The organism is Nonomuraea sp. N2-4H (assembly GCF_045291505.1).
GTDB lineage: Bacteria > Actinomycetota > Actinomycetes > Streptosporangiales > Streptosporangiaceae > Nonomuraea > Nonomuraea fastidiosa.
Genome location: NZ_CP147987.1, coordinates 114,115 through 171,785, shown reverse-complemented (window position 1 = coordinate 171,785; position 57,671 = coordinate 114,115). Strand labels below are relative to the sequence as shown.

Here is a 57,671-nt window from a genome sequence, read left to right as displayed (position 1 = left end):
GCGGCGGTGTCGCTGGACGGCCTGCGCTCCACCGTCGATCGCATGCGGGCCGTCTGCCTCGTCGCCGGGGCGATCCTGCTCGCCGTACTCGCCCTGGCGGGCGGCCTGGCCATCCGCGCCGGGCTCGCCCCGCTGCGGCGGGTGGAGGAGACCGCGGCCGCCATCGCCGGCGGCGACCTGTCCAGACGCGTACCCGAGCCGGGACCGCCCACCACCGAGGTCGGCCGCCTGGCCCGCTCGCTCAACACGATGCTCGCCCAGATCGAGCAGGGCGTCGCCGCCAAGGTCGACTCCGAAGCGCGCATGCGCAGGTTCGTCGCGGACGTCAGCCACGAGCTGCGCACGCCGCTCTTCGGCATCAAGGGCTTCTCCGAGCTGTACCGCATGGGCGGTATCGAGGCCGCGACCGCGCTCGCCCGCATCGAGAGCGAGTCGGGGCGGCTCGCCAAGCTGGTCAACGACCTGCTGCTCCTGGCCGGCATCGAAGAGGACGACGGGCCCGGGCTTGAGCTGACCCCCATGGACCTCCGTACGCTCGCCGCCGACGCCCGCCACGACCTCACCGCCCTCGACCCCACCCGCCCCATCACCTTCACCGGCCCCTCCGGCGGGCCCGCCGCCACCGCACCCGTCCTGGGCGACGAGGCTCGGCTGCGGCAGGTCGTCAGCAACCTCGTCGGCAACGCCGTCACCCACACCCCCGCCGGCACACCGGTCAGAATCGGGGTAGGCACGGAGGGCGGCGACTCGGTGCTGATCATCGAGGACCAAGGCCCCGGGCTCGCCCCCGAGGAGGCGGCCCGGGTCTTCGACCGCTTCTACCGCGCCGACGCCTCCCGCGCCCGCGCGACGGGCGGCGCGGGGCTGGGGCTGGCGATCGTCCGCTCGATCGTGGCCGCCCACGGAGGCCGTGTCGACCTCCGCACCGCCCCCGGCCAAGGCGCCGCCTTCACCATCCGCCTCCCCACCACCACCCCCTGACCCCTCGCTCCGCACACGAGGGCCACCCTCCCGGCTGAGGACCCGCCGGGACGCTCGCACCACTACCCCCGGGCAGGCGGCCACGCGGCCAGGCGCGCACCGCAACGCGACCACCAGCGGCGTGGCCGCGACGCGGGCACATCCGGCCCGGGCTCGGAGCGTGGGCACACCGCCGGACGGCGAAAGCGGGCCCCTGCCTGCCGCTGGCAGCAGGCACTCATCGGGCAGCGGAAGCAGGCCCGCTCCGGGCGCTTGAAGCGGACCCGCCACCGAGCTGGACCACCTCCGAGCAGCGAGCCGGACCCACCACCGAGCAGCGAGCCGGACCCACCACCATCGGGCCAGACCCACCACCGAGCAGCGAGGGGTCCCACTACCGGGCAAGCGAAAGGGCCGGGGTGACAGGCCCCGGCCCTTTCCACGTGCGCTACTTGCGCTTCTTGATCTCTTCCGTGAGCTGCGGGACCACCTGGTGGAGGTCGCCCACCACGCCGTAGTCGGCCAGCTCGAAGATCGGCGCCTCCGGGTCCTTGTTGATGGCGACGATCGTCTTGGCCGTCTGCATGCCGGCCCGGTGCTGGATGGCGCCGGAGATGCCGGCCGCGATGTAGAGCTGCGGCGAGACGGTCTTGCCCGTCTGGCCCACCTGGAACTGGTGCGGGTACCAGCCGGCGTCGGTGGCGGCGCGGGAGGCGCCGACGGCGGCGCCGAGCGCGTCGGCGAGCTCTTCGATGACGGCGAAGTTCTCGGCGGAGCCGACGCCGCGACCGCCGGAGACGACGATGGCGGCCTCGGTCAGCTCGGGACGGGCGCCCTTCTCCTGCTTGACGCGCTCGACGACGCGGGCGGCCTTGGCGGCGTCGGAGAGTGCGACCGTGACCTCCTCCTCCGCGCCCGCGCCGGCGGACGGGACGGGAGCGGTGGAGTTGGGACGCACGGCGATGATCGGCGTGCCCTTGCGGACCCTGGAGTGCACGTTGATACCGCCACCGAAGATCGACTGGTCGGCGACGAAGCCCTCGCCGACCCCGACGGCGTCGGTGATAACGCCGGAGTCGGTCTTGATGGCCAGCCAGGCGATCTCCTTGCCCTCGGCGGTGGCGGCGATGAGCACGCCGGCCGCCGACTTCTCCGTGACGAGCTTGGCGAGCAGCTCGGCCTTGGGGGCGACGACGTGGTCGACGAGGTCGCCGGAAGCGGCCACGTAGATCTTTTCTGCGCCGTATTCGGCGAGGCGGGCCTTGGCCTCGGGCGTGAAGCCGGGGCCGGCCCAGACGGCGGCGGGCGTGCCGAGGGTGCGGGCTAGGGTCAGCAGTTCGAGCGTGACCTTCTTGACCTCACCGTCGACCTGCTCGACGAGAACGAGAACGTCCGACATATCAGTTAAACCCCCCGTTCTCAGATGAACTTCTTGGATGCCAGGAAGTCGGCCGTCTTCACGCCGCCGTCGCCCTCGTCCTTGACGATCGTGCCGGCCGCGCGCGGCGGGGCGGGGGCGAAGTCGACCACCTCGGACCAGGCGGCACCCAGGCCCACCTGGCCGGGGTCGATGGAGGCGTCGCCGATGGCCAGCGTCTCGACCGGCTTCTTCTTGGCCGCCATGATGCCCTTGAACGACGGGTAGCGAGGCTCGTTGATCTTCTCGACCACGGAGACCACGGCGGGCAGCGTGGCCTCGACCCGGTCGTAGCCGTAGTCGGCCAGCCGCTGCACCGTGATGGTGCCGTCCTGGATGTCGACCTTGTTGGCGAGCGTGAGCTGCGGCGCGCCGAGCCGCTCGGCGAGCATGGCGGGCAGCATGCCGGTGCGGGCGTCGGTCGACTCGGAGCCCAGGATGACCAGGTCGAACCCGATCTTCTTGAGCACCTGGGCCATCGCGTACGAGGTGGACAGCGCGTCGGAGCCGTGCAGCGCGTCGTCGCTGAGGTGGACGGCCTTGTCGGCGCCCATGGCCAGGGCCTTGCGGATGGTCTCGGTGGCCTTGGCGGGGCCCATGGTCAGGACGGTGACCTCACCGCCGTGGGCCTCCTTGATCCTCAGCGCCTCCTCGACCGCATACTCGTCAAGCTCGTTGACCACGCCGTCGGCGGCGTCCCGGTCGAGCGTGTTGTCATCGGACCGCAGCTTGCGCTCGGTCGCCGTGTCGGGGACCTGCTTCACGCAGACGACGATGTTCATGGCCGGTGGCCGACCTCCCGTAGTTCGCGTGCGCCTCCGCCTCGTTGCGGCGGCGCCGAATCCATCTGTCCAGACTGCCAGGTGCCCCGGGGGCATCCGACAGAGGGTCTGCCGTGGTTTCGCCGTTATGTTACCCATGGGTAGCTTTCGCGCAAACCGGCACGAAAGCTCTCCCCACCATACCGAACTTTATTCGGTCAGCACCTGTGACATCTCTTACGCCGACAGCAGGAAGACGATCCCGACCACCAGCGCCGTGACCCCGAACAGGGCCAGCGTGAACGTGCTGAACCACGCCGCGAGCCCGAAGCACAGCCCCACCGTCCCCGCCACGGCGACCAGATCGGCGATCATCCGGCCGCGCCGGTAGGGACTCTTCGACAACAGCGCCACGCCCGCGTCGATCACCACGGCCAGCGAGTACGCCGCCAGCAGGAACAGCGACACCTCGGGCAGCGGCTCCCGCGCCGCGGCGGCCAGCAGCGCCACGAACAGCGCCGACCCGGTCAGCCACCACCTGCGCACCTTCTCCCGGTGCCTGGCCCTGGACTCCTCCACCGACCGCCGGTACTGCTCCTTGCCCGGCCGCCACTCCCTGGTGGCCATCTCGTCCTGCTCGGACGCACGGGACCGTGCGGGCATCGGGCGGGGCGAGGGCATCTGGGCGACGGGCTCCACACCGAGCCGGTCGCAGATCTCCGCGGCCGTGGGCCGCTTGGCCGGGTCGGTGGACAGGCACGCGCGTAACAGCGGCTCCAGCCAGTCGGGCACGCCCTCCAGGTCGGGCGGGTGGTGCACGACGCGGTAGGCGACGGCGGAGGCGGGCCCCTGTCCGTACGGCTGCCGCCCGGTGGCCGCGTACGCGAGCGTCGCGCCGAAGGAGAACACGTCGGCCTCCATCCCGGCGGGCCGCCCTTCCAGCACCTCGGGCGCGAGGTAGCCGGGCGTGCCGACGACCGCCCCCGAGGCGGTGACGGACAGCGAGTCGAGCGCGCTGGCGATGCCGAAGTCGATGACGACCGGCTCGCCCTCGGTCACGATCACGTTGGCCGGCTTGAGGTCGCGGTGGATCACGCCCGCCTGGTGCATGGCCTGCAGCGCGTCGGCCAGCCCGGCGGCCAGCCGCCGCAGGTCGGCGACCGGCACGGGCACCGCGCTGAGCGGGCGGCCCTGCACGTAGCGGGTGACGATGTACGGGCGATCGCCTTCGAGTGAGGCGTCGAGCACCTCGGCGATGTGCGCCCCGCCGACCCTGCGCATGGTCTCGACCTCGCGGGCCAGCCGCGCCAGCGCCGCGCTGTCGGCGGCGACGTGGGGGTGCAGGACCTTGACCGCGACCGTGCGCCCCTCGGGGTCAAGCGCCAGGTGCACCTCGCCGAAGCCGCCTGACCCGAGACGGGAGAGAAGCTCGTACGGGCCGAGGTGCTCGCTCATACTTCCTCTCTCCCCCGTGGGACCAGGCGGACACTCAGGACCAGAAGTTCAGGAAGCTCAGCCCCAGACCGTCCATCAGGCTGCCGATCAGGCCCGTGATCAGACCGATGGTGCTCTGCCTCGCGTCGCTGGCGAGGTCGTCGATGACCGACTCGGGCGCCCGCCACGGGTACCAGTCGGTCGGCTGCCCCATCGCGAACATCACCGCGAACAGCGCCGCGGTGCCCACCAGCAGGACCGCGACGAGCGCCGCGCCGGGGCTGCGCAGCATGCCGGTGAGCGAGCGGGTGACGGCCCTGCGCGGCGCGCCGCCGCCGGGCAGCACGAACAGGCCGGCGGCGAAGGCGCCCGCGGCGTACGCGGCCGCCTCGTTGACGGTCATCGACCCGGCCCAATAGAGCACGCCCCAGACGCACACGCCGAACAGCAGCGCGAGCGGCACGTGGACGACCGTGACGAGCGCCGATTTGATCAGCGCCCATGGCGTGCCGACGAGGACGAGCAGCGGGTCGGCGGCGCTGCTGCCGCGTATCTGCCGCCGCTTGACCATGTCGCCGAACAGGTATTCGCCGATGCGCAGCACGAGCGCGAGCGCGACGGCGATGGCGCCCGCCACGACCGGCATCACCACCGACAGCGCCACCAGCGTGACCAGCAGCAGCAGCCCCGTGACCTGGGCACCGAACAGGTAGCGCTTGCGCTCGGCGGGCGGGGTGTACTGCGGCGGCGGCGGGTAGGGCCTGGCCTGCGCCGGGGCGCTCTGCGGCGGCGCGGGGTAGCCGGCCACGCGCTGGTCGGGGCGCGGCGCGGGCGGCCTGGCCGCCGTCGGCGCGGGGATGTAGGGAGGCGGACGCTCTTCACGCCTCGTGGGCGTCAGCGGCGGGCGCTCCTCGCGCCTGGTCGGCGTCGGTGACGGCGCGGGCGGCGGTGCGGGCTCGCCGTACTCGACCGGCGGCAGCAGGTCGGAGAAGGTGTCCATGGTGCGGGTGCGGTCGGTCAGCCGCTTGGTGCCCGTCGGGCCGTCGAAGGACGCCTCGTTGAACGTCGTCACCGACGGGTCGAGCTGGTTGGCCATGCGCAGCAGCTCGGGCGCGGTGGGCCGGGCCGCGGCGTCGACCTGCAGCGCCTTGCTGAGCCAGCCGCGCAGCCAGACCGGCGCCTTGTCGAGCTGCGCCCGCCCTTCCATGATGTTGAAGCAGACCGACTCGAACGTCCCCGTGCCGAACGGCGGCGCCCCCGTGGCGGCGAAGAACACGGTGGAGGCCAGCGCGTGCACGTCGGCCGCCTGGGTGATGTCGGAGTCGCGGATGATCTCGGGGGCGAGGTAGCCGGGCGTGCCGACGAACATGCCGGTCTGGGTCAGCCGGGTGGCGTTGACCAGGTGGGCGATGCCGAAGTCGATGACCAGCGGCTCGCCGTCGACCAGCATGACGTTGGACGGCTTGAAGTCGCGGTGGATCACGTCGGCGGCGTGGATGGCCACGAGCGCCTGGCACAGCCCCTGGGCGAGCCTGATGACCTGGCGGGCCTCCAGCGGCCCCTCGGTCAGGACGGTGTCCTCGAGCGTGCGGCCGGGCGCGAACCGGGTGACGATGTACGGCTGGCCGCCCACCAGCTCGGCGTCGATGACCTCGGCGACGTAAGGGCTGCGCACCCGCCGCATGGTCTCGACCTCGCGGGTGAGCCGGTCGCGCGCCTTGAGGTCGGCGGCGACGTGGGGATGCAGGACTTTGATGGCGACTTCCCGGCCCTCGCCGTCGAGACCGAGGTGGACGACCCCCATGCCACCTTCGCCGATCTTCCTGACCAGGCGGTAGGGCCCGAGGCGTTCTGGTGCTTGGGTGTTCATCGCCACCTTCCCCGCGTCATCCCCCCGAATTCCCCCTCAGTCCTTCCAGTTGCTCCACCACGAAATCGACGTTCAGTGGAGTCCATACCCCAGCCCCCTCTGGCTTGTCCCCGAACGTGCCGTAGGCGAGGATCAGCGAGAGCGCGGCCGCGACCACCAGCACCCCTGCCATCACCATCGCCGCTGTTCTCGAGGGTACGAGCGATGAGAGCGTTCTGCGCATCTGTTTGCCCGGACCTTCGACTCCGGGGCCCGCGCAGAGGGTCCACAGGGCGATGGAGGCGCCCCAGGACAGGGCGTAGTAGGGACTCATGTGGACCACCACGGTGAGCAGCAGCGTCACCGGCAGCCCGAGTATCAGCGCGTAGAGCGTGAGCGCCAGCGTGATGCCCGCCGACTTGGCGAGCACGGCGGGGAAGGCGAGCACCCTGACCACGTCGAGCGCCGCCGCTCCCGCGGCCCTGCGGGCCACGAGCTGCGGCTGCGCCAGGTCGGCCGCGCGCAGCAGGATCACCGCGGGCAGCGCGACGGCCGCCACGATGACGGGCGCGAGCACGGCCGCCACGATCATCAGGACCAGCAGCATGGCCGCGGAGATGCCGTACGCGCGGGAGCGCTGCAGCACCTTGCCCGGCGGCACGCTCGGGACGTACGGCTCCCGCATGGTGCTCGGGTCGGACTGCGGCGGCACATACGGTGGCTGCTGCGCCGGGATGTAGGGCGGCGGCTGCAGCGGCACCGGGTTGGGCCGCGCGTACTCGGGCGGGCCCGCGTTGGGCCTGCTCAGGTCGGGCCGGCTCCCGTGGGGCGCCGCCGCGGCGTGCGGAAAAGGCCCCGCCTGTGGAGGCACGGCGTTGGGCCCGCTCGCGCTCGCAGGCAGGGCGTTGGGCCCGCTGGTGCGCGGGGGCACCGCGTGGGGGCCGCTCGTGGCCGGCGGCGCGACGGGAGGCGGGCCGGGCGGCCCGGCGTGGGGAAGCGCGTTGGGCTGGCTCGTGCCGGACGCCGGCGGCTGCAGCAGCCGCCGGAACTCGGGCGAGTCGGGGCGTACGCGCCGGGTGGGCACGTCGCCCTCACTCGGCGGCGGCACGGGCGGGCTCTGCTGGAAGCCCTGCTGCGGCACGCCCTGGGACGGCGCACCCTGCGGCGGCCCGCTCTGCGATGGCGCGGCGGCGCCCTGCGGCGGCTGGGCGGCCGCCTCGCGCTGGATGCGCCGCAGCTCCTCGGGCGAGACCCGGCGGGTCGGCCACGGGTCGCCCTGGTCGGGCAGCAGCGAGACGTACTGCTGCTCGGGCTGCGACGGCGCGGGCGTGCCCGCCTGGTCCTGGCTCTCGATCAGCCGCTGCGGCGTCACCGGCGGCGTGGAGATGTCGTAGGACGGCTTGTCGGCGACACGCGGCGGGGCCGCCTTGTACGCGTCGGGGTGCGGCACCGTGGAGATCTCCTCGGGCGCGCCGCCCGGCGGCGGCTTGGGCAGCATGCGCGCAGTCTGCTCGGCCAGCTCGGCGGCCTTGGGCCGCTTGGCGGGATCGCGCGAGAACGCGGCCTTGAGCAGCGGCTGCAGCTCGGGCGGCGCGGCGCTGATGTCGGCCTTGCCCGCGGTGATGTTGTAGAAGATCATCTCCAGCGTGCCCTTGCCGAAGGGCGGCTGGCCCGTGCAGGCGTAGAGCATGGTGCCCGCCCACGCGTGGATGTCGACCTCCGGCCCGGCCTCCTGGCCCTCGATGATCTCGGGCGCGAGGTAGCCGGGGGTGCCGATGAACATGCCGGTCTGCGTCAGCCGCGTGGCGTCGACCGCCTGGGCGATGCCGAAGTCGATCAGCACGGGCTCGCCGTCGAGCAGCAGCACGTTGCCGGGCTTGAGGTCGCGGTGGATCACGCCCACCGAGTGGACGGCGGCCAGTGCGGTCGCCACGCCGTGCGCCACCTTGACCAGCGCGGGCAGGTCGAGCGGCCCGTCGTCCTTGACGATCTCGTCGAGCGGCAGGCCGGGGACGTAGCGGGTGACGATGTAGGGGCGATGACCGGTGACGTCGGCGTCGAGGACCTCGGCGATGTACTCGCTGCGCACCCTGCGCATGGTCTCGACCTCGCGCGAGAGCCGCCGCCTGGCGACCTCGTCGCCGGCGACCTCCGCGCGCAGGACCTTGACCGCCACCTGCCGCCCCTGGGGGTCGACAGCGAGGTGGACAACGCCCATCCCGCCTTCACCGAGCCGCCTGAGCAGCCGGTAAGGGCCTAGTCGGTCATCGTTCATGGCATGAAGCACCATACCGGCTTAATCCCCGCCCACGAGATGAACCATGAGGCCACATTCCCACTCGTACAACGTCCACGAAGCCCTCTCCGGTTTCCCAAACGACGGTCTCGAATCGGCCTCGATTTCGTCGTTCAGCCGGCCAGGGTGAGCACCTCTGCCTGCTTCAGCCCGGCCAGCGTGGCACCGGAGACGGCGAGCTTCGACCTGCGCACCCCGCTGCCGATCACGACCCGCGGATGCTCGGCGACCCTGGTGTCCACCAGGATCGGCCACTCTTCGGGCAGGCCGACGGGGGTGATGCCGCCGTACTCCATGCCGGTGAGCTCCACCGCGTCGGCCATCGGAGCGAAGCTGGCCTTGCGGGCGCCGAGATGCCTGCGCACGACGCCGTTGACGTCGACCCGCATCGTCGCGAGCACCATGCAGGCGGCGTAGCGCGTCTCGCCGCCCCGCTTGGCCGCCACCACGACGCAGTTGGCCGACTCGTCCATGCCCACGCCGTAGCGCTCGCAGAACGCGGCCGTGTCGGCCAGCTCGGGGTCGATCTCGGCGACCTCGGCACCCTCCAGCTCGGGCACGGCGCGGGCCACGGGCTCGGCGAGGAGGTCGAGCCGCTCGGTCGCGGGCACCCACTGCAACGTCATCTCCCACTCCTTGGATCGCTTCTCCTGCCGAGCCTATTGCGGCCGTCAGAAGCAGCGTGCGGCGTCACGGCGACTGCAACACGCGCTGGTGCAGCTTGGTGACGACGGCGCGGGCCGACTCCATGGCCCCCGCCTGCCAGGCGATGAGATGGGTGAGCCAGTCGCCCGCGAAGTAGACCCTTCCGGCCGGGCGTTGCAGAAGAGTGAACGACGAATCAAAGGCAGGCCAGCGCACCCAGCCGCCCTCGATGTGCTCCTGCCGGTGCCAGGCGACGGAGGCGCTGGACAGGACGTTCTGTCGGTACTTCTCGCCGTGGATCTTCTTGCCCTGGGTGAGCGCCCTGCGCCTGCGGTCCTCGGGGCTGAGCGCGCCGTACAGCTCGGCCTCGGGGCCGGTGTTGTAGTAGCCGACGAGCAGGCCGCGCTCGGCGTGGTAGTCGTGCGAGGGGTACCAGATGTGGGTGATGTCGAGGTCGGTCTCGGTGACGCCGCCGTAGATGCGGTCCTCGCGCTCCCACCAGCGGGTGGCGTACTCCAGGCCGATCTTGCCGGCGGCGACCGGGGTCGGCTTGGCCAGCGCGCTGGTGACCTGGGGGCCGAGGTTGTGCGGGATCCTCGCGAGGATGTGCGGGGGCAGCGTGGCGATGCAGTAGTCGGCCTTCATCACGCCGCCGGTGTAGGCGACCTCGACGCCGTCGTCCATCGTGGTGATCTTGGTGACCTTGGCGCCGGTCTTGATCCGGTCCGTGCCGACGGCCTTCTGCAGCGCGGTGACGATCGCGTCCATGCCGCCGACGGGCTGGAACATGGGCGTGGCCTGCTCGAAGCCGAAGTCGTTGGTGATCGCCCTGCCGGTGCCCGCGGCCAGCACCTGGCGGAGGGTGCCGGGGCCGTCGAGCGGGGTGCCGGCGCCGACCGCGGGCCACTCGGCGAAGCCGCGCCGGTCGGAGCCGGTGTAGTCGAGCCTGGGTCCGAGGTCGCCGAAGCGCCTCAGAAACTCCAGCAGGCGCTCCTTGTCGTCCCTGGTGAGGGTTCTGTCCAGGGCGCCGGTGTCAGTGGCCTTCGCGAGGAGTTCGGCGACATATCCGTACATGTCGGCGCGGGCGGTGCGGGCCCGCATCGTCTTGCCGTTGACGTGCACGTACGCGGCGGCGTTGGAGTTGACGAACGTCTCGATGGGGACGCCCAGCTCGCGGCAGTAGTCGAGGGTGACCATCCACGGCGCGATACGGCCGGGGCCCGCGTTGAAGTAGACGCCCTCTCCGAACGTCACGTCCTGGGCCGGGCCGTTCAGCTCGGTCACGCGGTCGCCGCCGCGCAGCGTGAGGTTCCTGCCACCGGCCTTGGGCCTGGCCTCCAGCAGCGTGCAGTCGTCGCCGGCCTTGCCCAGCTCGTACGCCGCGGTGAGCCCCGCCACCCCGGCGCCCAGGATCACGACGCTGGCCGACGCTTTGCCGCGCAGCGTGAAGTCGCCCTCGCGCGGCGGCGTGAACTCCTTGTCCTGCCCGGTGGGCGCCAGGCCGAGCGCGCCCATGGCGGCGTACATGGCGCCCGCGCCGCCCGCCGCGCCGATCCCGACGAGCAGGCCGCGCCGGGTGAGCGCGCCGCCCTTACCGGCCCCTTTGCGCGTCTCCTTGACGGCTTCCTTGCCGCCGGTCTCGCCGTCAGCCATAGGGGCCGCTGCCGCACGCGACCTGGCCGCCGATCGTGGCGAAGATCCCGAACAGGGCCATGATCTGCGTGAAGTCGTCGGTGGTGAACTCGGTGTGGCGGGTCCCGGCGAGCTTGACGCCCGGCACGAGCGCGACGGCCGCGGCGATGGCGGTCGAGTTCCACTCCACGCCCAGCGTGTACGGCGGCTCCACGACGTACGGCGTGAAGTCGGTCAACCGGTTCAGCGCCCGCTCGGTGGCCTCACGGATCCTGGCCTGGGCCACGCTCGGCGGCAGCAGCTCGGCCGAGAACTTGTCGATGCCCTTCTTGACCGCCACGGTCTCGACGTCGCCGAGCAGCTCCCGGGCCTCCTCGCCGACCGCCTCGTCCCCGGTCACCAGCACCACGGGCACCCCGTGGAAGCCGGCGCACGCCGCGACCAGGCGGGTCTCGCCGCACAGTTCGCCGTTGAGGTAGACGTTCTGGATCTCCTTGCCCATCCACGTGTGGTTGAGCACGCCGTCGGGCACCCCGGCGCGGGCGTGGTAGCCGACGAAGCAGGCCGCCTGGAACGACCCGTCGAGTCCCTGCGCCATCCGCTGCGCCTTGCCGGGCCCCCTGACCAGGGTCGCCCTGGGGTCGAGCAGGTCGATCCTGAGGTTCTTGGTGGAGCCGTGGGCGTCGTTGACCAGCACGGTGCTCGCCCCGGCCGCGTACGCCCCCTCGATCGCGGCGTTCGCGTCGGCCGTCATCAGCTCGCAGCCGCGCTCGTAGCCGCGCTTGCCGGCGTGCATCTCCTCCGGATCGGTCAGCCCGGTCACGCCCTCCATGTCGACCGACAGATAGACCTTCACGCCGTCGCTCCACTCCCCCAGGTCTCCACCTGGCGCACTTCGGACTCCGTCATCAACCCGACGTTCGCCTCGATGAACGCGGCCGCCTGCGCGCGCCAAGGCTCCGGGATCTCCTCCAGCGCCGGCGGGTAGCAGTGGTCGAGCCAGCGCGTCGTCTCCTCGCTGACGTCGAAGTAGTCGAGCGCGGGGGCGAAGACGGTGTTCTCGATGCCGGGGACGCGGGCCAGGCCGTACTGGATCATCTCCTGGCCGCCGTACGGCGGCTTCTTGAGGTACTTCTTGACCGCGGGATGCTCGGGCTTCATCGGCGTGTTCAGCGGGCGGCGCTCCACGGCGGCCTGGATGAGCTCCTTGTAGAGGCACTTGCCGCAGTTGCGGCAGGGGCCGTCCACGCCGCGCAGGCACCAGCGCACCTGCTCGCGCAGCGGCGAGCCGAGCGCCAGCCGCATCGTGGTCGCCTCGCTGACCCCGCCGACGGGCAGCACGATGTGCACGCCCGCCGCCGCGAATAACCGCCCCCAGCGGCCGTGCGGCGCCCACATGGGGTTGTCGGGGGTGTAGCGCCACAGGTAGCGGCCGCCGCCGAGCCAGCGCGAGCCCATCTCGTAGCCGAACCCCAGGCCGCCGATGTCGAGCGCGTCGGCGAGCAGCAGCGCACCGGCGGCGACCGCGTGGTGCTCGGGGTAGCCGGGGCGCGGCTCGGCGAGGGTGTACTCCAGGTCGGATTCCACCACGGTCAGCTCGCGGCCGGTCTGGGCGGCCAGCTTGGCCAGCACGTCGGAGCGGTAGTGGGGCCAGCGGTTCGGCACGCGCGGATGCGCCACCCGGCGGAAGTGCACGAACGGCGCCTCCGGGTACATCGTCGCGGCCGCCACCGAGTCGGCGCCGCCGCTGTAGGAGATGGCCAGCCGCGACCCGGGACGCCGCCGCTCGGCGCCCACCGGGCCCGCCTCGACGCCCCAGCCGGCGTGCAGCGCCTCGGCCAGCTCGGCGGAGATCGCCCGGTCGAAGGTGACGCGCCTGCGCGTCCACGGGGCGACGACCGTCCAGGCGGCGACGGCGTACAGGTCGGGGTGTGCGTCCTCCGGGACCCCGCGGATCGAGCAGGAGTTGATGGCCAGCTTGATCGGGTACTCGTCGGAGGCCCTGCCGGTGATCTCGTCCTCGGGGTCGAGGCGGAAGCTCAGGTGCGCGGCGCCCGTCCAGGTCACGCGCACGGCTGCTCCTCGGCACGGCCCCGCTCGTCACGGCGCTCGTTCCGGCGCTCGTCTCGGAGCTGATCCTTGAGCTGGTCGATGGCCTGCCAGACGAGGACCTCGTTCTGCAGCACGCCGTCGAGCGCCTTGGCGGTCTCCTGGGCCAGGCGGTGGGTGTCGTCGATCTTCTTTTTGTCGATCACCGGCTGGCGGGCCTTGCGCAGCCGTTCGACCTCCTGCTGGAGGCGCTTGACCTCCTGCTGGAGGGTGGCCATCTCCCGCCGCAGCGTCTGGACCTCCCAGAGCGCGTCCTTGATGTCCTGCCGGTGATCGGCGATCGAGATGTAACGAGAGTCGAACCACGTGCGCACGGCCTTTTTGAGCCGCGCCGGGACCGGGACGCGCTTCATGGAAGGCCACCATAGTGGCAAACGAATCCACCTTTGGACGCCGGTAACCGGATGTTCTGGCTTCTGTTGGATATCCGCCCAGATAGGCCGCGAGAACGCTCAGCGACCGGTGAACTTCGGCTTGGTCCGCTCCGTGAACGCCCGCATGCCGATCTTGGCGTCCTCGGTGGCGAACATCCCCGAGAAGTGCAGCCGCTCGATCTCCAGGCCCGTCTGCAGATCGGTCTCAAGACCGTCGTCGATGGCCCGCTTGGCGGCGCGCAACGCGAAGGACGGCCCGCCGACGAAGGTGGCGGCCCACTCGAGCGCGGCGGTGTAGACCTGCTCGTCCGGCACCACCCGGTCGACCAGCCCGATGGCGAGCGCCTCGGCGGCATCGACGTGGCGGCCCGAGAAGATGAGGTCCTTCGCGCGGGACGGGCCGATCAGCCGGGGCAGGCGCTGGGTGCCGCCCGCGCCGGGGATGAGGCCGAGCTGCACCTCGGGCTGGCCCAGCTTGGCCGACTCGCCCGCCACCCGGAAGTCGGCGCACAGCGCGAGCTCGCAGCCGCCGCCCAGGGCATAGCCGGTGATGGCGGCGATGACCGGCTTGCCGATGCGGGCCACCGCGTTCAGCGCGCCCTGGAGGGTGGCGGAGTGCGCGGCCATGTCGGCGTACGACATGGTGGACATCTCCTTGATGTCGGCCCCGGCGGCGAACACCCGCTCACCGCCGTACAGGATCACCGCCTGCGCCTGCGGATCGGCGTCGATCAGCGTCGCCGCCTCGGCCAGCTCCCGCTGGACCTGGCCGTTGAGCGCGTTCATCTTCGGACGGTCGAGACGGATCGTGGCGATCTGGTCGGCCACTTCGACGCTCACAAACTCACCCATGACCCGAACCTAACAGCCGGAGATCACCTGCCCGCCGCCGCCATGACCTCGTCCACGGACTTCTTGCTGCGCGCGACCCTGACGATCGCGGCGGACAGGCGCGCCAGGTCCGCCCCGGAACCGGCCAGCTCCGCGAGCGGACCCGCCTGGCGCGGCAGGCCCAGCTTGCCCGCACCGTCCAGCACCCGCCGGTCCAGGTGCGGTGCGACCTGCGGCCAGACGGCCTGCACCTCGCGCAGGAAGATGTCGGCGCCCGCCTGCCCGATGCCGGGGAACTCCATCAGCAGCTCCGCCATCCGCCGCTCGTCGCCGCCGGCCTCGTCGCGCAGCCGCCGCAGGTCGCCCTTCCAGCGGTCGATGATCAGTTCGGCGCCGTCGCCGAGCATGGTGGCGGTGCGCTCGTCGTAGCGGCGGTAGTGCCCGCGGCCCAGCGCGTCCACCCGGTCCTGCCAGGTCGCCTTCCGCATGCCCTCGGGCGTGCCGCATCCGGCCGCGAACAGCTCCTTGGCCGCCGCCACCGCCACGTCCGCCGAGATGCGCGCGCTCAGCAGCGTGGCGAGCACCAGAAGCTGGTAGAGCGGTTTGGGGCGGTCGGCGAGCCTGATCCCCGCCTCGCCCGCGTACGTGCTGCCGTAGCGGTCGAGCAGCGCCTCGACGACGGCTCCCGCGGTCTTTGCTCCCATGCCGTCCCCGCTACCCGCGACCCCCGCGCGCATGTGTTTGCCGCTCCCGGGCCGGGGGAGTCGGAGGGTTCCAAGAGGACAAAGGAGCAGCTCGTGCTGACATTGACCGATAACGCCGTGGTCGCCATCCGCGACCTCTTGGTCGGGGAGAACGTGCCCGCCGAGGCGGGCCTGCGCATCGCCCCGAAGGCAGACGAGGCAGGAACGCTGGAGGTCACGCTGGCGAGCATGCCGCACGCCGGTGACCAGGTCGTCGAGAAGGAGGACGTACGGGTGTTCGTCGCCGAGGAGGCCGTGCGGATCCTCGACGACAAGGCGCTGGACGCCCAGCCGGGCAGGCCGGGGCAACCGTCGTTCCGGCTCGACCGGCGCACCTGACCGCACGCGGGCTCGGCGGCGCACCGCCGGGCCCGTCCCCTCACCGCTTCCCTCGCGAAAAGACGGGACACAGCGGATGTTTCGTGTGACGATGACGGCGCGTCCGATTCCAGGGAGTGTCCGATGTGTCACGATCCGCTGCTTCCTTCGCCCGTGGCCGCCGCACTGGCCGACTACCGATCGTTGCGCGACGCGCATGACGTCCGCTGGGGCGAGCCGCCCCTGTCGTACGTGGTCCAGGCGTGGGCCACCCTCTACCTGCGAAACGACCGCGACTTCTGGCCCATGGGCCTGCGGCAGATGGCCGCGCGGCTGCCCGATGTGCCCGAGGAGGAGCTGGAGGACCACCTCGGCGAGGTGGAGCTCGACCGGCTCGTCCGCGACGCCCTCGGCGGCCAGACCCCCATCCACCTGCCCGCGCTGCGGCTCACCCCGGACGGCTGCGCCGTGGCGGCCGAGCCCCGGGTGGTGGTGGACGACCGTCCCTTACGTACGCCGTTGCTGCTGGACTCCAGCCGCGACAAGCCGGTCACGGTCGTCGTGGACGGCACCACGTACGTGGTCGAGCCCGGCGGGGCCAAGGTGGTCGAGGTGGCCGGGCCGGTCAGCGTGGACGGTCAGCCGGTCGATCTCTCGCCGCTGGTCAGACGGGCGCCGGCGGCCAGGCTGCGGCTGCGCGCCGGGTTCCCGTGCCGGTGGAGCGTCACGGGCGGCAACGGGCAGGGCTGGTACCCAGAAGGCGCGCCGCCCAAGCTCGACGGGCTGCGGCGGCCGTTCTTCCACGGCGACGACATCGTGCTCGACGTACCGGCCGAGCCGCTCACCGTGACCGTCACCCGTGGCATGGAGTACGGCACCGCCGAGGCCGTCGTGACCCCGCAGCCGGGCGGCGAGACGCTGGTCGAGCTGACCCCCGAGCGGATCTACGACGCCGCCGCGCGCGGCTGGTACGGCGGCGACATGCACGTCCATCTCAACTGGATGGGCGAGGAACCGGCCGCGCCCGCACTGGCCGCCGCCGCGCAGCACGGCGAGGACCTGCACGTGCTCAACCTCGTCGCGGGCAATGTGGCGAGCGAGCGGGTCTACGACCGGGAGGCGCTCGAGCACTGGGTGGGCGAGGACCTGCCCTGGTCGGACGAACGCCACCTGGCCAGGATCGGCGTCGAGTACCGCAGCGACCTGCTGGGCCACTTCACCGCGTTCGGGCTGCGGCGGACGCCGAGCCGCTACCACACCGGGTTCGCCGGGGCCGTGGACTGGCCGGCCAACGCGGTCGCGCTGGAGGAGCTGCGCTCGCTCGGCGGGCTCACCGGGTACGGGCACCCGTTCCACACCCCGTTCACCGACGACGACCCGCCCGACGTCGTGCTCGACAGGGCGCGCAACTGCTCGGCCAGGGAGATCGTCGCCGACGCGGCACTCGGCCTGATCGACTCGCTCGACGTGCTCAACCACTCCTCGATCGCCGCGACCGCGGCCGTCTACCGGCGGCTCATCGGCGCGGGCAACCGGCTCGCCGTCACCGCGGGGACCGACGCCGTGCTGTCGTTCTGCCGCCGGGGCACCTCCTCGGGACCGCCCGGCTGGGAACGCGTGTACGCCCGGGTCGATGGGCCGCTGACGGCGCAGTCGTACGCAGAGGCGATCAGGGCCGGGCGGACCTTCGCGACCACCGGGCCGTGGCTGGAGCTCACCGTGGACGGGCATGGGCCGGGTGACCGGCTCGACCTGGCCCCTGGGCAGCGGGTGGAGATCACGGTCGAGTCCATCGGGCCCGAGGTCGACACGCTGGAGATCCGTACCGCCGACGGCGTGCTCGCCCAAGGGCCGCCGGGACGGCTCGCGGCCACGCTGGAGGTGACGGAGCCGACGTACGTGGTGGCCGTCGCCACCGGCGGGCCGCACCCGCGCACCATGCGTGCCGACGGCGCGCACGCGCACACCAGCCCCGTCTACCTCGACGTCGCGGGGCGCGCGGTGGCCAGGGAGGCCGACGTGCGGTGGTGCCTGGCCTGGCTCGACCGGCTGGCGGAGCTGGTGCGCCGGTTCGGCGTGTTCGACTCCCCCGAGCAGCTCGACGACCACCTGCAGCTGTACGAGCGCGCCGGGGACGTCTACCGCGCCCGCCTCCCCTGAGAACGTCTGCCGCTGAGAACGTCTGCCGCGCCCGCCTCCCCTGAGAACGTCTGCCGCTGAGAACGTCTGCCGCGCCCGCCTCCCCTGAGAACTACGCCTTGCCGGAGAGCCGTTCGACGCCGCGCAGCAGGGCCGAGTGGTCGAGGCCGCCGTCGCCGTTCGCGTCGGCGGCGGCCACGAGCTGCGCCACGAGCGCGCCGAGCGGCAGCACGACGCCGGCCTCGCGGGCGGCCGAGGTGACGATGCCCAGGTCCTTATGGTGCAGCTCGATCCGGAAGCCGGGCTCGAAGGTGCGCTCGACCATGTTCTTCCGCTTCTGCGCGAGCACCGCCGACCCGGCGAGCCCGCCGCCCAGCACCTCCAGCGCGGCCTCCAGGTCCACCCCGTACGCCCGCAGGAACACCACCGCCTCCGCCAGCGCCTCGATGTGGGCGGCGACCATGAGCTGGTTGGCGGCCTTGACGGTCTGCCCGGCCCCGCTCGGCCCGACGTGCACGACGGTCTTGCCCACCACGTCGAAGATCGGCTTGGCCGCCTCGAACGCCTCGGCGTCCCCTCCCACCATGATCGACAGGGTGGCGTTGCGCGCGCCCGCCTCGCCGCCGGAGACCGGGGCGTCGAGGTAGCGCAGGCCCCTGCGCCCCGCCTCCTCGGCCAGCTCGCGCGTGACATCGGGGCGGATGGTGGAGAAGTCGATGATCAGCGTGCCGGGCGCGGCGTGGGCGAAGACGCCGTCGTCGCCTCTCAGCACGTTCTGGACGTCCGGCGAGTCCGGCACCATGATCGCCACGACCTCGGCGCTCGTCACGGCCTGCGCGACCGATTCGGCCACCCGGCCGCCCGCCTCCGCCAGCGGGCGCGCCTTCGCCGGTGTGCGGTTGTAGCCGGTCACGTCATGCCCGGCGTTGACCAGGTGCACGGCCATGGGACTGCCCATGATGCCCAGGCCGATGAAGGCGATGGCGGTCACTGCGATGATCCTCCCGTGTCGGACGCTGTGTCGGACGCTGTGTCGGACGCTGTGTCGGACGGCGCCTTGGACGCTGCGCCGGGGTGGCCGCCGCGCTGCTCCGTGGGCAGCCAGGCGAACGCGCCGGCGGTCTCCGCCCGGTATTCAAGGCCGACGTACCCGTCGTAGCCGGTGGCGTGCAGAGCGTCGAGCCACCGCTGCAACGGCAGCTCCCCGGTGCCCGGCGCGCCCCTGCCCGGCGCGTCGGCGATCTGGACGTGCGCGATGCGGCCCGCGTACCGGTCGATGGCCGCCGGCACGTCGTCGCCGTTCACGGCCAGGTGGTAGAAGTCGGCGAGCAGGCCCGCGTTCCGCACCCCGGCCAGCCGGTCGAGCACGGCCACCGCGTGGGCGGCGGTCAGCAGCGGGTAGCGGGGCGCGCCGCTGACCGGTTCGAGCAGCACGGTGCCGGGCACTCCTGCGGCGCAGGCGGTCAGCGTCTCCAGTGCGAGCTCGTCCTGCTCCTCCGGGGCGACGCCGTCGATGCGGTTGCCGTACAGGGCGTTGAACGCGCGGCAGCCCAGCCGCTCGCCGATGGCGGCCACGACCGGGATGTTGTCGAGCAGCTCCTTCGTACGGCCCGGCCACGACACCAGGCCGCGGTCTCCTGCCGCCATGTCACCGGCGAAGAAGTTGAGCCCGGTCAGGCGTACGCCCGCGTCCTCGATCGCGCGGGCGAACGCCTCCACCTCGCGATCCTCCGGCACCGCCACCGGCCACGGCCACCAGAACTCCACCGCGCCGAACCCGTCGGCGGCCGCCGCGTGTGGTCGCTCCAGCAGCGGCAGGTCGGTATAGAGGAGAGAGCAGTTGACGGTCCACCTGGTCACGCACGAGCCTCTTCCGGTCGGGCGGGCCTCCCGTCGGGGGCCCGCGCCCACTCCTGGTCGAGATGGCATCGTGGCACACCGTACGCCGCCCGCCCGCCGCGGGGCGGCGCGGCCTCCACCGCACCGGCCGGCACTCAGACCCGCCCCCCTGACCACGCGGCGGATGTTCACATCGGCTCGCCGGCGACGGAAGCGGCCTGACAGCCCCGACATCACCGGCCCGGCGGCGCCGGACGTCGACTGACAGCCCCGACGTCACCGGCTCGCCGGCATCGGGCTGCGGGGCGATAGGCGACGGACGGCGCAGCGGCGACGGGCGAATGCCGGCCCGAGCCGCACAAGGTTGACCTCAAGCTTGCTTGACGTTGCACGCTCGGAAGGCGAACCCGATCCGTCTTCTCTTGGAGCACCCCATGCATGCCGTCGTTCTGCATTCTTTCGGTCCCGCCGAGAACCTGCGTTACGAGGTGGTCCCCGACCCCGAGCCCGGCCCCGGCCAGGTGCGCATCGCCGTGAAGGCGGCCGGTGTGCACTTCATCGAGACCGTCATGCGGTCCGGGGCGACCGGAGGGATCATGCCGCCGCTGCCCGAGCTGCCGACGATCTTCGGCGGCGAGGTCGCGGGCCGCGTGGACGCCGTCGGCCCGGACGTGGATCCGTCCTGGATCGGCCGTGACGTGGTGACCTCGGGCGGCCGTCCCGGCGGGTACGCCGAGCTGGCCGTCGCCGACGTGACCGCCCTGCACCCGCTGCCCGAGGGGATGGACCACGTGACGGCCGCCGCGATGATCGTCACCGGCGCCACCACGATGCACTTCCTGGACGTGGCCGCGCTGACCTCCGCCGACGTGGTGCTGGTGACGTCGGCGGCCGGCGGGATCGGGCGGCTGGTCGTCCAGTACGCCCGCCGCATCGGCGCCACCGTGGTCGGCGCGGCGGGCGGGCCCGCCAAGGTGGCCGCCGTCCGCGACCTCGGTGCCGACCTCGCCGTCGACTACAACCAGCCGGGCTGGGACGAGGAGGTCGCCGGGCACCTCGGGGGCCGCAAGGTCACGGCGGTGCTCGACGGGGTGGGCGGCGACAAGGGGCGCGCCGCGTTCGGGCTGCTGGCCGACGGCGGCCGGTACGTCACCATCGGCAACGCCTCCCGTGCGGACTTCTGGCCTGCGGACGAGGAGCTGTACGCGCGCGGTCTCACCGCGACCAGCGCCCTGCAGCTCCTGCACGAGCATCCGGAGAAGAGGCCCGAGTACGAGTCCAGGGCCCTGGCCGCCGCGGCCGATGGCACGCTCGTGCCGGCCGTACAGACCTTCCCGCTGGAGCAGGCCGCCCAGGCCCACGCCGCCCTCGAATCCCGCCGCACCACAGGCAAGGTCGTCCTCGTCCCGTGACGGAGGGACCCGCCGGCCTTCGGTGCGGCGACGCCGGCCGGAGCGCGCCCGGCCCCTGGCGTCCTCGGCCTCACGTCGGCCGAGGCTGAGGTGCGGCCGTCGGCGAGTGCGCTCGGCTCCGAAGCACGGCTCCCCGGGCGAACGCCACTCCGCCCCGGGGCGCGTCAGCCCGGCGGCGAGCGCCTCCCACCCACCACCTCGGCCCGACCGATGCGGCAGCGAACGCATCTCACCCCACCCCAAGAAACGGCCAATGTGGCGACAGGCGCATCTCACCCACCCCGAGGAACAGCCGATGCGACAGCGAACGCATCTCACCCCCCACCCCGAGGGACGGCCGGTGTGGCGGCGAAGAGCATTAAGAGCTGAAAAATATCTTCGCAAAGATCTCGCCTGAGAAGGAAAATGTTGAGACGCTGAGTCGCGATATGCGCCCCCCAGTCCCGAGGAGTGGTTCATGCGCAGACTACTGGCGACCTCGCTGGTCGCCCTGCTGGCCTTAACGCCGGCGAGCCCCGCCCAGGCGGAGGCGCAGGTGCCGGCCGATCGGCAGCAGGCGTTCGCGGCGGCGGCGAAGGAGTTCGGAGTCCCCGAGAGCGTGCTGCTGGGCGTCTCCTACCTGGCGTCCCGGTGGGACGCGCACGCCGGACAGCCGTCCGTCGACGCGGGCTTCGGCCCCATGCACCTGACCGACGCCGCCGCCTTCACCGCAGGCAACCATCATGACGCGGGCAAGGAGGACGCGCGCGGCGACGAGAGCCGTCCGCTGCCCGCCCCCGAGCCCAGGCCCGCACCCGAGGAGCTGCCGGCCTCGCTGCGCACCATGGAGCGGGCCGCGCAGCTGACCGGCGAGAGCCGCGAGCGGCTGCGTACGGACGCCGCCGCCAACATCCGCGGCGGCGCGGCGCTGCTCGCCGACTACCAGAAGTCGCTCGGCGCGCCGCTCAGCGACGACCCCGGCCAGTGGTACGGCGCGGTCGCGAAGTACTCGGGCGCCGAGGAGGCGGGCGCGGCCAAGTTCTTCGCCGACGAGGTCTTCTCGATCATCAAGGAGGGGGCCGAGCGGACGACGGACGACGGCCAGCGGGTCCGCCTGCCCGCCGTGCCGCGCCTGAACGCGATCACGAAGTGGCTGGAGAAGCTCGGCCTGCGCCCGCCGGTGCGTCCTGACGGCATCGAGTGCCCGGCCTCGATCTCGTGCGAGTGGATCCCGGCCGCGTACGAGCAGCTGCCGAACGACGACTACGGCCACTACGACCTGGCGAACCGTCCGGCCAGCCAGAAGGTCGAATACATCATCATCCACGACATGGAGGGATATTTCCTGCCCTCCATCCGCCTCAACCAGGACCCCACCTACGGCGCGAGCTGGCACTACTCCGTCCGCTCCACCGACGGCCACATCGCCCAGCACATCAAGACCAAGGACGTCGCCTGGCAGGCGGGCAACTGGTACATCAACGCCAAGTCCGTCGGCATCGAGCACGAGGGCTTCCTGGCGGAGGGCGGCACCTGGTACACCGAGGCGATGTACCGCTCGTCGGCCCGCCTGGTCCGCTACCTCGCGCTCAGGCACGGCGTGCCGCTCGACCGGGCCCACATCCTCGGCCACGACAACGTCCCCGGCACCCTGCCGTCCACGGTGCAGGGCATGCACGAAGACCCGGGCCCGTTCTGGGACTGGGCGCACTACTTCCAGCTCATGGGCGCGCCGCTGCACGGCCTGGGCGGCCCGCGTTCCGGCGCGGTGATGATCAAGCCGGACTTCGCCACGAACAAGCCGTACTTCTACGGCTGCGACCGGCAGAACCCGGAGGCCGACTGCCCGCCGCTGCCGGCCGGCACCGTGTGGCTGCGCACGGAGCCGCGCGAGGACGCGCCGCTGGTGAAGGACATCGGCAAGCACCCGACCGGCGAGTCCCTCTACAGCGTGTACGACCACAGCGCCCGCGCCAGCACCGGCCAGCGCTTCGCCGTGGCCGAGCGCCGCGGCGACTGGACGGCCATCTGGTACCTGGGTCAGAAGGCGTGGTTCCACAACCCGGCATCGAACCCGACCGCCGTGCCGTCCATGGGCCTGGTGGTCACCCCGAAGCCGGGCAAGGAGACCGTGCCGGTGTACGGCAGGGCCTACCCCGAGCAGGAGGCGTACCCGGAGGGCATCCCGTACCAGGAGGTGACCCCGCTGCAGTACACGTTCTCGGCGGGCGAGAAGTACACGCTCGCGGGCGTGGCGCCGGCGGAGTACTACCGGGCGGTCACCTTCAACCTGGAGGACCACACGGTCGTGCGCGGCAAGACCAAGTACCTGCAGATCCAGTTCGGCCACCGCGTCATGTTCGTCAAGGCTGACGACGTCCGGGTGATGTTCTCCGGGTGAACTCGGTGACGGCGCGCCTGGTGCTTTCGAGCGCCTTTTGAGAGGAGTCGAACGTGCGCTGGGCGACGCCGACGAACAGGCAGTCGACGACGAGGAGCTGGCTGATCCTGCTGGCCAGGGCGCCGGGACGGAACTCCGTCTCGCGCCCGGCCGAGATCAGCACGTGTTCGGCCAGCTCCGCGATCGAGGAGCGGGGGTTGTTGGTGATGGCGACTGTGGTGGCCCCCGCCTCCTTGGCCCGGCTCAGCGGCTCCAGCACGTCGGGGGTCTCGCCGGAGGTGCTGATGCCGATGGCGACGTCACCTTCACGCAGCAGCACGGCGCTGGTCAGCGCAAGGTGGGCGTCCTGGAAGGCGTGGCTGGACAGGCCGATGCGCATCAGCTTCTGTGCGACGTCCTCGGCGACCAGGCCCGAGGCGCTGACGCCGTAGGCGTCGATCCTGCGGGCGCCGACGATGGCGTCGACCACCAGGCCGAGCCGCTCGGAGGTGAGCTGGGCGACGGTGTCGTTGATCGCCTCCGACTCGGCCCGCGCCACCTTGTGGATGACCTCCGACAAAGGGTCGTCGGGGGCGAGGTCGCCGGGCACCAGCCGGTCGGGCTGTGCGGCGGCGGCCGCTAAGGCCAGCCTGAGCTGCGGGTAGCCGGAGAAGCCGAGCAGCCGCGCGGTGCGCACGATCGTGGCCTCGCTGGTGCCGGAGGCGGCGGAGAGCTCGGTGATGGTGCTCCTGGCCACCGTCGCGGGGTCTTCGAGGATGAGGCGGGCGACGGTCTGGGCGGCAGGCGTCAGCGACGGCAGCACACCGCGGACCGTGGCCACCAGAGTGTCGGCCCGCAGGCCGTTCCCGCTGTCGTCCACCCCCTGATTATGCCGTGTTGACCGCATAGTTGGCCGCACGAGGGAATGCCGCTGTCCTAGCGCAATGTCCCGTTCGTCATGCCGGTCGGTTCCTCGGGCACGGTGACGAGGCCCAGCTCCGCCGGGGTGACGAGCAGCGGGTGGTGCGGGACGACGCGCACGGTGTAGCCGAACGCGCCGGTGCGGTCGAGCGGCACCTTCCCCGTGTAGTGGGCGCGCCGGTCGTCGTCCACCGACTGCACCGACAGCGTCGCATACGACGGGCGCTCCAGCTCGTCGTGCGGCCCGACCTTCCCGTACGCGGCCTGCACCTGCACGTCATCGGGATCGAGGTCGCCGAGCGCGATCGTGGCGTGCAGCTCGATCGAGGCTCCGACCTCCGGCGTGTCGCCCACGCCCGTCGCCTCGACGTGCTCGACCCGCACTCCCGGCCAGGCCCTGGTCACCCGCACCCGCCAGGCGGCGAACGCCTTGGCGGGGGCGTAGGAGTCGGCCGACAGCGCGCGGGCGGAGGCGGCGGCCGGGTTGTAGAGGTTGAGCACGTACTCGCGGAGCATGCGCCCGGCGAGCACCTTCGGGCCGAGCGAGGCCAGCGTGTGCTTGACCATCTCCATCCAGCGGCGCGGCAGGCCGTCGTAGGCGCGGTCGTAGAAGCGGTCGGACACCTCGTGCTCGATGAGGTCGTAGAGGGCTGCGGCCTCCAGCTCGTCGCGGCGGTCGGGGTTGGCGACGCCGTCGGCGGTGGGGATGGCCCAGCCGTTGGTGCCGTCGTACCACTCGTCCCACCAGCCGTCGCGGATGGACAGGTTGAGCCCGCCGTTGAGCGCGGACTTCATGCCCGAGGTGCCGGACGCCTCCAGCGGGCGCAGCGGGTTGTTCAGCCAGACGTCGCAGCCCTGCACCATGAGCTGCCCGAGCGCCATGTCGTAGTCGGGCAGGAACACGATCCGGTGGCGGACCTCCGGCTGGTCGGCGAATTTGACGATCTGCTGGATCAGCTTCTTGCCGCCCTCGTCGGCGGGGTGCGCCTTGCCGGCGATCACGATCTGCACCGGGCGGTCGGGGTGCAGCAGCAGCTCCCTGAGCCGCGCCGGGTCGCGCAGCATGAGCGTGAGCCGCTTGTACGACGGCACCCGCCGCGCGAACCCGATGGTCAGCACCTCGGGGTCGAGCGCGTCGTCGATCCAGCCCAGCTCGGCGTCGGAGGCCCCGCGCTCGCGCCACGACTTGCGCAGCCGTACGCGGGCCCCTTCGACCAGCCGCCTGCGCAACTGGCCGCGGATCCGCCAGATCTCCTCGTCGGGGATCTTCTGGATGTCCTCCCAGCCGCGGGCCCGCTCCACCAGCGTGGGCACCTCGCGCCCGGCCAGCTCCATGAGCTCGCGGCCGACCCAGGTGGGGGCGTGGACGCCGTTGGTGATCGAGCCGATCGGCACCTCGTCCACGTCAAAACCGGGCCAGAGATCTTTGAACATCTCCCGGCTGACTTCGCCGTGGAGTTTGGAGACGCCGTTGACCCGCTGGGCCAGGCGCATGCCCATCACGGCCATGTTGAACCTGGACGGATCGGACTCCGCGCCCAGCGCGAGAATGCGTTCGACGGGCACGGTCGGCCAGGCGTTCGCGCCGCCGAAGTGCCGCTCGATCATGTCGCGCGGGAAGCGGTCGATGCCGGCGGGCACGGGCGTGTGGGTGGTGAACACGGTGCCCGCGCGCACCGCCTCGAGCGCCTCGTCGAACGACATGCGGGCCTCGGTCAGCTCGCGGATGCGTTCGAGCCCGAGGAAGCCGGCGTGGCCCTCGTTGGTGTGGAAGACCTCGGGCTCGGGGTGGCCGGTGATGCGGCAGTAGGCGCGGATCGCGCGTACGCCGCCCACGCCGAGCAGCAGCTCCTGCATGAGCCTGTGGTCGGTGCCGCCGCCGTAGAGCCGGTCGGTGACGTCCCTGGCCGCGTTGTCGTTCTCGGCCACGTCGGAGTCGAGCAGCAGCAGCGGCACCCGGCCCACCTGCGCGACCCACACCTGGGCGTGCAGGACGCGCTCGTCGGGCAGCGACAGGCGGATCTTGACGGGCGTGCCGTCGGGCTCCTTGAGCAGGCTGAGCGGCAGCCCGCCGGCGTCGAGCGACGGGTAGTGCTCGAGCTGCCAGCCCTCGGGTGAGAGCGTCTGGGTGAAGTAGCCGTGGCGGTAGAGCAGGCCCACCGCGAGTATGGGCACGCCCAGGTCGCTGGCGGCCTTCAGGTGGTCGCCGGCGAGGATGCCGAGGCCGCCGGAGTACTGCGGCAGCGCGGCGGCGATGCCGAACTCCGGCGAGAAGTAGGCGATGGCCCGCGCGCTGTCGGGCAGCGTCTGGTACCAGCGTGGAGCGGTCATGTATTCGCGCAGGTCGTCCGCCGCGTCGGCGAGGCGGCGCAGGAACCGGCGGTCGGCGGCCAGCTCGGTGAGCCGGGCCGGGGTGACGGCGCCGAGCAGGGCCACGGGGTCATGGCCGACCTGTTCCCACAGATCGGCGTCGACCTCCGCGAAGAGGTCCATTGTCTCCGGGTGCCATGACCAGCGGAGATTGTGGACGAGCTCGCCGAGCGCGGCCAGCTCCGCGGGCAGGACGGTGCGGACGGTAAACCGGCGGATAGCTCTCACGTTTCTGCACCCTACGGGCTAGGAGGGACCTCTGAGTCCTTCACCCTCATCAAGGCCCTTCAAACCCCTTCCGGGAACAAGCATGAAGAGCGACTATTGGGGCAACTTTCCAGGTTGTTGGGCTATCCCGCGCTCACTCGTGGGAGGTCTATCCACTGCTGTCCACAAATCACATGCAAGGATCGATCCTGCCAGGGAAAGCCTCCGGCGGCACCGGGAGTGTCGCCGCAAACCTCTGAATGCGATGATCGGACGAATTCCCATCACGGACATCTCCCCCGTCGTCGACTGCGGGCAGTGGCCCGCGAAGGCGGTCGCCGGCGAGACCTTCGAGATCTCGGCGACCGTGTTCAGAGAAGGACACGACGCTGTCGCGGCGGGCGTGGTGCTGACCTCGCCCGACGGGCAGCGCGGACGTTTGAGACAGATGCGCGAGCTGGCGCCCGGCACCGACCGGTGGGGCGTCGAGGTCTCGCTGCCCGCCGAAGGCGACTGGCTGTTCCGCGTCGAGGCGTGGAGCGACCCGATCACGACCTGGCTGCACGACGCGGAGATCAAGATCCCGCGCGGCATGGACGTGGACCTCATGTGCGAGGAGGGCGCCCGGCTGTTCGAGCGGGCGGCCAAGGCCGTGCGCCCGGCCGACTGCCCCAACGCCGGGGAGGTGAAGAACGGCGGGCAGCGGCAGAACGGCACCGGCGAGGGCGCCTGCGGCCACCGCGCGGCCCTGCTGTCGATCTCGGCCACGCTGCGTGACGAGAACCTCGACCCGCGGGCCCGGCTGTCGATCGCCCAGCTTCCCGAGACGGCCGCGCTCCTTGAGGCGCATCCGTTCCGCGAGCTGGTGACCAGGTCGAAGTCGCACAAGATCAGGGTGGACCGGCGCAGGGCGCTCTACGGCTCCTGGTACGAGTTCTTCCCCGGTCGGAAGGCGCCGTGGTCAGCGAGAACGGCATGTCGAAGTCCGGCACGTTCCAGACGGCCGCCAAGCGGCTGCCCGCGATCGCCAAGATGGGCTTCGACGTCGTCTACCTGCCGCCCATCCATCCGATCGGCAAGACGTTCCGCAAGGGGCGCAACAACACGCTGAGCCCCGAGCCCGACGACCCCGGCTCGCCGTGGGCGATCGGCTCGGAGGACGGCGGCCACGACGCGGTCCACCCCGACCTGGGCACGATCGAGGACTTCGACGCGTTCGTCGCCCGTGCGCGGGAGCTGGGCATGGAGATCGCGCTGGACTTCGCGCTGCAGTGCTCGCCCGACCACCCGTGGGTGAAGGAGCATCCCGAGTGGTTCACGATCAGGGCCGACGGCTCGATCGCGTACGCGGAGAACCCGCCGAAGAAGTACCAGGACATCTACCCGCTCAACTTCGACAAGGACCCCGAGGGGATCTACAACGAGGTCAAGCGGGTGCTGCGGCACTGGATGGACCACGGGGTGCGGATCTTCCGGGTGGACAACCCGCACACCAAGCCGGTGTCGTTCTGGGAGCGGCTGCTGGCCGATGTGCACCGCACCGACCCTGATGTGATCTTCCTCTCCGAGGCGTTCACGCGGCCGGCGATGATGCGTACGCTGGCGAAGACCGGTTTTCACCAGTCTTATACGTATTACACGTGGAAGAACAGCAAATGGGATGTTGAGAGCTACTTGACCGAACTGGCCAAGGAGACCTCTGCTTACCTGCGGCCGAACCTGTTTGTGAACACTCCGGACATCCTGCATGAATACCTGCAGCACGGCGGGGTGCCGGCGTTCAAGATCAGGGCCGTGCTCGCCGCGCTCGCCTCGCCGACGTGGGGCGTCTATTCCGGTTACGAACTCTACGAAAACGTGCCGGTTCGCCCCGGCAGCGAGGAATACCTAGATAGCGAAAAATATCAGTACAAACCGCGCGATTGGGCCGCGGCCGAACGCGAAGGACGGACCCTCGCTCCCTTCATCACTCATCTGAATTTGTTCCGAAGAGCGCATCCCGCGCTTCAAGAATTGCGTAATCTACGGTTCCACAGGGTCGACTCACCGGACATCGTTTGCTTCTCCAAACGACTCCCGGGCGCCTATGACCCGGCCACACGAAGGCACGGTCTGGGCGACGTCGTCATAGCGGTCGTCAACCTCGATCCACACCACACCCACGAGGCGACTGTTGATCTCGACCTGCCTGCGCTCGGCCTCGACTGGAACGCCGAGTTCGTCGTCGACGACGAGTTGTCAGGCGAGTCGTACCGCTGGCGGCAGAGCAACTATGTACGCCTCGACCCCCACATCCAGCCTGCCCATATTCTCACCGTAAGAGCCGCGCCACGGTAAGAACCGAATTCAGCGGGGAGTCTTCGACGTGTGTGAAAGCGCCTCCCTCATGAGCCTCCTGCGAGGCGGCTCATGAGCCTCACACCTATTCCCAACACCTTTGACGAGGAGAAACCGCGCGACCCCCATTGGTACAAGCGCGCGGTCTTCTACGAGGTCCTGATCCGGGGTTTCTCCGACTCCAACGGCGACGGGACCGGCGATATCCGGGGACTCATCAACAAGCTCGACTACCTGCAGTGGCTGGGCGTGGACTGTCTGTGGCTGCTGCCCCTGTATGAATCGCCGCTGCGCGACGGTGGTTACGACATCTCCGATTTCATGAAGATCCTTCCCGAGTTCGGCGACCTCGGGGACTTCGTGAAGCTGGTCGACGAGGCGCACAAACGCGGCATGCGGGTCATCGCCGACCTGGTCATGAACCACACCAGCGACGCGCATCCGTGGTTCCAGGCGTCCCGGCACGACCCCGAGGGCCCGTACGGCGACTTCTACGTCTGGTCCGACACCGACGAGAAGTACCAGGACGCCCGGATCATCTTCATCGACACCGAGACGTCCAACTGGACCTACGACCCCGTACGCGGCCAGTACTACTGGCACCGCTTCTTCCACCACCAGCCGGACCTCAACTACGAGAACCCGGCCGTGCAGGAGGCCATGCTGGAGGTCCTGCGGTTCTGGCTGGACCTGGGCATCGACGGGTTCCGGCTGGACGCGGTGCCGTACCTCTTCGAGGAGGAGGGCACCAACTGCGAGAACCTGCCGAAGACCCACCAGTACCTCAAGCGCATCCGCGCCGAGGTGGACCGGCTCTACCCCGACCGGGTCCTGCTCGCCGAGGCCAACCAGTGGCCGTCGGACGTGGTGGAGTACTTCGGCGACCCGGTCAACGGCGGGGACGAGTGCCACATGGCCTTCCATTTCCCGCTGATGCCGCGGATCTTCATGGCCGTCCGCAGGGAGTCCCGCTTCCCCATTTCCGAAATTTTGGCTCAAACGCCGAAAATTCCGGAAAATTGCCAATGGGGGATCTTCCTCCGCAACCACGACGAGCTCACGCTCGAAATGGTCACGGACGAAGAGCGCGACTACATGTACGCCGAGTACGCCAAAGACCCCCGCATGCGGGCGAACGTCGGCATCCGCCGCCGCCTCGCGCCCCTGCTGGAGAACGACCGCAACCAGATCGAGCTGTTCACCGCGCTGCTGCTCTCGCTGCCCGGCTCCCCCGTGCTCTACTACGGCGACGAGATCGGCATGGGCGACAACATCTGGCTCGGCGACCGCGACGGCGTGCGCACCCCCATGCAGTGGGACCCCGACCGCAACGCCGGCTTCTCCGACTGCGACCCCGGCCGGCTCTACCTGCCGGTCATCATGGACCCGATCTACGGCTACCAGGCCATCAACGTCGAGGCCCAGCAGAAGAACGCGGGCTCGCTGCTGCACTGGACCCGCCGGATGATCGAGATCCGCAAGCGGCATCCGGTCTTCGGGCTCGGCGGCTACGCGGAGCTGAACTCCTCCAACCCCAGCGTGCTCGCGTTCGTCCGCGAGCTGGGCGACGACCGGATGCTGTGCGTGAACAACCTGTCACGCTTCCCGCAGCCGGTGGAGCTGGACCTGCGCAGGTTCGTGGGGGTGTCACCGGTGGAGACGATGGGCGGCGTACCATTCCCGGCGATTGGCGAACTTCCGTATCTTTTGACGCTTCCCGGGCATGGGTTCTATTGGTTCACACTCCCGCCGGCCATCACCCAGGAGGAGTAGGGCGTGCTTGATCAGCTCCTTGCCGTATGGATCAGCCGTCAGCGTTGGTTCGGCGGCAAGGGGCGCCCGATCGACGAGCTGTCGATCGAGGCGGACGTCGAGCTCTCCCCGGGCTGCGGCACCTCGTGATCGCGGTCTGGCAGGAGGGCTCGCGTGACCGCTACCAGCTTCTGGTGGGCGAGCGTACGGACCTGCCCGACCGGCTGAGCCACGCCCTCATCGGCACCGCGGGCGACACCTACCTCTACGACGCGGTGCATGACAGCGACCTGATGCACGTGCTGCTCGAGGGCATGGCGGCCGGTGAGACCCGCAGCGGCCTGCGCATGCGGCACGTGCCGGACCACGTCATCGACACCTCGCCCCGCAGCTCCGTGCTCGGGGCCGAGCAGTCCAACACCTCGCTGGTGTACGGGGACTCCTACATCTGCAAGCTCTTCCGCCGGCTCATCCCCGGCGTCAACCCCGAACTGGAGATCATCACCGCGCTGGCGGCCAGGAACGCGCCGCACATCGCGCAGCCGTACGGGTGGATCGAGGCCGATCTCGACGGCACCGCCACCACACTCGCGATCATGCAGGAGTACCTCACACCCGCCAACGACGGCTGGGACCTCGCGCTGGCCAGCGTGCGCGACCTGTACGCCTCCATGCCCGAGGTGCCGGCGGGCGAGGCGGGCGGCGACTTCGCGGCCGAGGCGCTGCGGCTGGGCATGGCCACTGCCCGCGTGCACCACGAGCTGGCCGCCGCCTTCCCCACGGACGTCGTGGAGATCCACGAGATCAAGCGCATGGCGGAGGGGTTCAGGCGCCGGCTGGGCCGGGCCGTGGGCGAGGTACCCGAGCTGCGGGAGCATGTGAGCGTCATTGAGGACGCCTACCACCAGGTGGAGCTGCTCACCACAGAGGTGCCCGTGCAACGTGTTCACGGAGACTTCCATCTGGGGCAGGTCATGCGCACCCCGACGGACTGGGTGATCCTCGACTTCGAAGGCGAACCGGGCCAGCCACTCGCCGAGCGCCGCGCCCTCTACTCGCCGCTGCGGGACGTCGCGGGCATGCTGCGCTCGTTCGACTACGCGGCCCGCCACCTGCTCGCCGGGCACTCCGAGGCCGAGAAGCTGGAGCCCCGCGCCCAGGAGTGGGCCGACCGCAACCGCGCCGCCTTCCTCGACGGCTACGCCGAAGGCGGCGGCGTGATCACTCCGGCCGACGCGGCGCTGCTGCGGGCGTTCGAGCTGTCCAAGGCGGTCTACGAGGTCGTGTACGAGGCCCGCAACCGCCCCACGTGGCTGCCCATCCCGCTGGCCGCCTTCCGCCCGCGCACCACGTGAGCCGCCGTCACGCCGATGCGGGCTCGTCCACCAGCTCCTCGACCAGCCCCGACAGGCCCTCGTGCCCCAGGCCGCGCGCCACGCGGCGCTCCATGATCTCCTGCATCGGCAGCAGCAGGTCGGGCCGCACGCCCTGCTCGTGGAACGCGCGCGGGCGCCGCGCTGCGGGTGAAGGTGTCGCAACTGCGGCGGGCGCTGGGGGACCGTGAGCTGGTGGCGTACCGGCCGCCGGGGTACGCGCTCTTGGCCGAGCCCGAGGCCGTGGACGCCGGGCTGTTCGCCTCCCTGCTTCAGCGCGCCCGTCGGACCGCCGGGCTTGAGGAGCGCGCGGCGCTGCTGCGTCAGGCGCTCGACCTGTGGCGGGGACCTGCCTTCGCCGAGTTCGCGAGCGCCCCCTTCGCGCTCGCGGCCGTCTCCAGGCTGGACGAGCAGCGGCTGGTGGCGTACGAGGAGCTGGCCGAGACGCGGCTCGGGCTCGGCGAGCACGCGCTGGTGGCCGCCGAGCTGGCCGACCTGGTGGCCGCGCATCCCCTTCGGGAACGGCTGCGCGCCGCGCACATCCGCGCCCTGTACGGGGCCGGGCGGCCCGGCGAGGCGCTGGCCGGCTACCAGGACCTGCGCAGGCGGCTGGCCGGAGAGCTGGGCCTCGACCCCGGGCCCGAGCTGGTCGAGCTGTCGAGGTCGCCGAGGCGGTCGCCGCCGTGCTCGGGCTGCGCGACGACGCGCCCGGCGCGCTCCAGGACCGCCTGCCCGCCGCGCTCGCCGGTCGGCCGACGCTGCTCGTGCTGGACAACTGCGAGCACGTCATCGAGCAGGTCGCCGAGCTGGCCGGGCGGCTGCTGCGGGCCGCGCCGGAGCTGCGCGTGCTGGCCACCGGCCAGGAGCCGCTGCGCATCGAGGGCGAGACCGTGTACGCCGTGCCGCCGCTCGACCTGGAGGCGGCCGTCGAGTTGTTCACCGCCCGCGCCGCGCTCGGCACCCGCCCGAGCGGCGAGGCCGATCCCGACGTGGTGGAGATCTGCGCGCGGCTGGACGGCATCCCCCTCGCGCTGGAGCTGGCCGCCACGCGCATGCGCACGCTGACGCCCCGGCAGCTCGCCGAGCGGCTCGACGACCGGTTCCGGCTGCTCGCCTCCGGGCATCGCGACGCGCCGGCCAGGCAGCGCACGCTGCGGGCGATGATCGACTGGAGCTGGGAGCTGCTGACCGGCGCGGAACGGCTGGTGCTGCGCCGCCTGGCCGTGCACGCCGACGGCTGCACGCTGGAGGCGGCCGAGGACGTCTGCGCGGAACCGGGCCTCGACGTGCTCGACCTCCTGGCCCGCCTGGTGGACCGCTCGCTCGTCCTCCGGACGACGGGCCCCGGGGCGGATGGCCGGTACCGGCTGCTGGAGTCGGTGTCGGCGTACTGCGTGGAACGGCTGGAGGCGGCGGGAGAGCTGGATGAGGTGCGGCTGCGGCACCTGCGCCACTACACCGCGCTGGCCGAACGCCTGGAGCCCGCGCTGCGCGGCGAGCACGCTCGCCGAGATCACCGGCGACTACGCACGCGCGGCGGCGCTGCGTGCCGAGCAGCTGCGCTTCGCCGAGGAGCTGGGCCTGTGGAGCACGGTGCCGGACGCGCTGTCGCGGCTCGGCCGCGTCGCGCTGCTCACCGGCGACCACGCGCGGGCCGACGAGTACCACGAGCGGGCCAGGCGGCTCGCGGCGGCGCAGTCGAACCGGCCCGCCGAGGAGTTCGCCGAGGTGGGGCTGGCGCTGAGCGCGCGCAGGCAGGGCAGGCTGGACGAGGCCGAGCGGCGGTTGCGCGCCTGGCTCGGCTGGGTCGATGACGTCGCGGGCGACCCCGGGGCGGCGCTGATCCTGGCCGAGCTGGGGTTCGTGGCCGAGCAGCGCGGCGCCGCGGCCAAGGCGCTCGACCTCCAGCTCCGCGGCCTGGCGATGGCGCGCAAGGTCGGCGATCCCCGTGCGGTGGCGCTGGCCCTTGAGGGCCTGGCCGGCGCGCGTGCGCTCGGCGGCCGTCACGGGGAGGCGGCGCGGCTGCTCGGCCGGGCCGCCGCGCTCAGGGAGTCGGTGGGCGCGCCGCTGCCGGCCGGCGAGCGGGGCGACGTGGACCGCATCGCCGCGGCCGTCCGCGCTGCCCTGGGCGAGGAGGAGTACGCGGGCGAGTGCGCCGCGGGCGCGGTCACGCCGCTGGAGGAGGCGCTGGCGAGCGTCCTGCCCGAAGACGCCGGGTCGCTGGCGGCCCTGCTGTCCGAGGACTCCGCACCGCGGGAAAGCCGGCCGGGCGACGGCTTGGAGGACGCGTTCACGGCCACCGTTAAGAGCGCATCGCCGGAAAGCATCCCTGGTGCACCTTTTGTCTAAACCCAAGAACAACCCCGGTTTTCCGCACTTGCAGTGATTGTCGGGGTGAAAGCGGGCAGTGCCTGGGATGAACGGTCAACTTAGGGCAGGGTTGGGAGCATGCCGATGAGGACAGAGCTCGACCGCCTCGCAGGCGGCGCGCACCACGATCCGCACTCCGTGCTCGGAGCGCACCCCGTAGACGGCGGGGTGGTGTTCCGCGCGCTGCGCCCGCTCGCCGAGCGCGTGCGGGTGGTGCTGGAGGACGGCTCTGCCCACGACATGAAGCACCAGGCGCACGGCGTCTTCGAGGTGACGGTGCCGGGCCTGGACAAGGTGCCCACGTACACGTTGAGCGTGAAATATCCGGGCGCGGAGCCGTACGAGATGCGCGACCCGTACCGGCACTGGCCGACGCTCGGCGAGGTGGACCTGCACCTCATCAGCGAGGGCCGGCACGAACGGCTGTGGGAGGCGCTCGGCGCGCGCGTGATGAAGCATGAGGACGTCGAGGGCACGGCGTTCGCCGTCTGGGCGCCCAACGCGCGCGGCATCCGCGTGATCGGCGACTTCAACCACTGGGACGGCACCGCCTACCCGATGCGCTCGCTGGGCCGTTCCGGCGTGTGGGAGCTGTTCATCCCGGGCCTCGGGGCCGGTGAGCGGTACAAGTACCAGATCCTGGGCGCCGACGGCGTGTGGCGGGAGAAGGCCGACCCGATGGCGCGGCGCACCGAGGTGCCGCCGATGACCGCCTCGGTGATCGACAAGTCCGACTACAGCTGGCAGGACGACGCCTGGATGGTCGCCAGGCGCGAGAAGCAGCCGCAGCAAGAGCCGATGAGCGTCTACGAGGTGCACCTGGGCTCGTGGCGGCCCGGCCTGTCGTACGTGGAGCTCGCCGACCAGCTCTCCGAGTACGTCGTGGACATGGGCTTCACCCACGTGGAGCTGCTGCCGGTGGCCGAGCACCCGTTCGGCGGCTCGTGGGGCTACCAGGTGACCTCCTACTACGCGCCGACGGCCAGGTTCGGCACACCCGACGAGTTCCGCCACTTCGTCGACGTCATGCACCAGCGCGGCATCGGCGTGCTGCTCGACTGGGTGCCCGCGCACTTCCCGATGGACGACTGGGCGCTGGCCCGCTTCGACGGCACCCCGCTGTACGAGCACGCCGACCCGGCCAGGGGCGAGCACCCCGACTGGGGCACGTACGTCTTCGACTTCGGCCGCAGGGAGGTGCGCAACTTCCTGGTGGCCAACGCGCTGTTCTGGCTGAAGGAGTTCCACATCGACGGCCTGCGGGTGGACGCGGTGGCCTCGATGCTCTACCTCGACTACTCGCGGCGCGAGGGCGAGTGGACGCCGAACGTCTTCGGCGGCAGGGAGAACCTCGACGCGGTCGAGTTCCTGAAGGAGATGAACGCGGTCTGCTACCGCGAGGCGCCCGGCATCTCGACGGTGGCGGAGGAGTCGACGGCCTGGCCTGGGGTCTCGCGGCCGGTGCACCTCGGCGGCCTGGGGTTCGGCTTCAAGTGGAACATGGGCTGGATGCACGACACGCTCGAATACCTGCGCCACGAGCCGATCTTCCGCCAGTACCACCATCACCAGATGACGTTCTCGCTGCTGTACGCCTACTCCGAGAACTACGTGCTGCCGCTCTCCCACGACGAGGTCGTGCACGGCAAGGGCTCGCTGCTGGCGAAGATGCCGGGCGACGAGTGGCAGCGGTTCGCGCAGCTCCGGGCGCTGCTCGCGTTCATGTGGGCGCATCCCGGCAAGCAGCTGCTGTTCATGGGCGGCGAGTTCGGCCAGGGCTCGGAGTGGTCGGAGAGCCGCGGGCTCGACTGGTGGGTGCTGGAGTTCGACGGCCACCAGGGCGTGCAGCGGCTGGTACGCGACCTCAACCGGATCTACCGCGACACCCCGGCGCTGTGGGAGCAGGACACCAAGCCCGAGGGCTTCCGGTGGATCGACGCCGACGACGCCTCGGGCAACACGTTCTCGTTCGTCCGGTACGCGGGCGACGGGTCCGCGCTGGCGTGCGTGGTGAACTTCAGCGGCGGGCCGCACGAGCACTACCGGCTGGGCCTGCCGTACGCGGGCCGCTGGACCGAGACGATCAACACCGACGCCTACGACTACTGGGGCAGCGGCGTGGGCAACCTCGGTGCGGTCGAGGCCGACGGCGAGCCGTGGCACGGCCTGCCGTACTCGACGACGCTGCGGGTGCCGCCGCTCGGCGCGGTGTGGTTCACCCACCCCGGCCCGGAGCTGAACGAATGAGTGACGCACGCTGAAAGTTCGGTGAGAAAGCGCGGCGGGGGCCTGTGCCCGCCCGGAAAATCACCCTAAACTCCGAGATCATCCCCTCTCGGAGGACGCGTGCGATTCCGCCCCTTGTTCGTGAGCTCGATCGCGCTGGCCCTGCTGCCGCTCGCGGGCCCGGCGTACGCCGACGAACCGACGCCGGCCCCCACGCCCGGCGTCACCCAGGCACCACCTGTGCAGCAGCAGCCTGAGCCGTTACCGGAGCAGGCGCCGCCGGCTGAGGAGACGCCGGCGCCGGAGACCTCTCAGGCGCCTCAGGAGCCCAAGGCTCCCGAGGAGAAGATCGAGGAGGGGTTAGGCGTCGACGGCGGCACCGAGCGGGCCATCGTCGAGCTGACCGACGCGGGCGCGCACGCCACCGTCGCGACGCTGGCGGCGTCCGAGAGCGTGGACGTGGTGCTGCAGCCGCAGAACCAGTCGTACATGGTCGTGGAGGGCACCGCCGAGGAGCTGGCCAAGCTGGCCGAGGACCCGCGCGTCTCGTCCATCCACCGCGACCGCCTCTACAGCCCGGCCGAGGTCGCGCCGAACCTGTCGCTGATCGGCGCCGACCAGGTGCACCAGAGCGGCAGGATCGGCTCCGGCCAGGCCGTGGTGATCATCGACACCGGCATCGACGTGGACCACCCGTGGTTCCAGGGCCGGATCCTCGCCCAGGCGTGCTTCTCGGCCACCGAGGACGCGGGCGTGCGATCGCTGTGCCCGAACGGCCAGAATCAGCAGCTCGACGGCGACGCGGCCGCCGCGACCACGCCGGCCTGCCTGTCGGGCTCGGTGAACATGTGCGACCACGGCTCGCACGTCGCGGGCATCGCGGCCGGCACCGGCGGTGTCGCGCCCGGCGCGGGCATCGTGGCGGTGCAGGTGTTCAGCCGGATCGACGACGAGGACCTGTGCGGCGAGCCGGCGTGCCTGCTTGCGTACGAGTCGTCGCTGCGCCAGGCCCTCGACTACGTGGCGAACCTGACCCTCGACCGGCCCATCGCCGCGGTCAACCTGAGCCTGGGCGGCTGGCTGTACGACACGAACTGCGACACCGTCGAGGAGGGCGCGGTCTTCAAGGAGAAGATCGACGCCCTGCTGGCCAAGAACATCGCGACCGTGGTGGCGGCGGGCAACGAGTACTACGCGGGCGTGGCGCATCCGGCCTGCGTCTCCACGGCCGTGGCGGTCGGCGCGAACGACAACGACGACCACATCGCCGACTTCTCCAACCGGGGGCCGCTGCTCGACCTGTTCGCGCCGGGCGTGGACGTGGTCTCGGCGGTGCCCGACGACGCGACGATCGCCTACAGCGGCACCTCGATGTCCACCCCGCACGTGACGGGCGCGCTGGCGCTGATGCGCGAGGCGTACCCCGACCGGCCGATGACCGAGCTGATCGAGGCGCTGAAGAGCAGCGGCCGTCCGTACACCTACGAGGTGGACGGCGCGCAGGTCACCACGCCGCGTCTCGACCTGGCCGCGGCCCTGACGGGCGCCTCCCCGCAGCCGCCGATCTCGCAGAGCCCGGCGCCCGAGCCGCCGCCCGGCCCGCTGGAGCCGAACCCGACCGACGGCAGCGGCCCCACGCCGGAGCCCGATCAGCCGTCGGACCCGGACCCGCAGCCTTCCACGCCGCCCAGCCCCGTGCCGCTGCCCACGGTGACGGTCACGGTGACCGTGACGGCCACGGCGTCGCCGAGCCCGACGGCGGCGAAGGCGGCGGCCGTGTGCACGCGGGGCACCGCGGCCAAGAAGCTAGACGCCAAGGAGTGGGCCGTCGAGGTGCACCGCAGCAGCGGCAAGCTGACCGACGCGACCCTCACCTGCTACCTGAAGCTGATCTCCAAGTCGAGCAAGGTGTTCTCCGAGCTGACGAAGGCGTCGTCGCTGGGCAAGGCGTACCGGGTGCTGAAGGCCAAGAGCGGAAGCAGCAAGGCGAAGCTGGACAGCGCGCTGCTCACGGCCTGGCTCAACTGGGCGCACGGCACGAACGGCACCAAGGCGCTGACGGCGGCGGAGAAGGTGCGGATGAAGAGCAAGCCCTCCGCCAAGGCCCTGAAGAAAGCCACGCAGAGCATCCTGAAAACCGTCAAATAGCTAAATGTAGGAAGAAGGCCGGGCGAAGAGCACCGGCCTTCTGCTCTTCGCCCGAATCGCCGTAAAGAAGCCACCATCGTTTGTCTGCATCACATACGCCCCTGACATCACGCTTGTCACAGGCGGGGAGGTAGCGGCTGTAACCAGCCGGGAGCCGGAAGCGCTTCACGGCTCCAGCCTCCGGGAGGAACAAGTGAGGCTACGGTCTCTGCTGGCCGGCGCGACGACGCTGGTCGTGACATCAGCCGTGCTCTACGCGGCGCCCACGCTCCACGCCAATGCCGCCGACGCGGGCGATCCGATCATCAGCCCCGCGCTGGCCTCCGAGGTGCAGGCCAAGAGCCGGGTCCGCTCGATCATCCAGCTCAAACCAGGCCAGAGCGTCCAGGCGGTCGCCGCCGACCTGGAGCAGGCCTCCAATGGCAGCCGTGTCGTCGAGGCGACCGGCTCGGCGAACTTCTTCGTCGCCGAGGTCGACCGGCGCACGCTCGACAAGCTCAAGAAGGACGACCGCATCCACTCGGTCTACAAGGACGAGCTGAGCATGCCCTTTCTCGACGTCAGCACCGCGCTGATCCGCTCGGACCGGGCGAACCAGGCGGGCTGGAACGGCACCGGCACCACCATCGCCGTACTCGACACCGGCATCGACCGGGACCACCCGTTCTTCGCCGGGCGCATCGTGGACGAGGCCTGTTTCTCCTCCGCCAGCGCCACCGACGGCACGGTCTCCCTCTGCCCCAACAACCAGCCCAGCCAGACCGGGCCGGGCGCGGCCGACGCCGAGACCGCGCAGTGCCTGGTCAACGGGCAGAACGCCTGCTCGCACGGCACCCACGTGGCCGGCATCGCGGCGGGCAGGATGACCGCCGGCGCGCCCGCCAGCGGCGTCGCCCCCGAGGCGCGGCTGCTGCCCATCCAGGTGTTCAGCCGGGTGGACAACGCCCTGACCTGCATGCTGCGGGGCACCACCGCGCCCTGCTTCCTCAGCTACACCTCCGACCAGAAGCTGGCGCTCGAGTACGTGTCGCGGGTGGCCACGACGCACAACGTCGCCGCGGTGAACATGAGCCTCGGCGGCAGCACCGCGTACTCGGAGGCGTGCGACACCGACCCGGACGCCGCGGCCGTCAAGCCGGAGTTCGACCTGCTGGTGAGCCTGGGCGTGGCACCCGTGGTCGCGGCGGGCAACAGCGGGGCCGCCAACGGGGTCGCCTCGCCGGCCTGCATCTCCACCGCCGTCGCCGTCGGGGCCACCGACGACAGCGACCGGCTGGCCACGTTCACCAACAGGGGGCCGCTGCTCGACCTGCTGGCACCGGGCGTGACCATCAACTCGTCCGTGCCGGACGACACGTACGGGAACAAGAGCGGCACCTCGATGGCAGCGCCGCACGTCGCGGGGGCGTTCGCGATCATGCGGCAGGCCAACCCGGAGTTCACGGTCACGCAGAACCTGCAGCGGCTGCGGGACACCGGGAGGGCGATCCAGTTCGACGCGGCGGGCACGCCGGTGGTCACCTCCAGAATCGATCTGGAACGCGCCACCACCGCCACGCAGGCCAGCAGGGATCCCCGGATTTGAGCGGGTGCAACGGGCCGGACCCTCGTGGTCCGGCCCGCTCGCATGCCTACGGCGCGCTGTCGGACAGAACAAGAAGCGGTAACGGAACTCTTGCGCCTCTCTGACATCTGTTGTCGGATTAATACACTTCGGTGGACAAATTTCCCTTGAGACCCCGGAGGAACGGTTTGCGTCTCCCGTCTCTGTTCGCCGGAGCCATCGCGTTAGCAGCCGCATCGGCGGCCCTGGTGGCCACCCCCGCCCACGCCGACCCAGAATCCAAAATCGACCCCGCGCTGACGGCCGCAGGCGAGCACCGCGCCATCGTGCACGTCCGGCAGCCCGCCAAGGTGCAAGCCGTCAGGTCCAGCGCCGAGCAGGTCAAGCGCGACCGGCGCAACGTCGAGGCGCAGCCGCCCGCAGAGCTCGCCGGCAAGCTCGACTTCTTCGTCTACCGCGGCACCCGCGCAGAGCTGGAGAAGATCGCCGAGCAGTCCGACGTGGTCTCCATCCGCAAGGACAAGCTGAACAAGCCCAGCCTGATCGAGAGCGTCCCGCTCATCGGGGCCGACAGGGCGCACAACGCCCGCATCACCGGTGACGGCAGCGCCGTCGCCATTCTCGACACCGGCATCGACGACGACCACCCCGCCTTCGGCGACCGCATCGTCGCCCAGGCGTGCTTCTCCGCCGCCGACCCCGCCGACGGCTCCAGCCCGCTCTGCCCCAGCGGCAGCCAGTTCCAGCTCGGTGACGGCGCCGCCAACGCCGAGACCGAGGCGTGCATGAACGGCGCGCCGCAGCCGCAGTACGGCCTGTGCTACCACGGCACGCACGTCGCCGGCATCGCCGCCGGACAGCGGACCGCCGACTTCCCCGCCGACGGCGTGGCCCCCAAGGCCAAGATCATCGCGGTGCAGGTGTTCAGCCGCTTCGACGACTCGCCGTACTGCAACGGGCAGCCGGTCTGCATCCTCGCCTACGACTCCTCCATCCTGACCGGCATGGCCTACGCCGAGCTGCTGGCCCACGAGTACCGCATCGCCTCCGTCAACCTCAGCCTCGGCGGCGGCGCGTACACCTCCAACTGCGACGAGGGCGACGGCGCGGACTTCAAGGCCGAGGCGGACAAGCTCCTCGCCAAGGGCGTGCCCACCGTGGTCGCGGCCGGCAACGAGGGCAACCAGGCGGGCGTCTCCTGGCCTGCCTGCGTCTCCTCCGTCGTGACCGTCGGCGCCACCGACAAGCAGGACGCGGTCGCCTCCTTCTCCAACCGCGGCACGCTGCTCGACGTGTTCGCGCCGGGCGCGAGCATCACGGGCGCCATCGCGGGCAACGCGTACGCGACCCTCAGCGGCACCTCCATGGCCGCCCCGCACGTGGCCGGCGCCTTTGCCCTCCTGCGCCAGAAGGACACGTGGTCGTCGGCCGACACGCTGCTCAACGCGCTCAAGAGCACCGGCAAGCCGATCACGTACGACAGCGGCGGCGCGCAGGTGACCACGCCTCGGATCAACGTCTGGGCGGCGCTGCGCTGACCCCGCCTGATCCCTTGAAGTAGCGAGTCATCGGCCGGGCCCGGCACCACGGGCCCGGCCGATGCGCGTTTGCGGCCCATCGATGGCGCCGGCGCGTTCAGCGTCGTGCTCTCCGTCTTCACGCTGGGCGCGACCTTCCGCTCTCTCGCGCGGGCCAGGATGCGCGAGCTGGAGGAGGGGCGCGCGGCGGGCAAGGTCGTCATCACCTCTCTGAATGACCGACCTTTCGCTGAGAGCGGATGCGAGGCCGCTGACCTGCCGTCACGCGCGTCCGGGAACCCCTGTTCCGGCAAAGGCGTGCTTTTCGAATTGTGTCGCTTAGGGTGGCTTCTATGGACGCAGGCAAGGCGATCTTCGATACCGTCGGCAAGCTTCGCCAGCGGCGCACCGCCCCGCTGGTGCTGGAGCTCGATCTGACCGAGGGCCTCACCGAGGGCCCGCCGGCCGACCCGCTCGCCGCGGTGCTGTCCATGCGCAAGCCGCGCCTGGCCGACGTCCTGTCCGGGCTCAAGCGGGCCCGCCAGGACCCACGGGTCAAGGCACTGGTCGTGAAGATCGGCGGCAACCCGCTGGGGTTCGCCATGGTCCAGGAGCTGCGCCAGGCGGTGATCCGGTTCCGGGCGGCGGGCAAGCTGACCGTCGCGTACGCCGAGACGTTCGGCGAGTTCAGCGGCGGCACCATCCCCTACTACCTCGCCACCGCCTTCGAGCGCCTCTACCTCCAGCCGAGCGGCGACGTCGGGCTGACCGGCCTCGCCATGGAGCAGCGCTTCGTGAAGGGCGCGCTGACCAAGCTCGGCGTCGGTTACGAGGTGGGCCAGCGCCACGAGTACAAGACGGCGATGAACACCTTCACCGAGGACCGCATGACGGACGCGCACCGCGAGTCCGCGGCCCGCCTGCTGGAGTCGCTGACCGAGACGGTCGTGGCGGGCATCGCCGACGGCCGCAGGCTCGACCCGGAGAAGGTGCGCGAGCTGATCGACCAGGGGCCGTTCATCGCCTCGGAGGCGCAGGAGGCGGGGCTGGTCGACGAGCTGGCCTACCGCGACGAGGTCTACGACGAGCTGAAGCGCGCCGCGGGCGAGGACGCGCACCTGCTGTACCTGGCCCGCTACGCCAAGGCCGCCAACGTGCGCAAGCTGCCGCAGCCCATGGCCGACGGCATCGCGCTCGTCCACGGCAGCGGCCTGATCAAGACCGGGCGCAGCGGCCGCAGCCCGCTCGGCGGCGGCGGCGCGATGGGCTCCGACACGATCTCCGCCTCGCTGCGCGCCGCCCGCCGTGACGAGCACATCAAGGCCGTGGTGTTCCGGGTGGACAGCCCCGGCGGCTCGTACGTCGCCAGCGACACGATCTGGCGCGAGGTGGCGCTGACCAGCAAGGTCAAGCCGGTGATCGTCTCGATGGGCGACTTCGCGGCCTCCGGCGGCTACTTCGTGTCGATGGCGGCCGACGTGATCATGGCACAGCCGGGCACGCTGACGGGCTCGATCGGCGTCTACGGCGGCAAGCCGGTGCTGTCGGAGCTGATGGAGAAGGCCGGGGTCAACTCCGAGCTGCTCGCCGAGGGCGCCAACGCCGGCATGTTCTCCCTCACCAGGGGTTTCTCGCCCGAGCAGTGGGAGCGGGTGAACGCCTGGCTCGACCGCATCTACGACGACTTCGTGAACAAGGTCGCCAAGAGCCGCGACCTCAGCCGCGAGCGTACGCACGAGCTGGCCAAGGGCCGGGTCTGGACGGGCGCCGACGCGCACGCCAACGGGCTGGTGGACGAGCTCGGCGGGCTTGAGGACGCGCTGGCGCTGGCCAGGAAGCGGGTGGGGCTGGCCGAGGACGCGCCCGTACGCACCTATCCCCGGCTCAACCCGCTCGAACGGCTGCGCGGCCCCGAGTCCAGCGAGGACAAGGCGGCGGCGCTGGCCAGGATCCGGCTCGACGCGTGGGGTCCGCTGGCGCGGCTGTCGGCGGAGCTGGGCCTGCCCGCGGGCGGCCCGCTGCTGCTGCCGTCCTGGTATCGCATCCGCTGACCTCGCGGCGGACCGGACAGCGGGGCGCGGCGCGGAGGCGGTACGTCGCCTCACGAACGGCGGCAGGGCGCAGAGACGGTCCGTCGCCTCACGAACGGCGGCAGGGCGCGGAGGCGGTACGTCGCCTCACGAACGGCGGCGGGCCCGCGCGCTGAGGCCGGGGCTCAGGTGGCGATGGTGCGGTAGCGGCTGCGCAGCCGGACCAGCGGCTGCCGGCGCGCGTCGACGTAATCGACGGCGAGCACGGCCGCGATGAAGATCGTGTGGTCGCCGGCCACGACGACCTTGGTGGTCTCGGCCTCGATGGCGGCCACCCCGCCCTCGATCACCAGCGCCTCCGTGTGCGGCCCCCGGTGGTGCGGGGTGCCGGCGACGAGCAGGCGGGCGCTCGGCCGTCCCGCGGCGGCGAAGCGGCTGGCGACGGCCGTCTGATCGGACGACAGCAGGGAGGCGGCCCAGCGGCCCTGCCGGAGCAGCACCTCGTTGAGGTAGCCCTTGCCGGCCAGGCTCACCAGCACCAGCGGCGGCTCCAGCGAGACGGACATCAGCGTCGAGACGGTGGTGCCGATGTCGTCGCGCCCCTCGCGGGCGGTCACCACCGCCACGCCGGCCGCGAGCTGGGCCATCGCCTCGGTGAACAGCTCGGTCACCGCGACGGGCTCCACAGGTCGAACGCGTTTCCCCGGCCGGAAGGGCTCCGGTGGCCGTAAGGGCGGCACGCCACGGCCGGGCCTCCGCACGGGCGGAGGCCCTCGGCGCGGATGGCGGCGCTCAGACGAGGCCGTTGCTGGTCAGCCATTCCTTGGCAACAGTAGCGGGCTCGTCCTTGTTGACGGAGATCTTCTGCATCATCTGCAGCAGCGCGTCGGTGGTGAGCTTGGCCGAGATGCCGTTGAGCGTGGTCCTGACGGTGTCGTCGGCGGACGCCTTGTGCAGCAGCGGGATCACGTTCTGGGCGGCGAAGACGTTCTTGGTGTCCTCGAGCGCTACCAGATTGTTGGTCGTCATCTTGGGGTCGGTGGTGAAGACGTTGCCGACCTGGATCGAGCCGTCCTTGAGCGCGTCGGCCGTGGTGGGGCCCGTGGGCTTCCACTCCTTGAACTCCAGCCCGTAGACCTCCTTGAAGCGGGTCTCCCAGCGCTTTTTGAACTCGGGCGGAGCCCCCAGCACCATGTCCTTCGAGACCTTGGCGAGGTCCTCGATGGTCTTGAGACCCTGCTTGTCCTGGGTCTCCTTGGTGACCGACAGGCTGTCCTTGTCCTCGGCGGGCGAGGAGTCGAGCACCTCCAGCTCGGGCGGCAGCTTCTGCTTGAGCGCCGCGTCCACCTCCTCGGTGGTCACCGAGGTGTCCTTGACGTCGATGTAGGCGAGCAGGTTGCCGTTGTACTCGGGGACGATCGTCAGGCCGCCGCTCTTGACCTGGTCGAAGACGACTTCACGGCTGCCGATGCGGGGCTTCTCCTCCACCTGCACGCCCTTGGCCTCCAGAGCCTGGGCGTAGATGGAGGCGAGCAGCACGCTCTCGTCGAAGTCGAAGGAGCCGATGATCGCCTTGCCTCCCGCACCGGAAGCCGAGCCGGAGGGTGCCGCGCTCGTCGTCTCGAGCGGGTTGCTCCCGGTGGATCCACCCCCACCGCAGGCGGCCAGTGCGAGCATCGCCGACAGGAGGACCCCCGCGATGCCGTACGTGCGTCTCATGACTTTTCCCTTCTTAGCGGGAGGTTATACAGCAAAACCTAGCGAACCTTGAGGCGCCGGCTCACCCCCGGAGAGACCGCCACCCTCTGGGCGAGGGCGAACAGAGCCTGCACGACGAGCGCGAACAGCACAATCAGTACGGAACCACCGACGACGCTCGCGTAATCCTTGGTCGCGAAACCGTCGATGACGTAGCGGCCGAGCCCGCCGAGCCCCGTATAGGCGGCGACCGTGGTGGTGGCCACGACCTGGATGGCCGACAGGCGGCAGCCCAGCAGGATCAGCGGCAGCGCCACCGGCACCAGCACCCGTCCGAGCACCTGCCCGCCGCGCAGCCCCATCCCGTACGCGGCGTCGCGCAGCTCGGGATCGACGCCCCTGATCCCCTCGAAGGTGTTGACGAGGATCGGCGGCACCGACAGCAGCACCAGCGGGATGATCACCGGCCAGATCGAGCTGGTGCCGAGCAGCAGCACGAACATCACCAGCAGCCCCAGCGTGGGCAGCGCCCTGGCCAGGTTCGCCGAGACGACGACCAGCAGCGCACCCCGCCCGGTGTGACCGATGAGCAGGCCGAGCGGCACCGCGATCAGCGCCGCGAGCACCAGCGCAAGCGCCGAGAACTCCAGGTGTTCGAGCAGGCGGGCGGGGATGCCGCCGGTGCCCGACCAGTTGTCGGGGTTGCCGAAGAACTCGGCGAGCCAGCCGATGAACGAGGTCAGCCAGTTCACGGCGCCGCCCCCTTCCGCGCGCGCACCCACGGGGTCAGCAGCCGCTGCGCCAGGACGAGCAGACCGTCGGCGACCAGCGCGAGCGCCACGATGAGCACGATGCCGACGATCACCGGCGGCATGAACGGGTTCTGGTAGGCGCGGGTGAACAGCCCGCCGAGCCCGCCCTGCCCGATCAGCGCGCCCACGCTGACCAGGCTGATGCTGGAGACCGCGACCACCCGCAGCCCGGCCAGCACCACCGGGATGGCGATCGGCAGCTCGACCGCGAGCAGCCGGCGCAGCGGGGTGTAGCCCATGGCGATCGCCGACTGGCGTACGTGGTCGGGCACCGAGTCGAGCCCGTCGACCACGGCCGGGAGCAGCACCGCCGTGCCGTAGAAGGCCAGCGGGATGATCACCGTGGTCTGCGACAGGCCGGTCACCGAGATCAGCAGCATGAAGACCGGCAGCGACGGCAGCGCGTACACCACGTTCATCAGCCCTGACGTGGGCTGATAGAGCCAGCGCCAGCGCGCGCAGGCCAGGCCGAGCGGCACCGACACGATCAGCGCGAGCAGGATCGGCATGAACGACATCACGAGGTGGTCGGTCAGCAGGTTGCGGATGCTGTCGACCCGTCCGGTGTCCCAGTTACGCCCGATCCACTCCCATAGCGAGGGAGGGCCGTCACCCATCTGCGGCCTCCGCCAGCGCCTCGTCGAGGGCCTGCCGGCTGGCCACGCCCACGACCTTGCCGTCCTCGCCGAGCGCCACCGCGTTGCCGGACGGCGACAGCAGCGCGGCGTCGAGCGCGGCCCGCATGCTGTCGCGGCCGTGGCGGTAGGCGCCGTACGGCTCCAGCTTCCCGCCCGGCTCGCCGGTGCGCCAGCCCACCGGCCGGCCGTCGCCGGTCACGACCAGCACCCACGGCTCGGGGAGACGGCCGAGGACCCCTCAGGCACGGTCAGGTCCGTACGCAGCCGCAGCCCCTCCGTGGAGACGAACTGCAGCCGCCTGATGCCCCGGTCGCGCCCCAGGAACTCCTGCACGAAGTCGTCGGCGGGCTGGGCGAGCAGCGTCTTAGGGTCGGCGAGCTGGGCCAGCTTGCCGCCCACCCGCATCACCGCCACCCGGTCGCCGAGCTTGATGGCCTCGTCGATGTCGTGCGTGACGAACACGATCGTCTTGTTCAGCTCGCTCTGCAGCCGCAGCAGCTCGTCCTGCAGGCTCGTGCGGACGATCGGGTCGACGGCGCTGAACGGCTCGTCCATGAGCAGCACCGGCGGGTCGGCCGCCAGCGCCCTGGCCACGCCCACGCGCTGCTGCTGGCCGCCGGAGAGCTGGAACGGGTAGCGCTGGCCGAGCGCTGCGTCGAGCCCGACGCGTTCGAGCAGCTCCATGGCCCGCGACCGGGCCTTCTTGCGGTCCCAGCCGAGCAGGTAGGGGACGGTGGCGATGTTGTCGACGATCTTCCTGTGCGGGAAGAGACCGGCCTGCTGGATGACGTAGCCGATGCCGCGCCGCAGCGTTGGCGGGTCGATGCCCTGGACGGGGACGCCGTCGAGGAGGATGCGGCCCTCCGAGGCGTCGATCATCCGGTTGATCATCCGGAGCGAGGTGGTCTTTCCGCAGCCCGACGGGCCGACGAGTACGGTGATCTCGCCCGTGGGCGCCTCAAGGTCGAGATGATCGACGGCGACGGTGCCGTCTGGATAGCGCTTGGTGACAGACTCGAATGTGATCACGCGCGAACTCTCGCTTCGGGCTTTCGGTGGCAGCGCCGCAGCCCCCGTGCCACGACCGCCGCATGATCTCCTGAACCCACAGACTACGGCGATACTTCCCGATGTGTCCCCTCGGGATTTCCTTAAACGCTTCAGTTGACGCGTTACCGAATGCGGCCTTCTGGGGTGGAGATTCGCATGAATTCTTTATCTGGTAGTGCGCCGGACCACGCCAGTTGGCATGATTACCCTCACGAATCCTGACGCATCAGCTCACAACCTCCCGACGCGCACCACTCCCCCCAGCGTTCGCATCCACAAGAGGACCGGCCCGTGTCTCAGCCGCTCACCGATCAGCGCCGGCGCGCAGAACTGATCGCAGAGCTATACGACCGCCACGCCGCCGGGCTGTTCGCGTACTGCGCCGACCAGCTCGGCGACCTCGGCGCGGCGTCCGACGTCCTGGCGGCCGTGCTCAACGGAGTCCCGGACACCGCGCCGCCGCGCGCCGCGCTGTACGCGTTCGCGCGCCGCGAGATCCACCGCAGGGACATCGTCTACTCGCCCCCTGCCGTCGATCCGTTCATCGACCCGGCCACGGCGCTCGTCGAGCGCTCCCTGCGCGAGCTGCGCCCGCACCAGCGCGAGGTGCTGGTGCTGTGCGCGGTGTGCGGGCTGAGCAAGGACGAGCTGGCCTGGGTGCTCGACGTCGCGCCCGACACCGCCGAGGAGCTGACGATCGCGGCGGGACAGCAGTTCCGCCAGGCGCTGAGCACGGCGCTGGCCTCGACCGGAGGACGCCTGCCCACGCCGGTCGCCGACGTCTACGGCGCGCTGCGGGTCGCGCCGCTGCCCGACGTGCTCGGCCGCCTGCCGTGGCCGCAGCCGCCCGGTGCGCTGCGCATCCACTTCGCCGGCTCGCGCCCGGCCGCGCCCGGCCCGCTGTTCACCAAGCCGCGCTGGCCCAGCCCGCCGGTCTGGCCGCAGCCGCTGGCCGAGGCCGACCCGGCGACCAGCACCGTGATCTTCCCCGCCGAGCTGCTGACGCCGCCCGCCTCGTCGCGCAGGCCCGAGCACGACGCCACCACGGCCCCGATGCCCAAGCTGCGCGACCCGCTCAGGCCGCCGGGCGACATCCTCGACCCCGATCTGCCGCTGCGCGACCCGCTCGGCTCCACCCGGGCGTTCAGGGATCCGCGCACCGGGCTTCCGTTCGGCGAGCAGGGGTCGGCCCGCGATCCGCGCGACGTCGGCGACGTGCTGGCCTGGTCGGACAAGGCGGCCGGCAAGACGACGGACAGAGCGCCGGACAGAGCGCCGGACAGGGCGGCCGGCAAGACGACGGGCAGAGGGACGGACAGGGCGGCGGACAGGGCGGCGGACAGGGCGAGCAAGCCGGTCGAGCGGCCGTTCTACCTGGCCGAGCCGCCGCCCAGCGCGACCGACCCGTTCATGACCGGTGACGTGATCCTGCCGAAGGACGCGCCCGATCCGTACATGACGGGCGATGTGCTCGTGCACAACGGTCCGGCCCGGCCGGTCCCCCGGCCGAAGCGGTCCGACCGGCAGCGGCCGCCGATGGAGCCGCGGCCCACCCCCGAGGAGTTCCTCCGCCTGCCGGAGACGCCGCTCGGCGCGGTGCGGACGCCGGAGACGGTCCGCGAGCCGGCCGCACCGCTGTTCCGGCCGCACACCCGGCCTGCTGAGCAGCCGGGCAAGTCGGTGCGCCGCGGGTCCGGAAGGAAGGCCGCCGGGCGCGAGGGGCGCGGCAAGCCCGCGAAAGAGCCCGTCTACCGGCTCCCTGAGCGCCTGTCCGCGCCGGAGCCTGGACCGCAGGCCGGGTCGGAAGGCTCCCTGACCAGGGCGGAAGGCTCCCTGACCGGGACGGAAACCTCCCTGACCGGAGCGGAAGGCTCCCTGACCAGGGCGGAAGGCTCCCAGGGCACGCGTGGGGCGGAGCAGCGGGTGGTGCGGGAGACTCCGCGTGAGGCGGGGGCGCGGGCCGTCCGTGAGCTCGTGTTCGAGGCGGGCTGGCAGGAGACGTCGCCGATCGCGCCGCGCCCGGTCCGGGCGCGTCCCGTCCCCAAGCGCCGCCCCGAGGTGACCCGCCGCCCGCCGAAGCAGCGCCGCCGTAAGGACCGCCACTACGACTGGGTGTGGGAAGCGGCCGGGTTTCTGCTCTGCGTGGCGATCGCGATGATCGTCTTCTTCTCGATGCCGAGCGTCCTCGGCCCCTGACCTTCCCCGAACCCTCGGGGAGGGTCTTCAGCCGGCGGTCAGGATCAGCCCGCTGGTCGGCACCCCGGTCCCGGCCGTCACCAGGACGTTGGAGACGTCCGGGATCTGGTTGGCCGCGGTTCCCCTGATCTGGCGGACGGCCTCGGCGATGCCGTTCATGCCGTGGATGTACGCCTCCCCGAGCTGCCCGCCGTGCGGGTTGACCGGCAGGCGGCCGTCCAGCTCGATGCCCTCGTCCCGGACGAAGCCCGGGGCCTCGCCGCGCCCGCAGAAGCCCAGCTCCTCGAGCTGGGTCAGCACGAACGGGGTGAAGTGGTCGTACAGGATGGCCGTCTGGATGTCGGCGGGCGACAGCCCCGACTTCTCCCAGAGCTGCCGGCCGACGACGGACATCTCCGGCAGGCCGGTCATGTCATCGCGGTAGTAGCTCGTCATCATCATCTGCCCGGCCCCGGCCCCCTGCGCGGCGGCGGCGATCAGCACGGGCGACCTGCGCAGGTCGCGGGCGCGCTCGGCCGAGGTGACGACCAGGGCCACCGCGCCGTCGCTCTCCTGGCAGCAGTCGAGCAGGTGCAGCGGCTCCACGATCCACCGGGACGCCTGGTGCTCCTCCAATGTGATCGGCCGGCCGTGGAACCAGGCGGCCGGGTTCGTGGCGGCGTGGCGGCGCATGGCCACCGCCACCCGGCCGAAGTCCTCGGAGGTGGCGCCGTACACGTGCATGTAGCGGCGGGCGAACATGGCGACCCAGGCGGCGGGCGTCATCAGCCCGTACGGGACGTGCCAGCTCATCTCCAGCCCCTGCGAGGTGGGCTGCCCGGTCAGGCCGGAGTTCGGCTGCCCGAAGCGGCGGCCAGAGCGCTCGTTGAACGCCCGGTAGCAGACCACCGTGCTCGCCATGCCGGTCGCCACCGCCATGGCCGCGTGCGCGACCGTGCCGCAGGCCGCGCCGCCGCCGTACTCGACGCGGGAGAAGAAGGTCAGCTCGCCGATGCCGGTCTCCCTGGCCACGGCGATCTCCTGGTTGGTGTCCTGGGTGAAGGTGACCAGGCCGTCCACGTCGGCGGGCGACAGACCCGCGTCGTCCAGCGCCGCGAGCACGGCCTCGGCGGCGAGGCGCAGCTCGGAGCGTCCTGACCGCTTGCTGAACTCGGTGGCGCCGATGCCCGCGATCGCGGCGTTCACCGCGCCTCCCCTGGCGCTCCCGGACCTGACGCTCCCGGACCTGACGCTCCCGGACCTGACGCTCCGGGACCTGACGCTCCCGGGCCTGACGCTCCCGGTGTGAGGCGGACGGTCGCGGTGGCGTGGTCGCCGAGGCTGACCCGGCCGCGCACGCGCACCGCCGGCTCGCCGTCCGCGCCCTGCACGACCGTGCCGGTGAAGGTGAGCCGGTCCCCCGCGTACGCGGGCACGCCGAGCCGCACGTCGATCGACCTGATCACCGCGCCGGGCCCGGCCCAGTCGGTGACGTACCGCTGCACCAGCCCCATCGTGGTGAGGATGTTGAGGAAGATGTCCTTCGAGCCCTGAGCGCGGGCCAGCTCCGGGTCATGGTGCACGGGCGTGAAGTCCCTGGTGGCCAGCGCCGTCGAGATCACCATGGTCGGCGTCAGCTCGATGGTCAGCTCGGGCAGCTCCGTGCCGATCATGCGGGCTCCCATCTCGGCAGGACGAGTTCGGCGTCCATCGCGTCGAACCGCACCCGTAACCGCATCCCGACCTCCACGTCACCGGGCGCGCAGCCGACGATGTCGCCCACGACCCGTACGCCTTCCGGCAGCTCGACCACCCCCACCACGAACGGCGTCTCGCGCCCCGGCACCGGCGGATGGTGGTGCACGACGTAGCTGAACAGCACGCCCTCGCCGCTCGCCACCGTGTAGCCCCGGTTGGCCGAGCGGCAGCGCCGGCACAGCGGACCTGGCGGGTGGCGCAGCTCACCGCAGTCGGCGCACGCCTGGATGCGCAGCTCTTTCTGCTTGGCGCCGTCCCAGAAGAACGCGGTGTCGTCGCTGACGGCCGGCCGCAGTGGGTACGGCGCCCGCTCCTTCTCGGGCTCGGGGCGGAACTTGAGCACGCGGAACATCATCGTGGCGACCGGTTCGTCCTCGTCGGTGTACCAGGTGACGTTCCAGGTGGCGAAGTAGCCGACGCCCAGGGCGGTGCGCTTGGGCCCGGCCAGCCCCGCCAGCCGGGTGGCGGGGGTCAGCCGCTCCCCCACCCGCGCGTACCGGTGGTAGGTCTGCTCGCAGTTCGTCGCCACCACGCCCGTGTAGCCGCTGCGGTCGAGCGCGGCCAGCAGGTCGTCCACCGGTGAGCGCTCCTTGCCCGCACCAGGGCCGCGCATCGTCCACACCTGGGCCATGGCGGGCGGTGCCAGGCCGCGTTCGAGGTAGACGGGGTTGGCGTCGCCCATGGCGGCCAGCCAGTGGCGGATCATGGGGACGTTGACGGGGTCGTCGGCGGGTGCGCCGCGCACCTCCCCCAGAGCCGTCTGCTTGGCGGCCAGCTCGTGCAGCTCCGCGTCGCTCAGGACGAGCCCTGCGCCGCTCATCGGGGCGCCGCTCATCGGGGCGCCGCTCATCGGGGCGGCCTCGGCAGGCTCAGGCCGAGCATGGCGATCAGCTCGCGCTGCACTTCGTTCACGCCGCCGCCGAACGTCAGCACCACCGCACCCTTGGCGGCGTTGTCGATGCGCTCGATCAGCTCGGCGGTCTCGGGGTCGGCGGGGTCGCCGTACCTCGCCAGGACGTCGCCGACGATCCTGCCCGCCTCCTGCATGCGCTCGGAGGCGTAGATCTTGGTGGCGGACGCGTCGGGCGCGCCCAGCCAGCCCAGGTCCATGTTGGCCGCGACCTGCCAGTTCAGCAGCTCGTTGGTACGGAACGCGGCCCACACGGCGGCCAGCGCCCGCCGCACGCCCGGCTCGGCGTCCAGCCCCGTACGCCGGGCCCAGGCGCGGAACCGGTCGTAGACCTGGCCGAGGTTGCCCGCCGGGCCGAGCGTGACGCGCTCGTGGTTGAGCTGGTTGACGATGAGATCCCAGCCGCGGTCCACCTCGCCCACGACCATGTCCACGGGGACGCGGACGTCGGAGTAGTAGGTGGCGTTGGTGTGGTGGCGGCCGTCCATGGTCACGATCGGCGTCCACGAGAAGCCGGGATCGGTCGTGTCGACGATCATCATCGTGATGCCCTTGTGCCGCTTGGCCTCGGGGTTGGTGCGGGCCGCGAGCCAGATGTACTGGGCGTAGTGCGCGCCGCTCGTGAAGATCTTCTGGCCGTTGACGACGTAGTGGTCGCCGTCCAGCACCGCCGTCGTGCGCAGCGCGGCCAGGTCGGTGCCCGCCTCCGGCTCGCTGTAGCCGATCGCGAAGTGGCACTCGCCGGCCAGGATGCGGGGCAGGAAGAAGTCCTTCTGCCGCTCGGTGCCGTACTGCATGAGCGTGGGGCCCACCGTCTGCACGGTGATGATCGGGTACGGCACTCCGGCGCGGGCGATCTCGTTGGCGAAGATCTGCTGCTCCAGGGGGCCGTAGCCGCCTCCGCCGTACTCCTTGGGCCAGCCGATGCCGAGCTTGCCGTCCCTGCCGAGGCGGCGGCAGTGCTCCATGTACGCCTCGCCGAACGGATCGTCGGCGATCTCGGCCCGGTCCTCGGCGGTCAGGCAGGAGCCGAAGTACTCGCGCAGCTCGTCGCGGAGCCTGCGCTGCTCGGGTGTCAGGTCGATGTACATCAGACGAGCGCTCCGATCAGGTCGAGCTGGGCGTCCGCGCCGCCGAGCAGATGGGACAGGTGCCCCGCCTGGGCGAAGTAGCGGTGCAGCGGGTAGGTGACGTCGAGGCCGAGCCCGCCGTGCAGGTGCTGGCAGGTGTAGAGCGCCCTGACAGACTCGCCCACGTGGTACGCCGCCAGCGCCAGGTCCTGCCCGGCCGGCAGCCCCTCCGACAGCCGCCAGGCCGCCGACCACATGGCCACGTCGAGCGCCCGGCCGGCGATGTAGACGTCGGCGATCTGCATCGTCACCGCCTGGAACTCGGCCAGCGCCCGCCCGAACTGCCTGCGCTGCTTGATGTGGCCGGTCGTCAGCTCGAGCGCGCCCGCGAGCACTCCGCTCGCCTGGGCGGCGACGGCCGCCGTGAACACGTGTACCGCGTCTTCGGCCGCCTCGGGCCGGCGATCCGCTCGGCGGGGGCCGCGTCCAGCGTGATCGTGGCGGCCGGCTCGCCGGTCGAGGTGTGTTCGGGCGTGCCCGCCGGGCTCTCGGCCAGGAACAGCCCCTCGTCCGCCGTCACCAGCACCGCGGCGCCGTCCGGATACGGCACCTGCGTCTTGCGCCCGGTCACCGTCCAGCCGCCCTGGGCCCGCACGGCGGTGGTGCGGGGCGGGGCGTTCAGCGGCGCGCCCGGTTCGCGTACGGCGAGGGTGAGCCGGGCGCCCGGCGGCCGCTGCAGGTCTCGTGCGCCGTGGCGGGCCAGGATGAGCTGGGCGGCGAGCAGCGGCAGTGCGGGCAGCGCCGCCGCGCGGGCGCCGACCTCGCGCAGCACCACGGCCATCTCCACAGGGCCGAGCCCCGCACCGCCCGCCTCCTCCGGCACGCACAGGCTGAGCAGGCCGGCCTGGGACAGCCGCTCCTCGTCCGCATCCTTCGCCAGCACCTCGGCGGCGAGCCGCTGCAGCTCCCGCTGGGTCTCGTCCAGGTTGAAATCCACGTCTACATCTCCAAGAGGTGTCGCCTGCCGTGCCGTACGAAGTCCTCCTCGATGTCCTTGACGTCCGCGTCGGTGAGCCGCCTGAACCCGTCCCGGGTGCGCCACCAGACGGGGTCGGCGGTGCGCCACGCCTCGCGGGCCAGGTGCCGCTTGATGACCTTGTGCGAGGGGGTCTGCGGCAGCTCGCGGGCGATGCGGACGTACCGGGGCAGCGCCTTCGCACCGAGGTCGGCGCGCCCGGCGAGGAAGGCCGCGAACGCCTCGGGGTCGAAGGCGCGCTCCAGCACGAGCGCCGCCATCACCTGGTCGCCGGCCGCTGCGTCCGGCACCGGGTAGACCGCCGCCTCCACCACCCCGCCGAACTCGCGTAACGCCGCCTCGATGGGCGTGACGGCGAGGTTCTCGCCGTCCACGCGCAGCCGTTCCGTGCCCCGGTCGGCGAAGAAGACATGGCCCTGCCCGTCGGCGTAAACCAGGTCGCCCGACCAGAACGCGCCGTCCCTGATCCTTTCGGCGTCCGCCTCGGGGTCGTTGTAGTAGCCGTCGAACAACCCGAGCCCGGCCGTGTTGACCAGCTCGCCGATCGCCTCATCCGGGTTGAGCAGGCGGCCGTTCGCTATGTGCGCGGGCGGGCAGGGGCGGCCCGTGGTCGGGTCGAGGATCCGTACGCCCTCCGGCAGGCGGCCGAGGCAGCCGGGCGGCCCGCCGGGGTCGGGGGTGAGCGAGATCGCCGTCTCCGTCGATCCGAAGGCGTCGATCACCCGGCAGCCGAACCGCTCCCCGAACCGCCTGGTCGCGACCGCGCTGCCCTCGTTGCCGAAGGCGATCCGCAGCGGGTTGCCGGCGTCGTCCGGGCGCTCGGGGGTGGCCAGCACGTACGACAGGGCCTTGCCGACGTAGTGGAGGTACGTGACGCCGTACCGCCTGATGTCGGGGAGCAGGCCCGAGGCCGAGAAACGGCGCCGCAGCACCAGCCGGGCCCCCGACGCGACGGCCGGGGCGTAGGCGGCCATGAGCGCACCCGAGTGGAACAGCGGCATCGCGCAGTAGACGGCGTCGTCTGCGGTGAGCATCGCGGCCAGGCTGAGGCCGGGGACGGCGAGCTTGCGCTGGGTGATGCGTACGGCGCGGGGGCGTCCCGAGGTGCCCGACGTGAAGATCAGCATGACGAGATCGCCGCCCGCCGGCTCGGCGAGGTCGTGGGCCGCGGACAGGGACGCGCCGGCGCGTGGAGCCGGCGGCTCGGCCTGGCTGGGGCTCTCGCGCTCGGCCCGGTTTTCGTCTGCGGGCGGGGAGACCGCGGGCGTGTCAGGGGCGAGAGGCTTGGCCGCCAGCCCCAACGCACCCGCGACCTCGTCAGCGAGGGCTCCGAAAGGAGCATCGGCCAAGAGCAGGGTCACGTCGGTGGCGCGGGCGTCACGTACCAGCTCAGGGGCCGCCCTGGTGGGGTTGAGCGCGACCACCACATGCCCGGCCAGCGCCGCGCCGCCGATGAGGAAGACCAGGTCGGGAACGTTCTCGCTGAGCACACCGACATGCGTGCCCGGGCCGTGCGCGGACAGGCGGGCCGCGGCGGCGCGGCAGGCGGCGACGTGTTCGCGCCACGTCCACACCCTGTCCTCGAACACCAGCCCAGGGCGGTCGTCGCCGGCGCGTGCGGTCAGCAGGGAGGCGAGCGTGTCCGCGGTCATCGCTCCTCCAGCAAGCGCTAGGTTCGCTGACTCGCAAACTAGAACAGATTCTAATGAGTGTCCAGCGGAGGCCCTCTGAGATATGGCGGGATATGTCCGTGTAACGCCGTAGACATGGGCCGATAGGGCCGGTTTGTGACTCACGAGTAACAAGCCGTGCCGTCACAAAATCAGATAACGTGTTCTCATGCGTTCTACGCAGGCCACCATCGCAGCGCCCCCCAGCGACTCCGAGGGCACCATGGAAAACCCTTCCGCCCCGGGCGGGCACAGCGTACGCACGCGCAGCCAGCACCAACGCCGCAAGCGCATCGTCCAGGCCGCGGCGGCGCTGGCCTCGCGAGGCGGCGTCGAGGCCATGCAGATGCGCACGGTGGCCGAACGCGCGGGCGTGGCGCTTGGCACGCTCTACCGCTACTTCCCCTCCAAGATGGACCTCGTCGTGGCCGTCGTCGGCGAGGAGCTCGACCTGCTGGAGAGCAGCATCGAGCGCCGCCCGCCGAGCGCCGCCACCCCGGCGAGCCGCGCGGTCGACGTGCTCATGCGGGCCACCAGGGGGCTCATGCGCGAGCCCGAGCTGGCCGACGCGCTCATCCGCTCGCTGATCATGGCCGAGGTGCAGACCCCCTTCGGCGACCGCATGACGGGGCTGCTGCTGCGCGTCTCCGCCGACGGGCTCACCCTGGAGGAGGCCGGCGAGGAGCAGATCGACCTCGCGGGGTCGCTGGCCAGCGTGTGGGTGCAGGAGTTGCTGGAGATGCTGCGGGGGCGGCGCACGTACGACCAGATCCAGCGCCGCATCGAAACCGCCGCCGCCCGCCTCCTCTCCGACATCTGACCCCACCCTGTCCCACCACCGCCCCGAGCAGCGGGCCACCACAGCGCGCCTCGGCGATCCGACCGCCCCGCGCCGTGCGCTGCCCCGGCCGCCACCCCGAG

Annotated in this window: 44 protein-coding genes and 4 pseudogenes (1 of these 48 running past the window's edge); 19 read left to right on the top strand and 29 right to left on the bottom strand. The window is 71.5% G+C overall.

The features are described from left to right. On the top strand, positions 1-981 hold the 3' portion of the coding sequence (locus tag WBK31_RS00775; RefSeq protein WP_364059114.1) for a HAMP domain-containing sensor histidine kinase. Its footprint begins 468 nt before the window's first position; 981 of the gene's 1,449 nt are visible here — the last part of the coding sequence; its start codon lies beyond the left edge, outside the window; it ends in the stop codon at positions 979-981. 427 nt (positions 982-1,408) lie between these two features. On the opposite strand, the gene WBK31_RS00770 is transcribed toward WBK31_RS00775, so the two are convergent. The 12 genes from WBK31_RS00770 to WBK31_RS00715 form a co-directional block, all read right to left on the bottom strand. Beyond that, a complete protein-coding gene (locus tag WBK31_RS00770) occupies positions 1,409-2,359 on the bottom strand; it encodes an electron transfer flavoprotein subunit alpha/FixB family protein (protein WP_378785040.1) in 951 nt (316 codons plus the stop codon). A 20-nt stretch (positions 2,360-2,379) separates the two neighbouring features. Next, the gene (locus tag WBK31_RS00765) at positions 2,380-3,159 is read right to left on the bottom strand and encodes an electron transfer flavoprotein subunit beta/FixA family protein (protein WP_364059120.1); all 780 of its coding nucleotides are present in this window, start codon (positions 3,157-3,159) and stop codon (positions 2,380-2,382) included. Positions 3,160-3,375: 216 nt separating this feature from the next. Next, positions 3,376-4,593 (bottom strand): serine/threonine-protein kinase, encoded by a 1,218-nt coding sequence (locus WBK31_RS00760; RefSeq protein WP_364059123.1) that lies wholly within the window; start codon positions 4,591-4,593, stop codon positions 3,376-3,378. A gap of 34 nt (positions 4,594-4,627) precedes the next feature. Next, a complete protein-coding gene (locus tag WBK31_RS00755; protein WP_406674178.1) occupies positions 4,628-6,442 on the bottom strand; it encodes a serine/threonine-protein kinase in 1,815 nt (604 codons plus the stop codon). A gap of 16 nt (positions 6,443-6,458) precedes the next feature. Continuing rightward, on the bottom strand, positions 6,459-8,696 hold the full coding sequence (locus WBK31_RS00750; protein WP_406674177.1) for a protein kinase domain-containing protein: 2,238 nt from the start codon (positions 8,694-8,696) through the stop codon (positions 6,459-6,461). Between the two features lie 134 nt (positions 8,697-8,830). Beyond that, complete coding sequence (locus WBK31_RS00745; protein WP_364059132.1) at positions 8,831-9,343, bottom strand: YbaK/EbsC family protein; 513 nt, start codon at positions 9,341-9,343, stop codon at positions 8,831-8,833. Between the two features lie 64 nt (positions 9,344-9,407). Beyond that, complete coding sequence (locus tag WBK31_RS00740; RefSeq protein ID WP_406674176.1) at positions 9,408-11,015, bottom strand: flavin monoamine oxidase family protein; 1,608 nt, start codon at positions 11,013-11,015, stop codon at positions 9,408-9,410. Then, on the bottom strand, positions 11,008-11,850 hold the full coding sequence (locus WBK31_RS00735) for a M55 family metallopeptidase (protein WP_364059138.1): 843 nt from the start codon (positions 11,848-11,850) through the stop codon (positions 11,008-11,010). Before WBK31_RS00735 ends, WBK31_RS00740 begins: the two co-directional genes overlap by 8 nt. Beyond that, positions 11,847-13,067 (bottom strand): DUF6395 domain-containing protein, encoded by a 1,221-nt coding sequence (locus tag WBK31_RS00730; protein WP_364059142.1) that lies wholly within the window; start codon positions 13,065-13,067, stop codon positions 11,847-11,849. Before WBK31_RS00730 ends, WBK31_RS00735 begins: the two co-directional genes overlap by 4 nt. Then, positions 13,058-13,456 (bottom strand): hypothetical protein, encoded by a 399-nt coding sequence (locus WBK31_RS00725; RefSeq protein ID WP_364059145.1) that lies wholly within the window; start codon positions 13,454-13,456, stop codon positions 13,058-13,060. Before WBK31_RS00725 ends, WBK31_RS00730 begins: the two co-directional genes overlap by 10 nt. A 99-nt stretch (positions 13,457-13,555) precedes the next feature. Continuing rightward, on the bottom strand, positions 13,556-14,329 hold the full coding sequence (locus WBK31_RS00720) for an enoyl-CoA hydratase-related protein (RefSeq protein WP_364059148.1): 774 nt from the start codon (positions 14,327-14,329) through the stop codon (positions 13,556-13,558). Positions 14,330-14,352: 23 nt separating this feature from the next. Next, positions 14,353-15,012 carry an endonuclease gene (locus WBK31_RS00715; RefSeq protein WP_406674175.1) on the bottom strand — a complete coding sequence of 220 codons (660 nt, stop codon included), beginning with the start codon at positions 15,010-15,012 and terminating at the stop codon, positions 14,353-14,355. 93 nt (positions 15,013-15,105) lie between these two features. On the opposite strand from WBK31_RS00715, the gene WBK31_RS00710 reads away from it, so the two are divergent. Then, the gene (locus tag WBK31_RS00710) at positions 15,106-15,390 is read left to right on the top strand and encodes a Fe-S cluster assembly protein HesB (protein ID WP_364059154.1); all 285 of its coding nucleotides are present in this window, start codon (positions 15,106-15,108) and stop codon (positions 15,388-15,390) included. A gap of 123 nt (positions 15,391-15,513) precedes the next feature. Further along, a complete protein-coding gene (locus tag WBK31_RS00705) occupies positions 15,514-17,529 on the top strand; it encodes a CehA/McbA family metallohydrolase (RefSeq protein ID WP_406674174.1) in 2,016 nt (671 codons plus the stop codon). A gap of 91 nt (positions 17,530-17,620) precedes the next feature. Here WBK31_RS00705 and WBK31_RS00700 read toward each other — a convergent pair whose 3' ends face one another. Continuing rightward, on the bottom strand, positions 17,621-18,505 hold the full coding sequence (locus WBK31_RS00700; RefSeq protein WP_406675434.1) for a 2-hydroxy-3-oxopropionate reductase: 885 nt from the start codon (positions 18,503-18,505) through the stop codon (positions 17,621-17,623). Then, positions 18,496-19,368, bottom strand: a complete 873-nt coding sequence (locus WBK31_RS00695) for a hydroxypyruvate isomerase family protein (RefSeq protein WP_406674173.1) — start codon at positions 19,366-19,368, stop codon at positions 18,496-18,498. Before WBK31_RS00695 ends, WBK31_RS00700 begins: the two co-directional genes overlap by 10 nt. Before the next feature lie 413 nt (positions 19,369-19,781). On the opposite strand from WBK31_RS00695, the gene WBK31_RS00690 reads away from it, so the two are divergent. After that, a complete protein-coding gene (locus tag WBK31_RS00690; protein WP_364059163.1) occupies positions 19,782-20,759 on the top strand; it encodes a zinc-binding dehydrogenase in 978 nt (325 codons plus the stop codon). A 457-nt stretch (positions 20,760-21,216) separates the two neighbouring features. Continuing rightward, on the top strand, positions 21,217-23,139 hold the full coding sequence (locus WBK31_RS00685; RefSeq protein ID WP_378785050.1) for an N-acetylmuramoyl-L-alanine amidase: 1,923 nt from the start codon (positions 21,217-21,219) through the stop codon (positions 23,137-23,139). Here the strand turns inward: WBK31_RS00685 and WBK31_RS00680 are convergent. Both WBK31_RS00680 and glgP read right to left on the bottom strand, forming a co-directional pair. After that, the gene (locus tag WBK31_RS00680; protein ID WP_406674172.1) at positions 23,102-23,998 is read right to left on the bottom strand and encodes a MurR/RpiR family transcriptional regulator; all 897 of its coding nucleotides are present in this window, start codon (positions 23,996-23,998) and stop codon (positions 23,102-23,104) included. The genes WBK31_RS00685 and WBK31_RS00680 overlap by 38 nt on opposite strands. A gap of 56 nt (positions 23,999-24,054) precedes the next feature. Further along, the gene (glgP, locus tag WBK31_RS00675) at positions 24,055-26,637 is read right to left on the bottom strand and encodes an alpha-glucan family phosphorylase (RefSeq protein WP_406674171.1); all 2,583 of its coding nucleotides are present in this window, start codon (positions 26,635-26,637) and stop codon (positions 24,055-24,057) included. A gap of 244 nt (positions 26,638-26,881) precedes the next feature. Here glgP and WBK31_RS00670 point away from each other — a divergent pair. From WBK31_RS00670 to WBK31_RS00655, 4 genes and pseudogenes are all read left to right on the top strand, one after another. Then, positions 26,882-28,953: pseudogene (locus WBK31_RS00670) on the top strand (alpha-1,4-glucan--maltose-1-phosphate maltosyltransferase). A gap of 72 nt (positions 28,954-29,025) precedes the next feature. Beyond that, the gene (gene treS, locus WBK31_RS00665; protein WP_364059176.1) at positions 29,026-30,726 is read left to right on the top strand and encodes a maltose alpha-D-glucosyltransferase; all 1,701 of its coding nucleotides are present in this window, start codon (positions 29,026-29,028) and stop codon (positions 30,724-30,726) included. Between the two features lie 3 nt (positions 30,727-30,729). Then, positions 30,730-30,929 (top strand): annotated as a pseudogene (locus WBK31_RS00660) (maltokinase N-terminal cap-like domain-containing protein); the annotation flags it as partial. A gap of 69 nt (positions 30,930-30,998) precedes the next feature. Further along, the gene (locus tag WBK31_RS00655) at positions 30,999-32,060 is read left to right on the top strand and encodes a phosphotransferase (RefSeq protein ID WP_406675433.1); all 1,062 of its coding nucleotides are present in this window, start codon (positions 30,999-31,001) and stop codon (positions 32,058-32,060) included. 7 nt (positions 32,061-32,067) lie between these two features. Here the strand turns inward: WBK31_RS00655 and WBK31_RS00650 are convergent, their stop codons facing one another. Continuing rightward, on the bottom strand, positions 32,068-32,190 hold the full coding sequence (locus WBK31_RS00650; protein ID WP_364059182.1) for a hypothetical protein: 123 nt from the start codon (positions 32,188-32,190) through the stop codon (positions 32,068-32,070). A 38-nt stretch (positions 32,191-32,228) separates the two neighbouring features. Here WBK31_RS00650 and WBK31_RS00645 point away from each other — a divergent pair. The 8 genes and pseudogenes from WBK31_RS00645 to sppA all read left to right on the top strand — a co-directional run. Next, a pseudogene (locus tag WBK31_RS00645) lies at positions 32,229-32,681 on the top strand (BTAD domain-containing putative transcriptional regulator); the annotation flags it as partial. 80 nt (positions 32,682-32,761) lie between these two features. Beyond that, positions 32,762-33,892 (top strand): ATP-binding protein, encoded by a 1,131-nt coding sequence (locus tag WBK31_RS00640; protein ID WP_406675574.1) that lies wholly within the window; start codon positions 32,762-32,764, stop codon positions 33,890-33,892. Continuing rightward, entirely contained in the window at positions 33,807-34,427 is a 621-nt protein-coding gene (locus tag WBK31_RS00635) for a hypothetical protein (protein ID WP_406675573.1), read from the top strand. The genes WBK31_RS00640 and WBK31_RS00635 overlap by 86 nt, the downstream gene beginning before the upstream one ends. Before the next feature lie 105 nt (positions 34,428-34,532). Next, positions 34,533-36,695 (top strand): 1,4-alpha-glucan branching protein GlgB, encoded by a 2,163-nt coding sequence (gene glgB, locus WBK31_RS00630; protein ID WP_364059190.1) that lies wholly within the window; start codon positions 34,533-34,535, stop codon positions 36,693-36,695. 99 nt (positions 36,696-36,794) lie between these two features. Further along, positions 36,795-38,822 (top strand): S8 family serine peptidase, encoded by a 2,028-nt coding sequence (locus WBK31_RS00625; RefSeq protein WP_406674170.1) that lies wholly within the window; start codon positions 36,795-36,797, stop codon positions 38,820-38,822. 193 nt (positions 38,823-39,015) lie between these two features. Then, positions 39,016-40,407 carry a S8 family serine peptidase gene (locus tag WBK31_RS00620; RefSeq protein ID WP_364059195.1) on the top strand — a complete coding sequence of 464 codons (1,392 nt, stop codon included), beginning with the start codon at positions 39,016-39,018 and terminating at the stop codon, positions 40,405-40,407. Between the two features lie 167 nt (positions 40,408-40,574). Further along, on the top strand, positions 40,575-41,924 hold the full coding sequence (locus WBK31_RS00615; protein WP_364059198.1) for a S8 family serine peptidase: 1,350 nt from the start codon (positions 40,575-40,577) through the stop codon (positions 41,922-41,924). A 332-nt stretch (positions 41,925-42,256) separates the two neighbouring features. After that, complete coding sequence (sppA, locus tag WBK31_RS00610; protein WP_364059201.1) at positions 42,257-43,954, top strand: signal peptide peptidase SppA; 1,698 nt, start codon at positions 42,257-42,259, stop codon at positions 43,952-43,954. 164 nt (positions 43,955-44,118) lie between these two features. On the opposite strand, the gene WBK31_RS00605 is transcribed toward sppA, so the two are convergent. The 5 genes and pseudogenes from WBK31_RS00605 to WBK31_RS00585 all read right to left on the bottom strand — a co-directional run bounded on the left by WBK31_RS00605 (position 44,119) and on the right by WBK31_RS00585 (position 48,110). Further along, positions 44,119-44,580: a flavin reductase family protein gene (locus WBK31_RS00605; RefSeq protein ID WP_364059581.1), complete on the bottom strand. Its 462-nt coding sequence runs from the start codon at positions 44,578-44,580 to the stop codon at positions 44,119-44,121. A gap of 145 nt (positions 44,581-44,725) precedes the next feature. Next, positions 44,726-45,652, bottom strand: coding sequence for an ABC transporter substrate-binding protein (locus WBK31_RS00600; protein ID WP_378785056.1), 927 nt, complete (start codon positions 45,650-45,652; stop codon positions 44,726-44,728). Between the two features lie 38 nt (positions 45,653-45,690). Further along, positions 45,691-46,383 carry an ABC transporter permease gene (locus WBK31_RS00595; RefSeq protein WP_364059207.1) on the bottom strand — a complete coding sequence of 231 codons (693 nt, stop codon included), beginning with the start codon at positions 46,381-46,383 and terminating at the stop codon, positions 45,691-45,693. Further along, positions 46,380-47,060, bottom strand: a complete 681-nt coding sequence (locus WBK31_RS00590; RefSeq protein WP_364059210.1) for an ABC transporter permease subunit — start codon at positions 47,058-47,060, stop codon at positions 46,380-46,382. Before WBK31_RS00590 ends, WBK31_RS00595 begins: the two co-directional genes overlap by 4 nt. Further along, positions 47,053-48,110, bottom strand: a pseudogene (locus WBK31_RS00585) (ABC transporter ATP-binding protein). The gene WBK31_RS00590 and the pseudogene WBK31_RS00585 overlap by 8 nt, the downstream one beginning before the upstream one ends. A 312-nt stretch (positions 48,111-48,422) precedes the next feature. On the opposite strand from WBK31_RS00585, the gene WBK31_RS00580 reads away from it, so the two are divergent. Then, the gene (locus WBK31_RS00580) at positions 48,423-50,327 is read left to right on the top strand and encodes a hypothetical protein (RefSeq protein WP_406674169.1); all 1,905 of its coding nucleotides are present in this window, start codon (positions 48,423-48,425) and stop codon (positions 50,325-50,327) included. Positions 50,328-50,354: 27 nt separating this feature from the next. On the opposite strand, the gene WBK31_RS00575 is transcribed toward WBK31_RS00580, so the two are convergent. Genes WBK31_RS00575 through WBK31_RS00545 form a run of 7 tightly spaced genes read right to left on the bottom strand, consistent with a single transcriptional unit; the run spans position 50,355 to position 56,732 of the window. Continuing rightward, a complete protein-coding gene (locus tag WBK31_RS00575) occupies positions 50,355-51,512 on the bottom strand; it encodes a lipid-transfer protein (protein WP_364059219.1) in 1,158 nt (385 codons plus the stop codon). Further along, positions 51,509-51,979, bottom strand: a complete 471-nt coding sequence (locus WBK31_RS00570; RefSeq protein WP_364059222.1) for a MaoC family dehydratase — start codon at positions 51,977-51,979, stop codon at positions 51,509-51,511. The genes WBK31_RS00575 and WBK31_RS00570 overlap by 4 nt, the downstream gene beginning before the upstream one ends. Next, positions 51,976-52,899 (bottom strand): bifunctional MaoC family dehydratase N-terminal/OB-fold nucleic acid binding domain-containing protein, encoded by a 924-nt coding sequence (locus WBK31_RS00565; RefSeq protein WP_406674168.1) that lies wholly within the window; start codon positions 52,897-52,899, stop codon positions 51,976-51,978. Before WBK31_RS00565 ends, WBK31_RS00570 begins: the two co-directional genes overlap by 4 nt. 11 nt (positions 52,900-52,910) lie before the next feature. Next, a complete protein-coding gene (locus WBK31_RS00560) occupies positions 52,911-54,065 on the bottom strand; it encodes an acyl-CoA dehydrogenase family protein (RefSeq protein WP_378785065.1) in 1,155 nt (384 codons plus the stop codon). Beyond that, on the bottom strand, positions 54,065-54,475 hold the full coding sequence (locus tag WBK31_RS00555; protein WP_406674167.1) for an acyl-CoA dehydrogenase family protein: 411 nt from the start codon (positions 54,473-54,475) through the stop codon (positions 54,065-54,067). Before WBK31_RS00555 ends, WBK31_RS00560 begins: the two co-directional genes overlap by 1 nt. Beyond that, entirely contained in the window at positions 54,415-55,041 is a 627-nt protein-coding gene (locus WBK31_RS00550; RefSeq protein ID WP_406674166.1) for an acyl-CoA dehydrogenase family protein, read from the bottom strand. The genes WBK31_RS00555 and WBK31_RS00550 overlap by 61 nt, the downstream gene beginning before the upstream one ends. 2 nt (positions 55,042-55,043) lie before the next feature. Continuing rightward, a complete protein-coding gene (locus tag WBK31_RS00545) occupies positions 55,044-56,732 on the bottom strand; it encodes an AMP-binding protein (RefSeq protein WP_406674165.1) in 1,689 nt (562 codons plus the stop codon). Positions 56,733-56,919: 187 nt separating this feature from the next. On the opposite strand from WBK31_RS00545, the gene WBK31_RS00540 reads away from it, so the two are divergent. Next, positions 56,920-57,570: a TetR family transcriptional regulator gene (locus tag WBK31_RS00540; protein ID WP_378785071.1), complete on the top strand. Its 651-nt coding sequence runs from the start codon at positions 56,920-56,922 to the stop codon at positions 57,568-57,570. Positions 57,571-57,671: the final 101 nt, after the last annotated feature.

Bases quoted from the DNA above. Each gene is read 5' to 3' on its own strand.
- WBK31_RS00560 (WP_378785065.1), bottom strand. From the start codon at position 54,065: ATGTACATCGACCTGACACCCGAGCAGCGCAGGCTCCGCGACGAGCTG.
- WBK31_RS00570 (WP_364059222.1), bottom strand. From the start codon at position 51,979: ATGATCGGCACGGAGCTGCCCGAGCTGACCATCGAGCTGACGCCGACC.
- WBK31_RS00755 (WP_406674178.1), bottom strand. From the start codon at position 6,442: ATGAACACCCAAGCACCAGAACGCCTCGGGCCCTACCGCCTGGTCAGG.
- WBK31_RS00765 (WP_364059120.1), bottom strand. From the start codon at position 3,159: ATGAACATCGTCGTCTGCGTGAAGCAGGTCCCCGACACGGCGACCGAG.
- WBK31_RS00540 (WP_378785071.1), top strand. From the start codon at position 56,920: ATGCGTTCTACGCAGGCCACCATCGCAGCGCCCCCCAGCGACTCCGAG.
- WBK31_RS00545 (WP_406674165.1), bottom strand. From the start codon at position 56,732: ATGACCGCGGACACGCTCGCCTCCCTGCTGACCGCACGCGCCGGCGAC.
- WBK31_RS00565 (WP_406674168.1), bottom strand. From the start codon at position 52,899: ATGAGCGGCGCCCCGATGAGCGGCGCAGGGCTCGTCCTGAGCGACGCG.
- WBK31_RS00655 (WP_406675433.1), top strand. From the start codon at position 30,999: ATGCACGTGCTGCTCGAGGGCATGGCGGCCGGTGAGACCCGCAGCGGC.
- treS (WP_364059176.1), top strand. From the start codon at position 29,026: ATGAGCCTCACACCTATTCCCAACACCTTTGACGAGGAGAAACCGCGC.
- WBK31_RS00685 (WP_378785050.1), top strand. From the start codon at position 21,217: ATGCGCAGACTACTGGCGACCTCGCTGGTCGCCCTGCTGGCCTTAACG.
- WBK31_RS00770 (WP_378785040.1), bottom strand. From the start codon at position 2,359: ATGTCGGACGTTCTCGTTCTCGTCGAGCAGGTCGACGGTGAGGTCAAG.
- WBK31_RS00705 (WP_406674174.1), top strand. From the start codon at position 15,514: ATGTGTCACGATCCGCTGCTTCCTTCGCCCGTGGCCGCCGCACTGGCC.
- WBK31_RS00740 (WP_406674176.1), bottom strand. From the start codon at position 11,015: ATGGCTGACGGCGAGACCGGCGGCAAGGAAGCCGTCAAGGAGACGCGC.
- WBK31_RS00690 (WP_364059163.1), top strand. From the start codon at position 19,782: ATGCATGCCGTCGTTCTGCATTCTTTCGGTCCCGCCGAGAACCTGCGT.
- WBK31_RS00750 (WP_406674177.1), bottom strand. From the start codon at position 8,696: ATGAACGATGACCGACTAGGCCCTTACCGGCTGCTCAGGCGGCTCGGT.
- WBK31_RS00760 (WP_364059123.1), bottom strand. From the start codon at position 4,593: ATGAGCGAGCACCTCGGCCCGTACGAGCTTCTCTCCCGTCTCGGGTCA.
- WBK31_RS00590 (WP_364059210.1), bottom strand. From the start codon at position 47,060: ATGGGTGACGGCCCTCCCTCGCTATGGGAGTGGATCGGGCGTAACTGG.
- WBK31_RS00720 (WP_364059148.1), bottom strand. From the start codon at position 14,329: ATGGGTGAGTTTGTGAGCGTCGAAGTGGCCGACCAGATCGCCACGATC.
- sppA (WP_364059201.1), top strand. From the start codon at position 42,257: ATGGACGCAGGCAAGGCGATCTTCGATACCGTCGGCAAGCTTCGCCAG.
- WBK31_RS00605 (WP_364059581.1), bottom strand. From the start codon at position 44,580: ATGGCCCAGCTCGCGGCCGGCGTGGCGGTGGTGACCGCCCGCGAGGGG.
- WBK31_RS00725 (WP_364059145.1), bottom strand. From the start codon at position 13,456: ATGAAGCGCGTCCCGGTCCCGGCGCGGCTCAAAAAGGCCGTGCGCACG.
- WBK31_RS00600 (WP_378785056.1), bottom strand. From the start codon at position 45,652: ATGAGACGCACGTACGGCATCGCGGGGGTCCTCCTGTCGGCGATGCTC.
- WBK31_RS00745 (WP_364059132.1), bottom strand. From the start codon at position 9,343: ATGACGTTGCAGTGGGTGCCCGCGACCGAGCGGCTCGACCTCCTCGCC.
- glgB (WP_364059190.1), top strand. From the start codon at position 34,533: ATGAGGACAGAGCTCGACCGCCTCGCAGGCGGCGCGCACCACGATCCG.
- WBK31_RS00715 (WP_406674175.1), bottom strand. From the start codon at position 15,012: ATGGGAGCAAAGACCGCGGGAGCCGTCGTCGAGGCGCTGCTCGACCGC.